Origin of the sequence: Nonomuraea diastatica (assembly GCF_004349015.1) — a bacterium.
GTDB classification, from domain to species: domain Bacteria; phylum Actinomycetota; class Actinomycetes; order Streptosporangiales; family Streptosporangiaceae; genus Nonomuraea; species Nonomuraea diastatica.
In genome coordinates this window covers 1-56464 of the sequence record NZ_SMKP01000021.1, presented here as the reverse complement: position 1 = coordinate 56464, position 56464 = coordinate 1, and the positions used below count along the sequence as shown (strand labels likewise).

Genomic DNA, 56464 nt, shown 5'->3' with positions numbered 1-56464 from the left:
CGCATCCGGGTCGCCGGACCAGACGATCAGCTTGTTGTCGTCCTAGGAGCCGGGGAAGCGGTCGTCCAGCACCGCGAACCCGCCAGGGACCGGCACCTCGATGGGCGCCCTGCGCCGGGCGAAGGCGTGGGTGAAGCCGATGGCACGGGCCAGGTCTCCCGGCGGGGCGGCGCCGGCGAGATCGTCCATCAGCCGCGCACGGCCTTCAGGAACGCCCTGATGAGAGCCGGGTCCTTCACCCCCGGCGACGTCTCCACCCCGCTGGACACGTCGACCCCCCACGGCTCGGCGGCAGCGATCGCGTCGGCGACGTTGGCCGGGGCGAGGCCGCCCGCCAGCAACCACCGGCCGGACGGCCGGCCGCGCACGGCCGCCCACTCCCAGGGCAGGCCCGACCCGGCGTGTGGCGCGTCGACGAGGAGCAGGTCCTCGTCGAAGGCGCCGCACCGCAGGTCGGCCTCCGCGTCGACGGCCCTGACCAGGCGCACGCCGAGGTCCTTCAGAGCGGTGAAGTCGCCGTGCGGATGCCTGCCGTGCAGCTGCACGGCCCGCACCCCGGAGGCCAGCGCGGCGGCGCGCACCGTCTCGGGGTCTTCGCCGCGGAACACCCCGACGGTGAGCACGTGGGCGGGAACGAGCGCGGCCAGCGCGGCCGCCCGCTCGACGGTGATCCTGCGGGGGCTGCGGGTCATGACCAGCCCGATGGCGTCGGCTCCCGCCTCGACGGCGGCGGCAACGTGCTCGGGCTCGGTCAGCCCGCAGATCTTCACGTACACACCCCCGACCTTAGCGGCGGCGGCCTCCCTCCGGCGACCGCACCCGTCGCACGGCCAGGACCCCGCAGGCGACGGCCCCCGCAGGATGTGCCGCCGCCGGACGGGACGCCTGCCAACCCCGCGAGCGGGCGCCAGGCGCTCAGCCGCGGGGTCATGAACGGGCGCTCACCGTAGAGCCGGGGCAGGCGCTCAGCCGCGAGGGGGGCGTACGGGGCGGAAGGAGGCGTCGACCAGGCCGGTGCGGTGGGCGACGACGGCGGCCTGGATGCGGTTGCGCAGACCCAGTTTGTCCATCGCCGCCGCGATGTGGGTCTTGACGGTGGTGACGCCCACGTGCAGCTCCTCGGCGATCTCCGCGTTGGACAGGCCCGCCCCCACCAGGGCGAGCACCTCGACCTCCCGCTCGGTCAGCCCGGCGGGCGGGGCGGGCGCGACGTGCTCCTCCCCCGCGGCCAGGAACCGCTCCACGACCCTGCGCAACACCGACGGCGCCAGCAGTTGCTCCCCGGCCGCCGCGCGGCGCACGGCGTCCACCATGCGCTCGGGGTCGTCGTCCTTGACCAGGAACCCGACCGCGCCGGCCCGCAGGGCGGCGTAGACGTTGGCGTCCTCGGCGAACGTCGTCAGCACCACGATCCTGCCCCCCGGACGGGCTCTGAGCACGCGTTTGATCGCCTCCAGGCCGTCGACCTTGGGCATGCGCAGGTCCATGAGGATCACGTCGGGCAGGTGGCGTTCGGCCAGCCGCACCGCCTCGGCGCCGTCGACGGCCTCGCCGACCACCTCCATGTCGCCCGCGGCCTGCAGCAGCATGCGCACGCCCGCGCGGACGAGCGCCTGGTCGTCGGCGATCAGCACGCGGATCACGCGACGCTCCCTTGGGGCAGGCGCGCGGGCAGGTGGGCGGCCAGGAGCCAGCCGCCCTCGCCGTCGGGGCCGGCGGACAGGGTGCCGCCGAGGGCGCGGACGCGTTCGCGCATGCCGGCCAGTCCGCGCCCGGAGGAGGGCAGGCGCTCGATGTCGGTGGGCGGCCGGCCGTTGCGGATCTCCACGGAAAGTCCGTCGCCTGACGGGGTGACGCTGACGCGGACCTGCGTGCCTGGTCCGGCGTGTTTGAGCACGTTGGTGAGTCCTTCCTGGACGATACGGGCGGCGGACGCGCGGGCGATGAGCGGAGTGCGGTCGGCGGCCGGGTCGAGGTCGAGGCCGACGTCGAGGCCGGCGGCGGCCATGCGTTCGGCCGACTCGCGGATGACGTCGGCGGGGTTGGCCAGTAGGCCGGGCTGCCTTTCGGGGTCGCGCAGCAGGTCGAGCAGCTCGCGCAGGTCCTGCAGCACCTGGTGGCCGGCGTCGCGGATGTCGGTGAGGGCGTCGGCGACGGGGCCGTCGGGCGCGGCGTAGCGGGCGGCGCCGGCGCGCAGCACCATGGCGCCGACGTGGTGGGCGACGATGTCGTGCACGTCGCGGGCGATGTGCTCGCGTTCGGCCAGCTGGTCGGCCCGCACCTGCGCGACGGCAGCGCGGGCGGACTCCTCGGCGCGCAGCCGTTCCGCGGCCAGGGCGGCCTGCCGCATCCCGAGGTAGCGGCCGATCGCGATCGGCGTGGCCACCAGCGTCATCAGCACGCCGACCCGGAACGGGGTGACCTCGGTCTCGTGGCCGACCACGGCGATCGCGGTGAGCAGGCAGCCGGTCAGGTAGGCGGCCGCGACCCAGGCCCACGACCCCACCCGCATGGAGAACACGCCGATCGCGGTCAGGGTGAGGATCACGCAGGTGTTGACCGTGTTGTTCAGGTACGTGTCGGCGGAGACGAGCAGCACGCCCTGCAGCAGGAACACCAGTCCTGGCAGCCGCCTGGCGATGCCCAGTGACAGGCCGCCCACGACGGCCAGCAGACCGACCACCCAGACGGGCTGCGCGCCCAGGTGCCAGGAGGTCCACGTGCTGAGCACGGTGATGGCGACCCCGCCGGCGGCGAGCAGCGCGTCGGGCGTCACGTCGCGCTCCTCCAGCCGCCCCGCCGTGCTGCGCAGGTAGGCGCCGAGCACGGCGGGGAAGACCGGCAGAAGGACGGAGTACATCCAGGTGTTGGCGCTCGGCGCGATGCCGTGGTCGGCGATGTTGCACGCGGTGGCGACGATCGTGACGGCCACGGCCGCGGTGGTGGCGCGCAGGCCGGAGCGGTGCCCCACCACGCCGAGCGCGACGCAGATGAGGATCTGCGCGGTGTTGGAGGTGAACGAGCCGATCTGGTCGGTGACCATGAGCAGCGCGGCCAGATAGAAGGTGACGGTCACCGGCCGGTGCCGGACGAGCCCCATGGGCAGTCCCGCCAGCAGCGCCATCGGGAGGTTCATCTCCGCGGGCAGGAACTCGGTGTCGCCCGCGTGCGCCGTCGTCAGCAGATCGAGGCCCACGCCGGAGACGGCGAGCAGGACATCGAGAGGGACACCGCGCCAGCGCATGCGCACAACGGTATCCGCCCAGCGTGGAAGGCCGGTCCTCCGCTTGGACGGCTCCGCCTCCTCCTACTGGCCGCACATCCGCCCGGAGGACGGAGCGACCTATCAAGATCTTGCCCCTAAAGTCGTGCCATGTCGAACGACAGCGCACTCTTCCTAGGCCAGTTCCTGCGTGCCCCCACCAAGGTCGGCGCGGTCGCCCCCAGTTCGCGCCGGCTGGCGACGAACGTCTGCGCGCCCATTCCCGAGCGGGGCGAGCCGACCGTCGTGGAGCTGGGGCCCGGCACCGGCCCGTTCACCGCGGAGATCCAGCAGCGGCTCGCCGGGCGGGGCCACCATCTCGCCGTCGAAGTCAACGATCTGATGGCGCAGCTGCTCGCCGAGCGCTTCCCCACCGTGGACGTGGCGCACGCCGACGCGGCCCGGCTCGGTGAGTTGCTGCGCGAGCGGGGGCTGCGGCAGGCAGACGTGGTGGTCAGCGGGCTGCCGTGGGCGGCGTTCCCGGAAGAGACGCAGCGTGACCTGCTGCGCGCCGTGACGTCGGCGATGAGCCCGGTGGCGGCGTTCACCACGTTCTCCTACGTGCACGCCATCCCGCTCAACTCGGCCCGGCGCTTCCGCGCGCTGCTGGCCGAGCGGTTCGAAGAGGTCGTGCCGGGGCGTACGGTGTGGCGCAACCCGCCTCCGGCCTTCGTGTTCCACGCGCGGCGGCCTCGACCCTGATCAGAACATGATTCTACGATGGCGTGATGGATTTCACCCTTCCCGAGAGCGCCCTCGCCGTCCAGCGCGGCATCGGCGACATCTGCTCCCGATACGACCTCGGCTACTGGCAGCGGTGCGAGAACGACAAGCGCTGGCCCGAGGAGGTCTGGGACGAGCTGGCCAAGGGCGGCTGGCTGGGTCTGGCGGTGCCGGAAGAGCACGGCGGCGGCGGGCAGGGGCTGCTGGAGCTGGCGGTGGCCACGGAGACGCTTTCGGCGTCGGGCGCGGCGGGCGGGTCGGCGTTCACGTACGTGCTGACGCCCGGCTTCGGCGCGCTCACGATCGACCGGCACGGCAGCGCCCCGCAGCGGTCGGAGCTGCTGCCCAGGCTGGCCACGGGTGAGGTCGAGACCTGCTTCGCGCTGACCGAGCCGGACGCCGGATCCAACTCGCTGGCGATCACCACGTCGGCCCGGCGCGACGGCGGCGATTTCGTGGTCAACGGACAGAAGATCTGGATCACCGGCGTGCAGCGGGCCACCTGGATGCTGCTGGTGACCAGGACGGTCCCGGCCGCGGAGGCACGTCCGCGCAGCCACGGGCTGACGGTGCTGCTGGTGAACGTGCCCGAGGCGGTCGCCGCCGGACGCCTGTCCTACCGTCCGATCCCCAAGATGGGTGCGAACACGACGCCGTCGAACATGGTGTTCATCGACGACCTGCGGGTGCCCGCCTCCCACGTGATCGGTGAGGTGGACCAAGGTGTGGCGGTGTTGTGGGACATCCTCAACCCCGAGCGCGTGCTGCTGGCCGCCTCGGCGCTCGGCACGGCGGAGGTCGCGCTGAGGGTGGCCGTCGACTATGCCAAGGACCGAGAGGTGTTCGGCCGGCCCATCGGCGCCAACCAGGCGATCTCCTTCCCGCTGGCACAGGTCAAGGCCAAGATCGAGCTGGCCAGGTTGATGATCTACAAGGCCGCGTGGTGCTTCGACCGGCGGCTGCCGTGCGGCACCGAGGCCAACATCGCCAAGCTCACGGCGTCACAGGCGGCCTGGGAGGCGGCCGACGCGGCGTTCCAGACGCACGGCGGGATGGCCTATTCCCACGAATATCCGGTCGCCAGGCTGCTGACCGACGCCAGAATCGCAAAGGTCGCACCTGTGACCGAGGAGCTCCTGCTCAACTACCTCGCGACCCAGGTGCTCGGACTCCCCCGCAGCTTCTAACGGCCGGTCTGACCGGCCACCGGTTCTGGTTGGCCGGTCTGGCCGGCCGGTCTGGCCGGCCGCGAAAGGTGCGGCGCCGACGGCCGCCCGATCTGGCGCGTTCGCCCCGCTCGTCCACCGGGCCATCGCCGCGCTCTCTCCCCCTTCGTTGCCGTACGGCGTGCGCCGGACGCCCTGCGAGGCTCTCGGCTCCGCGTCCGCCGGGGCGGCGTTCTCGGCCTCGGCGAACAGTGCCTGCCGGTGCCGGCGCGGCCATCTGGTCGACCTTCGCGCTGCGCCTACCCGCGCGGGCGGCAAGCACACCCGGCGCTCAGCCGAAGGACGGCGGCCGCTTCGCCCGCAGGGCGCGCACGCCCTCGGTCACGTCGGGCCCGGTGAAGCCGAGGAACTCCATGGCGAGGGAGGCGTCGAACGACGGCCCCGCCAGGCGCAGCCAGTTGTTGAGCGAGTATTTCGTCAGCCTGATCGCCTCCTGGGCGCCGGCGGCGAGCCGTACCGCGATCTCCATCGCCCTGTCGTGCACCTGGTCGTCGTCGACGCAGAGGCTGACCAGCCCCATCCGCTCGGCCTGCTCGCCCGTCACGGGCTCGCACAGCAGCAGGTGGTATTTCGCCTTGGCCAGCCCGCACAACAGCGGCCAGACGATCGCGGCGTGGTCGCCCGCGGCGACGCCGAGCCGGGTGTGACCGTCGATGATCCGCGCGGTGCGCCCGGCGACGGAGATGTCGGCCAGGAGCGCGACGGCGAGCCCGGCGCCGACGGCGGGGCCCTGGATGGCCGAGACGATCGGCTTGGAGCAGTTGAGGACGTTGTAGACGATGTCACGGGCCTCGGCGAAAACGCGCAGCCTGGTGGCGTGGTCGCGGGTCATCTCCTCGATCATGGACAGGTCGCCGCCGGCGGAGAACGCCGTGCCCTCTCCCCGGACGAGCACGGCCCTGACGCCGTCGTCGCGGTCGGCGTCGCGCCAGATCTCGCCCAGCTCGCGGTGGGCGGTGGCGTCGACGGCGTTGAGCCGGCCGGGCTCGCTGATCGTGACCCGCAGCACGCCGTCGGCCGGAGTGTCGATCTTCAGCTTGGTGTAGGTCACAGCGCCTCTCGCAGCCGCCCCGCGATGTGGTCGCGGGCCTCGCCCGCATGGTCGAACAGGCCGGGCAGGCCGAAGAAGTTGTGCACCGCGCCGTCGAACCTGTGCAGCTCGACCGGCACGCCCGCCTGCTTCAGGCGTTGCGCGTAGCTCTCGGCCTCGTCGCGCAGCACATCGTATTCGGCCGTCACGATGGTGGCGGGCGCCAGGCCGGCGACGTCGGGCAGGCGCAGCGGGGACAACCGCGGGTCGGCCGGGTCGGCGTCGGGGGCGTACTGGCGGGCGAACCACGCCATCTCCCCGGCCTCCAGCCCGAAGCCCTTGGCGAACTCCGTGTAGCTGGGCGTCTCCATCGCCACGTCGAGCACCGGATAGACGAGCACCTGGTGGGCCAGCCTGAGCCCGGCGTCGCGGGCCTGCCATGCGGCGACGGCCGCCAGGTTGCCGCCCGCGCTGTCGCCGACGACGGCCACGCGGCCGTTGCTCTGGTAGAAGGCGGGCCTGGCGAAGATGTCGCGCACGACCGTCCACGCGTCGTCGGCGGCGGCCGGGAAGGCGTGCTCGGGGGCCAGCCGGTAGTCGACGGACACGACCACCGCGCCGGTGCGGATGGCCAGGTCGCGCCCCAACGCGTCATTGCGCTTGACGCTGCCGAGGACCCACCCGCCCCCGTGGAAATAGACCACGACCGGCAGCGGGCCGTCGCCGGGGTCGGCGCGGTAGATCCGGATCGGCACGCCCTCCGCGCGCTCGTCGCGGACGAACGGCAGCTTGGTGAGCGGGCCACGCTGGGCCGCCAGGCCGTCATTCGCGCGCAACTCCTGGATCTCGGCCAGGTCGAGCGTGGCCGGATCGGCGCCCAGATCCGACGGATGGACGGCGATGTAGTCCCGCGACTGAGGGTGCAGCGGCATGATCGCAGCCTAGCGGGCCGCCTCCATGAACGCATCGAAGAGCCGGTCCTCGAGATCGCGCTCGGGATGCCATTGAACACCCACGCCGAACCGGTGGCCCTGCACCTCGACGCCCTCGACGATCTGGTCGTCGGCCCACGCCACGGCGAGCAGCCCGGCGCCGAGGCGGCGGACGGACTGGTGGTGCGGCGCGACGACCTCGACCCGGTCACCGATCGCCTTGCCGAGCTTGCTGGACACGCTGACCTGGAGTGTGTGGGGCGTGCCCGGCTCGGCGTGACGGTGGTTGCCGAGCACGTCGGGCAGCCAGGGGATCAGCGTGCCGCCCTGGGCGACGTTGAGCACGTGCATGCCCCTGGCGATGGCCAGGATCGGCACGTCGGCCTTGACCGCCGCCCTGGCCAGGGCCAGCTCGAAGCGGTCGCGGTGTTGCTGCCCCTCGGGGACCCGATCGTCGCGCTCGCCGTTGTAGGCGGAGGCGTCCACCTCGACCCCTCCGGCCAGGACCACCCCCCGCAGGCCGCGTACGTAGTCGTCGATGGCGTGCAGGCCGAGCGGCGGGAGCACCACGGGCGCACCCCCGGCCCGGTCGACCGCCTTGGCGTAGGACGGCGGCGAGAGCACGGCCTCCCGCACCCAGTCGCTCCAGCGGGCGGCCTCGAAGTAGGCGGTGATACCGATCAGCGGACGGGACATGCGATCTCCAGGGGCATGGTGGAGTTCGTTCGGCCACCAGCCGGTCGAGGTGACGGCTACATGCCCATCATGGCGCACAGTCTTTCCGATATGTCACCCCTCCTCAAGATCCCCTCCCGCCACGTGCCTCCCACGCGGCCGGGCGCCGGCCGGGGCGATGGAGAGGCCCGCGCTCGTGGCGGAGCACCGTGATGCCCCCAGATGGGCGCATCCGGCTCACCCCAGCAGATGAATGCGACTTTTATTCACGATTACTGCCCGAAAACCGAGAAATCTCGTCCGGCCAGCGCCGCACGAGATTCTGCTTCGCCCCTATTAAAGGGAAATGGTTGTGACGCGTCATCGGCGGTGTAAGACTCTTTTGCGAGCGCAGCAGAGGTGCCGGGGAGGGACGTGCGCTCATCACCCGGACCGTCAGGGAGGTGAACGGCAAGACCGGAATTCGTTTCCGGTCACAAGTGGGGTGGGAACATGTCGTTGAATCCGCGCCTGGTCAAGGAGAGTTTCTCCGTCATCGAGCCGGTGGCCGAGCAGGCCACGGCCTACTTCTACGGCTGGCTTTTCGCTGAGAATCCACACCTGCGAGGGATGTTCCCGCCGGCCCTGGACGTCCAGGGCGACCGGTTGTTCAGCGCGTTGACCAGGATCGTGTGGAGCCTGGACAGCCCGGACAACATGGCGGCGTTCCTCGGCCAGATGGGCAGGGATCACCGCAAGTACGGCGTGGTCGCCGGCCACTACACGGCCGTGGGCAAGGCGCTGCTCGCCACGGTCCGCCGCTTCGCCGCCGACGTCTGGAGCCCCGAGATCGAGGAGGCCTGGGGGACGGCGTACGCGGGCGCCGCCAAGATGATGATCGACTCGGCCGAGGCCGACGCGGGTGTCTCGCCCGCCTGGTGGCTGGCCGAGGTGGTCGGCCACGAGTTGCGCCACCGGGACATCGCGGTCATCACGCTTCGGCCCGCGCAGCGGCTGCCGTACACACCCGGCCAGTACGTGACCGTGCAGACGGCGCGCTGGCCCCGCGTGTGGCGCACGTTCTCCATCGCCAACGCGCCGCGCCAGGACAACACGATCAGGCTGCACGTGCGGTCGGTGCCCGGCGGCTGGGTGTCGACGACGCTGACCAGGCACACGCGCGTCGGCGACACGGTCATGCTGGGGCCGCCGACGGGCACGATGGCACCGCGCGAGCAGAGCGTGCGCGACGTGCTGTGCGTGGCGGGGGGCACGGGCCTGGCGCCGCTGAAGGCGATCGTCGAGTCCATCATCGCCTCCGGCCGCCGGCCCGCCATCCACCTGCTGCACGGCGCCCGCACCGCCGGCGAGCTGTACGACCTGCCCGACCTGATCAGGATGGAGTCGGCCTTCCCGTGGCTGCGGGTCGTGCCCGTGGTGTCGGACCAGCCGTCGTACGACGGGATGCGCGGCCACCTGCCCGACGCCACCCGCCGCTTACGCTCCTGGGCCGAGCACGACGTGTACGTCTGCGGCCCGTCGCCCATGGTGAACGAGACGGTCCGCTGCCTGCAGCGCGACGGCGTGCCCCTGTCACGGATCCACCGCGACGTCGTGCACGCGGAACACTGAACGAAACCCCGAGCGGAACACCGAGGGGGACGCTGAGGGGACCCGATCGGCGATCAGGAGGTTGACAGCGGCGGCGGAACGGTGCCATCTGGAACTGATACGCCAAGTGGAGGTGGACTGTGCCATCCCCCGCCAGGCGCCGAGGAATCGGCGGGCTCCTGCCCCTACCTGCCGTCGTCGCCGCGACACTTCTCCTCACCTCCGCCTCCCCCGCCGGCGCGGCGGTGCCGCTGACCGAGATCGGGGCCGACGCGTACGCCAACGCCACCAGCCAGCACGCCACCCAGGCAGGGCCCGACACCTTCCAGTGGGGCTCGGTCATCGTGACCGCGCACCAGTCGGGCAGGTTCTTCGACGGCGGCGCCACCGGCATCGCCTTCGCCGCCTCGCCCGACAACGGCGGCACCTGGACGAAGGGGGTGCTGCCCGGGATCACCACGTTCGGCGGCGGCTCCCACGACCGGGTCAGCGACCCGTCGGTGGCCTACGACGCCCGGCACCGCGTATGGCTGATCGCGTCGCTGGCGCTGTCGGAGCAGGGCGGGATCACCGGGACGGCGGTGCTCGCCAGCCGCTCCGCCGACGGCGGCCGTACCTGGGACGCGCCCGTCACGGTCACCACGGCCGCCGAGGCCGGAGAGGCCGGCGACAGGAGCGACCACGGCGGGGACGGCGGCGGGGACCTGGACAAGAGCTGGATCGTCTGTGACAACACCCCGTCCAGCCCCTTCTACGGCCACTGCCACGCGGCCTTCGACGACCACGCCGCGGGCAACGCGATCACGATGGCGCGTTCCTCCGACGGCGGCCTGACGTGGACGGTGATCGCCACCCCGGAGAACGGGCTCGGCGGGCAGCCGGTCGTGCGGCCTGACGGGGCCGTGGTGGTGCCGTACCTGAGCGACAAGGACGAGATCCGCTCCATCCGCTCCAGTGACGGCGGCGCGAGCTGGGAGCCGAGCGTGCTGGTCACGGCCGTGCGGCGGCACACGGTCGCGGGCGGGCTGCGCGCGGCGCCGCTGCCGTCGGCGGAGACGGACGCGACCGGCGCCGTGTACGTCGCCTGGCACGACTGCCGCTTCCAGTACCAGTGCTCCGGCAACGACATCGTGCTGAGCAGGTCCGCCACCGGTGAGGAGTGGAGCCACGTCATGCGGGCCACCAGCGACGGCGGCGACCACTTCATCCCCGGTCTCGGCGTCGACCGCGCCAGCGCGGGCGGCACGGTCCGGCTCGCGCTCACCTACTACCGCTACCCCGACGCCGCCTGCACCACCGCCACCTGCCGGCTCACGGTCGGCTACACGTCCTCCACCAACGGCGGGGCCACCTGGGCGGCCCCTGAGGAACTGCACGGGGCGATGCCGCTGGACTGGTTCGCCGACACCGCGCAGGGCCGCATGGCGGGCGACTACATCTCCACCTCGGTCGTCCCCGGCGGCGCGGCCCACGCGGCCTTCACGGTGGCGGCGCCGCCTTCGGGCGGGGCGTTCGACGTGCGCACCTACACCGTCACCGGCGGCCTGCCGATCACGGGCGGCGGCCCGGCCCCGATCTCCGTCGAGGTGGCCACCGCGACGGGCGAGGAAGCGCCGGACCCGCCCGCCACGGCCCGCTAACCGCCCCGGGCACGACGGGCGTGGCGGGCAGGCGGCGGGAGTCAGCGGAAGGTGGCGGCGGTCTCCTCGTCGGCGGGCCAGAACATCTCGATGGCCAGCTCGGAGACCGTCACGTCCATCGGCGTGCCGAACGTCGCGATCGTGGTGAACATCGACAGCACCCGGTCACCGGCGGCGATGCGCAGCGGCAACAGGATGTCGCCCGGACCCGGCACGTGCGCCACGTTCAGGTCCACGCCCGGATAGGTGTAGGACGCGAGCTCGTCGTGGAGCTCGGCCAGGCGCCCGTCGCCGGACGTCTCGGCCTGCCTGCGCAGCCCGTGCAGCAGGTGGGCCCGCACCTCGGCCAGGTTGAGCAGCCGCCCGCCCATCGCGTCCGGGTGCAGTGACAACCGCATCACGTTGACCGGCTCCGCCAGCAGTTCCGCCGGCACTCCCTCCATGAACAACCCGCTCGCCTTGTTGGCCGCCACCAAGTTCCAGGCGACGTCCACCACGAGCGCCGGATACGGCTCGTGACCGGCCAGGATCCTGTCCAGCGCCTGCCGTACGACGTGCATCTCCGGAGCCCGGACCGCGCGTTCGGGATAGATCGGTGCGAACCCCGCGGACACCAGCAGCCTGTTGCGGTGCCGCAGCGGCACCTCCAGCTCCCCGGCCAGCTTCAGCACCATCTCGCGGCTGGGCCGGGCGCGGCCGGTCTCCAGGAAGCTGATGTGGCGCGCGGAGACACCGGCCTCGATGGCCAGATCGAGCTGGCTCACCCGCCGCCGCTGCCGCCACGACCGCAACAACTCACCATAAGACTCCTCATGTACGGCTACAGCTCCCATATCCGGAACGTTAGCGCCTGGAGGGAATGGTGACGATGACGTCCCAGGTCATGCGGGACCGGACCCGGAAGGAGCAGCGGGATTCCCCAGACCTCGGTAACTGTCGGTGGCGCGTGACACGATGGCCGCAAAGCGAACTTGGGAGTGTGTCATGAGTGACGCAGTGCTCGCGATCGGCACCCGCAAGGGCCTGTTCCTGGCCCGCTCGGCAGGCGGTGGCCCGTTCGAGATCCAGCCGATCCAGTTCTCCACGATCGCGGTGCCGTCGGTGGCCATCGACACGCGCGGCGGCACCCCCCGGCTGCTGGCCGGCGTCGAATACGGCCACTTCGGTCCGTCCGTCATGTATTCAAATGACCTCGGGCAGACCTGGCAGGAAGCCGAGCAGCCGCCCATCGCCTTCCCCGAGAAGACCGGGGCCACGCTCACCCGGGTGTGGCAGCTCGCGCCCTCGCCCTCCGAGCCCGGCGTGGTGTGGGCGGGTGTCGAACCGGGCGCGCTGTTCCGCTCGGAGGATCGCGGGGTCACCTACCGGCTCGCCGAGGGCCTGTGGGAGCACCCCCACCGCCCGCTCTGGGAGCCGGGCGGCGGCGGGCTGTGCCTGCACACGATCGTCAGCCACCCCGCCGACCCGGCGGTCATGGGGGTGGCCGTCTCGACCGGCGGCTTCTACCGCACGACCGACGGCGGCCTGTCATGGGAGGCCGCCAACCAGAACATCCGCGCCCCGTTCATGCCGGAGGGCAGGCAGTTCCCCGAGTTCGGGCAGTGCGTGCACAAGGTGACCGCCGACGCGGCCCGGCCGGACCGGCTCTATCTGCAGCACCACTTCGGCGTCTATCGCAGCGACGACTTCGGCGGCAGCTGGCACGACATCGGCTCGGCGCTGCCGTCCGACTTCGGGTTCCCGATCGTGGCCCATCCGTCGCGGCCCGACACGATCTTCGTGCTGCCGCTCACGGCCGACATGGACCGCACACCCGTCGGCCACCGCTACCGCGTCTTCCGCAGCGACGACGCCGGCGAGACGTGGCGGCCCTTCTCCGCGGGCCTGCCCGAAGGGCCGGTGCACGCGACCGTGCTGCGTGACGCGATGACCGCGTCGGAGGCGGGGGTGTTCTTCGGCACGCGCGACGGCGAGGTCTACTGCTCGCGCGACGACGGCGAGACCTGGTCGCTGGTCGGCCGGCATTTGCCCGACGTGCTCACCGTGCGCGCGGCGGTGCTCTAGCCGATGAGCAGACCGGTGATGTTGGTGGTGTTCGTGCTGCCCAGCTCGCTGCGCAGGTGGGTGAGCGGGATGCAGGAGGTCAAGGTCTTCGCGGTCGGCGCCGACCGCGACTCCCCGCCCACCCTGGGCTCGGCCCTCGACATGCTCCGGCGCACCCATCCGCTGCTGGAGGAGCGGCTGCGCGACGAGTACGGCCGCATCCGCAGGCACATCAGCATGATCGTGTGCGGCGAGAACGCCCGGGGGCTGGGCAGCCTCGACTGCGCGCTGCCGCCGGGCGCCGAGGTCTACGTGTTGCCCGCCCTCGCCTGAGCCCGGCACCCGCGGGCGCTCGCGGGCGGACGCGGCCGTTGACCTCGAAGGCCGCGTGGGCCGGACGGCGCCTCCGGGATCACGGTCTCCTGGCCGCGATCTTCTCAGGGGCTCGTCGACGCCGGCATGACGGCGATGAACGGCAGACCGAGCAGCCTGGCGACGTAGGCCTCACTGACCGCCGCCGAGCCGCTGGACCGGTGCCGCACGCCTACAGGGGAAGCAGGCGCTTGGAGACGTCGTAGACCCCGCCCATTCCCTGGGCGGGCAGGTCGTTCAGGGCTGCGGCGAGGGCCTTGGCCGAGATCACGTGCGTCCCCGTGGCGCCGTCGCGCCCGTTCGAATCCCAGACGGTGATCGTGCCCTTGGACCGGTCGTAGCCGTACGCGACGATCGCGTGGCCGAAGCTCCCGGCCGATGTGCTCCACGGCAGCTTGTTGACGACCACCGCGATGATCGTGGGCTTCTTGTGCACGCTCACCGCCTGGGAGACGCGCGCCATCAGCGCGAGCGGGTTGTTCTTCGCTTAGGTCAGGCGGAACACGTAACCCTTCGGCTTGACGTACGCGTTGAGCACGGCGAGGGTGTTCTCGCGCCGGGTCGCGCCGGCCTTCGGGTCGGTCTTCATCTCCTTGGCCAGCTGAGCTTGGGTGCGGCTGATACCGAACACACGCAGGACGATCGAGCTGGACGCCGGAGCGCAGTAGTAGCCGGTCTGCTGCATCTGGCCCTTGATCGCCACCGAGGACTTGGCGGGCGCGAACGGGAGCCCGGCGGGCTGGGCGCGGACCGGCGGCGCGGTGGTGGTCTGCGCGACCCGTTCGCTGTGCTGCCGCAGGTCGTGCCGCGCGGTGTCCCACGTGTACGGCGTATCGCACCAGGTGCATGACGGGGTTGCGGCGGGACAGCCGGATGACAGCCGGGGCGGCCGACGCCGGGCCCCTCGCCTTCCGGGGCCGGACCGGAAACGACCCGCGTCACAACCGGTAGATCCGGCGGGCGTTCCCCGAGCCGATCATGTGGGCGACCTTGGCCGCGTCCGCGACGCTCCACTCCCCCGAACCGAGCCTGGCCCTCAGCGCCGCGCCCATCGCCCGCCGGTAGGAGAGCGCGCCCAGGTAGCCGGTCTCGGCCACGGCGTGGCAACCGGAGCTGAACACCTGCTTGTGGAACGGCGCCAGCTCCAGCAACTCCTCCACCACCCGGGCCGAGGCGGCCGCGGTGTGCGGGAGCGCGAGCCCGACGTCCACGTAGACGTGCGGGTAGAGGCCGGCCAGGTAGGCGGCCTGGCGGTGGAACGGGTAGCAGTGCAGCAGGATCACCGGCACGGTGGCCGGCTGCAGCGCCCTGACCAGGGCACCCAGCCTGGCCGGGTCGCTGCGGTGCAGGTCGGGCCCTGAGCCGCTGAAGCCGGTGTGGAACTGCACGGGCAGCCCCCGCTCCCTGGCCACGTCGATCGCGATCCACAGCAGGTGGCGCAGCAGGACGGGGTCCGTCAGCGGCTCCTTGGGCTCGGACAGCCGCCGGTTGACCGCCGCGATCACCGAGCCCCTGCTGGGGCGGGACGGGTCGAAGTCGAGGCCGTGGAGCGACCCGATGACCGTCGTGAACGCGACCGCCCTGGCGGCCCTGGCGGTCAGCTCCTCGCCGAGGGCGTCAAGGTAGTCGACGGAGATCTGCGCCGTCTCGGCCACGCCGCGCTCGACGGCCTCGATCCGTACGAGCTCGTCGGCGGCGGCGCCGCCGTGGCGGCCCATCTCGGTGGCCGACAGCAGCTCGCCGTCCTCCCAGGCGCCGGCCGGTTCGGTGTCCACCAGGAAGGCCACCACGCCGGCCGCCGCCAGGAGCCGCCTGTTGACCTCGCCCGCGCCCAGCTCGGCGCGGCGAGCGAGGTAGACGGCGGGCGGCGCGTGCGGTTCGAGGTCGAGCAGCGGCGCGCACCAGCGGCGCACCGCCGTGCCGAACGGCGTGTCGAAGTGGGTGGTGCCGGGCGGCGCCGGGCTGCCGCCCTGGTTGATGAGCAGCTCGAACTCGGCTCTGGTCAGGTCGTCTCGCCGCACTCCGTGACAGTGGTGGTCGACGAGCGGGGCGAGCAGCGCGTCGCGCACCGTGCCGGGCAGGTCTGCGGGGAGCATGCGGGAACTCTAGGCGAGCCCCGCACGCTCCCGCGGGCGTTTTACCTACGGCAGAGACGCAGCACGTTGGCGATGACCTTCGCGCCCGCGCCGCCCTCCTGCGTCAGGATCGACTCGGGGTGGAACTGCACGGCGAAGCGCCGCCGCTCGGTGTCCTCGATGGCCATGACGTTGCCGTCGGGTGTGAGCGCGGTCGGCGTGAAGCCGACGACGCCGGGCCGCTTGGCGTGCAGCGAGTGGTAGCGGGCCGCGGTGAACTCCTCGGGCAGCCCCTCCAGCAGCGCGCCGTCCCCGAGCCGGGCGACCCTGCCGCGCTTGCCGTGCTCGGGGTAGTCGAGCAGCTCCAGCGTGCCGCCGGCGTGCTCGACCATCGCCTGCAGGCCGAGACAGACGCCGAAGACCGGCAGGTCACGGGCGTAGACCTGGTCGAGCAGCGCCGACATGCCGAAGTCGGTCGGCCAGCCGGGGCCGGGCGAGAGCACCACCAGGTCGGGGGCGATCTCGTCGAGCATGCGGGACGGGAAGCCGTGGCGCAGCGTCGTCACCACGGCGCCCTCCTGGCGGAAATAGTCGGCCAGGGTGTTGACGAAGGAGTCCTCGTGGTCGACGAGCAGCACCTTCATGCCGTGGCCCGGCTGCTCCCTGGTCTCGGCGGCGTCGGCCGCGCCGGTCCGGCCGACCGCGGCCAGGGCGCCGAGCAGGGCGCTGGCCTTCAGCTCGGTCTCGCGCTCCTCGGCCTCGGGGTCGGAGTCGAACAACAACGTGGCGCCGGCCCGCACGGTGGCCACGCCGTTCTCGATCTGGGCGGTACGCAAGGTCAGGCCGGTGTTCATGGAGCCGTCGAAACCGATGACGCCGATGGCGCCGCCGTACCACCGGCGGGTGGTGGCCTCGTGGTCCTCGATGAACTGCATGGCCCACGTCTTGGGGGCGCCGGTGACCGTGACGGCCCACATGTGGGTCAGGAAGGCGTCGAGCGCGTCGAACTCGGGGCGCAGCCGGCCCTCGATGTGGTCGACGGTGTGGATCAGGCGGGAGTAGAGCTCGATCTGGCGGCGGCCGATGACCTTGACCGTGCCGGGCACGCAGATGCGCGACTTGTCGTTGCGGTCGACGTCGGTGCACATGGTCAGCTCCGACTCCTCCTTGACGCTGGACAGGAGGGTGCGGATGGCCTCGGCGTCCTCGACCGGGTTGCTGCCGCGGGCGATGGTGCCGGAGATGGGGCAGGTCTCGACGCGGCCGCCGCTCACCCTGACGTACATCTCGGGCGAGGCGCCGACGAGGTGCTCGCCCTCGCCGAGGCTGATGATGAACTCGTACGGGGCCGGGTTGCTCTGACGAAGGCCGCGGTAGAAGGCGGACGGGTCGGCGCAGGTGGCGTGGAAGACCTGGCCGGGCACGACCTCGAACAGGTCGCCGCGCTTGAACTTCTCCTTGGCGGCGGCGACGACCTTGGCGTATGCGCCCTTCTCCGGGTCGGGCGGCACCTGGGCGGAGGCGACGGGGACCGCGGTGGCGCCCGTCCTGTCGAGGCCGCGAGTGGTGGCGCCGTCGACGGTGAACTCGTAGCGGAACTCGAGGCTGGTCTCGCGCTGCCGGTCGATCACGACGAGCCGGTCGGGCAGGTGCAGCACGAGGTCACGCTGGTCGTCGGGGCGGACGAGCTCCTGGCGGATCGGCTCGAACTGGAAGGCCAGGTCGTAGCCGAAGGCGCCGTAGAGGCCGAGGTGGGGATCGTCGCCCTTGAAGGCGGCGATGACCTCGCGGATCGCGGTGAACACGGTGGGCCGGCGGCTGCGCATCTCCTCCGGCAGGAGATCTCCGGGATCGCTGCCGGGCTCCGCCACGTGCACCTCGACGCGGTCGGCCGTGGGCTCGCTGACGGGCTTGCCCGCGGCCAGCAGGCAGGAGGCGACGGCGGGCAGCACGATCCTGCCGCGCTCGTTGAGCGCGATCGCCGCGATGGTGCGGCCCTTGGCGACCAGCTCCAGGCAGGGATCGACGTAGCCGAACGCCCAGCGGCTGTAGCGGCCCGGATAGTCCATGCCCGAGGAGAAGGCGCCCCCGCGTCTCTCCCCGAGGGCCGTCACGATCTCTTCGAGCGCCGCCTCGTCCACCTCGCGCGTCTCGCGCTCGACGACGATGCCCCCCGCAGTGGTATATCCGCTCGTCTCCACTTGCTGCCCCTTATCACGTCAACATGATGAGCCCCGGGGGCGGACACGAGAAAGGCCGCCATCCGGGGCGGCCGTCCTTTGAGGAATGCGAAACACGCGCCGCCTAGAAGCGGCGCCACCACTGGAGCTGAGCGTGATTTCGCATGGGGACAGGTTAGCCCCCCCACCATGATCGCGCAACGCGACCCGCCCGTCGCCCCCTGGTGTCGCCATTTTGAATACGGAGCCGTACTGTATTCAATTATCATCGGCCGAGAGGAGATCCGGATGACCCGGCGTGCCGGCGGAACGGATCAAGAGGAGCGACCGACATGACCGACCGCACGACGTCCGCGCGGCCGGCCGGCAGGCCGCGCAGCCAGGAGGCGGACCTGGCCATCCTCACCGCCGCGCTCGACGTGCTCATCGAGCAGGGCGCGAGGCACACCAGCATCGAGCAGGTCGCCAGGCGGGCCGGGGTGACCAGGGCGACGGTCTACCGCCGCTTCGCCGACAAGACCGCGCTGCTGGTGCGGGCCCTGGAGTGGGCCAACCACGACCACGACCCGGCGTTCACCGGCTGGCGGGACATCGACCACATGCTCGACGAGTGGGCCACCCATCTGGCGGTGCCGCGCAACCGCCGCCTGCTGCGCCGGGTCTACGGCGCCCGTGACGACTATCCGGAGCTGACCACGACGTACCGCCAGGTCAACAGGGGGCGGCGGGCCGCGATGGTGCACGAGCTGCTGCTCCGCACGCACGAGAGCGGGTGCTTTCCGGCCAGCGCCGATCTGGACGCCGTGCAGGAGGCGCTCAGCGGCGCCGTGCTCAACCACCTGGGCACCCATCCCGACGACGAGAGCGCCACCGAGATCAAGGCCTACTTCCTGCGCATCGCGTCGCAGCTCGGCTGGCGACCGGCGGGGGCGGAAGACTGACCCGGCCGCCCCGGGGCGCGGTGACCAGCCCGTCCACCTGCGCGAAGACCGGAAACGAACCTGGTCCGAGACGTGGTCTCTATGGCGACACTTCAGCTGACCAGATTACATTTCTTCTCGCAAAGTAACATTTCATGACAAGTCTTGCTTTCCGGACAACAGCTCTTCACTCTTCTCCACAGAGGCGTAAAGATCACCTCTTTTGTCCTAAGGAGAGCGCGTGCCCCACACCCCCCGCTGGCGTGCGATCCTGACCGGGATCGTCACCGCCGCCGGCCTCCTCGTCCCGCAGGCGGCCGAGGCGGCGCCCGACCCGGGAAAGATCAACAAGATCGACACCGTCGTCCAGGCGCAGCTGGAGCAGGACGACAAGGCCACCTTCTGGGTCCGGATGAAGGGATCCGCCGACCTGAGCGGCGCCCGCCGGGCCGAGACCAAGGACGCGAAGGCCGAGCAGGTCGTCAAGGCCAAGACCGAACGGGCCACGACCTCCCAGGCCGGCTTACGCAAGCTGCTGGACTCCCAGCACGCCGCGTACACCCCGTACTGGATCGTCAACGCGGTGCAGGTCACCGCGGACGAGAAGCTGGCGGCCGAGATCGCCAAACTGCCCGAAGTCGACCGCATCGACCCGATCCGCACCGTCGCGATCCCCAAGCCCACACCCGGCAAGGCCGAAGCCAGGGTGAACGCGGTCGAGTGGAACATCGACCGGGTCAACGCCCCGCGCGTCTGGAACGAGCTGGGCAACCGGGGCGAGGGCATCGTCATCGCCCACATCGACTCCGGCGCCCAGTTCGACCACCCCGAGCTGGTCGCGAGCTACCGGGGCAGGAACGCGGACGGCACGTTCAGCCACGACTACAACTGGTTCGACCCGGCCGGCGTCTGCCCGTCGCCCGCGCCGTGCGACAACAACGGCCACGGCACGCACACCATGGGCACCATGGTCGGCGCGAACGGCATCGGCGTCGCGCCGGGCGCCCGGTGGATCGCCGCCAAGGGCTGCGAGTCCAACTTCTGCAGCGACGCGTCGCTGATCGCCGCCGGCCAGTGGATGCTCGCCCCGACCGACGTCAACGGCGAGAACCCGCGCCCCGACCTGGCGCCCGACATCGTCAACAACTCGTGGGGCGGCGACGGGTTCGACCCGTGGTACAAGCCGGTCGTCGAGGCGTGGATCGCGGCGGGCATCTTCCCGGCCTTCGCCAACGGCAACGAGGGGCCCTCCTGCGAGACCTCCGGCTCCCCCGGCCAGTACGTCATGAGCTACAGCGCGGGCGGCTTCGACGTCGACAACGCGCTGTACCGCAATTCGAGCAAGGGCACGGGCGAGGACGGGGAGACCAAGCCGAACATCGCCGCGCCCGCCGTCAACGTGCGCTCCTCGACGCCCGGCGGCACGTACGACACCTACACCGGCACGTCGATGGCCTCCCCGCACGTGGCGGCCACGGTCGCGCTGATCTGGTCGGCCGCGCCCGCCCTCGCAGGTGACGTGGAGGCCACCCGGCCGCTGCTGGACACCACCGCCGTGGACGTCGACGACACCAGCTGCGGCGGCACGGCCGCCGACAACAACGTGTGGGGCGAGGGCAGGCTCGACACCTTCGCCGCCGTGCAGGCCGCTCCCACCGGGGAGAGCGGCGCTCTCGAGGGCGCCGTCACCGCGGGCGGCGAGCCGGTGGCCGGGGTGACGATCACGGTGACCGGGCCGCTCAGCCGGAGCGTGACCACCGGCGAGGACGGCGCGTACGCCATCCCCCGCCTGCTCCCGGGCGACTACGAGCTCAGCGCCGAGAAGTTCGGCTACGACACGGCCACCGCCGCCGTGACGGTCGCCGCAGGGCAGACGGCGACCACGGACGTGACCATGGCCAGGAAGGCGTCGGGCGTGGTGTCCGGGACGGTCACCACGGCGGGCACGCCGGAGGCCGGCGCGACGGTGGCGGCCACCGGCACGCCGGTGAGCGCGGTGACCGACGCGTCGGGCCGCTACAGCCTGACGCTGCCGCACGGCGACCACGAACTGGTCGTCACCCCCGTCTCCCGCTGCTCCAGCGGCGCCACGGCCGAGGTGATGGTGGCCGGCGACGTGGTCAAGGACGTCGAGCTGCCGCTGCGCGGCGACAACTTCGGCTACACGTGCGCGATCGGCGCGCAGGCGTACGTGGCGGGCACCGAGAAGCTGGCGCTGACCGGCGACGACGAGGCCCAGCAGGTGACGCTGCCGTTCGCGGTCCCGTTCTACGGCACCGGCCACACGAAGGCCTGGATCGCCACGAACGGGTTCGCCACCTTCGCCGCCGACCGGGTGACCGCCGCCGGCAACGGCACGCTCCCGGCCTCGGGCACCCCGAACACCGCGGTCTACCCGTACTGGGACGACCTCAGGGTGGACGACCAGGGCGGGGTCTACACGGCGGTGACGGGCACGGCGCCGAACCGCACGTTCGTCATCGAATGGCGCAACGTCACCTTCTACAACGACGCGGACCAGCGGCTGTCGTTCGCGGCGCTGCTGGGCGAGAACGGCTCGATCGGCTTCCGGTACAAGGACGTGGACAGCGAGCGCGAGCAGGGCGCCAGCGCCACCGTCGGCGTGGAGAACGCCGCCGGCGACGACGCGCTGCTCTACTCCTACGAGGAGGCGGTGCTGTCCACGGGGCAGGCCCTGACGTTCACGGCCGGCAGGCACGGCCTGGTCACCGGGGCGGTCACCGACGCCAACGACGGCGAGCCGCTGGCCGGGGCGACGGTGAAGGTGGGCGACGTGGCCACGTTCACCACCGGCGAGGACGGCCGCTTCTACGGCCAGGTGCTGGCGGGCGACTACGAGGCCGAGGTGTCCAAGGAGCACTACGGCACGTTCACGCAGCCGGTGACGGTCGCGCCCACGGTGGTGACGTCGATCGACACGGCGCTGGTCACGGGACGGGTGAGCGCGTCGGCCGCGGAGCTGACCGTGGTGCTGCCGGCCGGGTCCACGCGTACCCGGACGCTGGAGCTGACGAACCTGGGATCGCCCACCGCGTACACCGTGACGGGCGGCGAGTGGTTCACCGTGACGCGGGCGGAGGGCGAGCTGGCCAAGGGGCAGTCGGTGGAGCTGGAGGTGACGGTCTCCAGCGACGGCGTCACCCCCGGCGCCGTACGCGAGGGGACGCTGCTCGTGAGATCGGCCAGCGGCCGCCAGCCGACCATCGAGGTCGCGGTGACGGTCGTGGTGCCCAGGCACCAGGTGGCCGTCGACGTGGGCGGCTCCAGGAACGTGACCGACGACGCCGGTGACGCCTGGACGCGGGACAGGAAGTACGCCCCGGGCGGCCACGGCTACGTCGCCGACCACAGCCGGACGCGCAGCACGTCCAGGACCATCCGCGGCACCGGCGACCAGTCGCTGTTCAGGACGGCCAGGGAGGGCATGCTGGAGTACCGCTTCGACGGCGTGCCGGCGGGGACGTACACCGTCGAGCTGGACTTCGCCGAGATCCGCAACATGCAGATGGGCCGGCGGGTCTTCGACGTGCTCGTCGAGGGTCAGCTCGCGATCCCGGCGCTCGACCTGGCCCTGGAGGCGGGCACGTACACGGCCGTGTCCAGGCAGTACACGGTGAAGGTCACCGACGGCCAGCTCAACGTGCGCTTCGCGACGCGGGAGGGGGCGACGCTCGTCAACGCCGTCCGCGTCTCGGAGCGTCCGGACAAGGCGATCCCGTAGCGGCGACGCCGGCCTGAGAACCGGCCTGGGAACCGGCGCCCGCCCCCGCGTGCGGGGCGGGCGCTTCCACCCCCGGGTGCCACCTCCGGGGCCGCTTCTGTTACTGGTAAGTACATGAGACGTGTGCGGCTCCAGCGTGATCTTCCCGTGCCGATGCCTGACGGCGTGACGCTGCTGGCCGACCACTACGCTCCCGCCTCGGGCGAGCGGGCCCCCGTCATCCTGATGCGCTCACCGTACGGCCGGCGCGGCTGGCTCGGCCTGGTCTACGGCCGTGGTTTCGCCCGGCAGGGCTTCCACGTCGTCATCCAGAGCTGCCGCGGCGGCTTCGGCTCCGGCGGGCTGCTCGACCCGCTCGGCGACGAGCACGACGACGGCCTGGCCACCGTGGCGTGGCTGCGCGAGCAGCCGTGGTACGGCGGCTCGTTCGCCATGTTCGGCCCCTCCTACCTGGGTTACACGCAGTGGGCGATCGCCCCCTACGCCGGGCCGGAGCTGAAGGCCATGGCCACGCAGATCACCGCCTCCCAGTTCCGGGACGCCGCCTACGTGGGCGGCGCGTTCGCGCTGGAGTCGGCGCTGAGCTGGACGACGCTCACCGACGGCCTGTCGCGGCGGTTCGGCGGCGCCTCGGTGCTGACCGCGCCCCGGCTCACCCGCAGGGCGGTCCTGTCGGGCCGCCCGGTGGCCGAGCTGGACGTGGTCTCGGCCGGCCGGCCGCTCCGCTTCTACCAGGACCTGATCGCGCACCACGAGGACCCACACGTCCCCTACTGGGAGAAACGCGACTTCTCCCCCAAGGTGGGCGAGGTGGAGGCGGCGGTCACGATGCTGGGCGGCTGGTACGACGTCTTCCTCCCCTGGCAGCTCAAGGATTACGCGGCCCTGCGGGCGGCGGGACGGCGGCCCTACCTGACGATCGGGCCGTGGTACCACATCGACGCCCGGCACGGGCGTCCCACGCTGGCCGAGGCGACGGCCTGGTTCCGCGCGCACCTGCTCGGCGACTACTCAGGGCTGCGCCCCGACCCGGTGCGGATCTACGTGACGGGCGCCGGGCAGTGGCGCGACCACTCCGACTGGCCGGTGCCCGGGATGCGGGAGCAGCGCTGGCACCTGCAGCACGGGTTCGGCCTGGGGGTGGAGAGCCCGTGCGAGGCCGAGCCCGATCGTTTCCGCTACCACCCCGCCCATCCGACGCCGGTGATCGGCGGGCCCGTGCTGCTCGGCGACTCCAGGCCGCGCGACCAGCGGCGGCTGGAGCAGCGCCGCGACGTGCTGGTCTACAGCTCGCCGGCGCTGAGGGAGGCGGCCGAGATGATCGGCCCGGTCCGCGCGGAGCTGTTCGTACGGTCGAGCACCCCGTTCGTGGACGTCGTCGTGCGGGTGTGCGACGTGCACCCGCACGGGCGCTCGATCAACGTGTGCGAGGGCGTGCGCCGTCTGGGGCCGGGCGAGGGCGGCGGAGTGCGCCGGGTGGAGGTGGACCTGTGGCCGATGGCGCATCGGTTCGGGCGCGAGCACCGGATCAGGCTGCATGTGGCGGCCGGGGCGTACCCGACGATCGCCCGCAACACCGGCACGGGCCACCCGCTCGCCGCGGGCGGCGCCATGGTGCCCGCCGACGTCGAGGTGTTCCACTCTCCCGAGCATCCCTCCGCCGTAGTGTTGCCGCTGTGCGCGCCTCACGGTTGATGTCGCTGGTCCTGCTGCTGCAGGGTCGGGGCGGGATGACGGCGGCCGAGCTGGCCGCGGAGCTGGAGGTCTCGGAGCGGACCGTGCACCGCGACGTGCTCGCCCTGTCGGAGGCGGGTGTGCCCGTCTACGCCGACCGGGGGCGGGGCGGCGGCTACCGGCTGCTCGACGGCTACCGTACGCGGCTGACCGGGCTGGACAGGTCGGAGGCGGAGGCGCTGTTCCTGTCCGGGGTGCCGGGGGCGCTTCGGGAGATGGGGCTGGCGGAGGTCGCGGCCACGGCCCGGCTGAAGGCCGCCGCCGCCCTCTCCCCCGCCCTGCGCGACGCTCCGGTGGTCGCCGCGCAACGTTTCCACCTGGACGCGCCCGGCTGGTTCGCCGGCGACGACCCGCCCCCGGCCGCACTTGGGCCGCTGGCCAGGGCCGTGTGGAGCGACCGCCGCGTCCGCGCCGTCTACAAGGGCTCCGCCCGCACGCTGGAGCCGTACGGGCTGGTGCTCAAGGCGGGGACCTGGTATCTGGCCGCCCAGCTCGCGGCGCGGTTCCTCATCTTCCGGGTGCACCGGTTCGGCGAGGTCACCGAGCTGGCCGAGCCCTTCGACCGCGACCCGGACTTCGATCTGGCCGCCTTCTGGTCCGGCCGGTCGGCGGAGTTCAGCCGCTCGCTGCTCAGGGACGTGATCACGCTGCGGCTCACCGAGCGCGGGGTGCGGATGTTGCGGCACGTCGCCGACCCGGCCGCGGTCGACGACGCGCTCGCCTCGCTCCAGCCCGACGGCACCGTGCGGCTGGGGGTGGAGTCGACGCAGGTGGCGTACGCGCAGGTGCTGCGGTTCGGGCCGGAGGCGGAGGTGCTCGACCCGCCTGAGCTGCGCGCGATGCTCGCCGACGCCGCCGCCCGCATGGCGCGGCTCTATGGCCGCTGAGCGTCAGCGATAGACCTCCCAACCGGCGTCGCCGCCCTTGTCGAGGACCTCGGTGATGAAACGCCACACCTGGGGGCGGCTGCCGTCCACGTCGGTGACGCCGTACGCGTCGGCCAGGTCGCCGCTCTCCACCGATCGGCCCGACCAGCGCGCCTTGTCCGGGTCCTGGGCGAGCGCGGCCACGCCTCTGCCGATGTAGGCGGGCGTCTCGGAGACCATCCAGGCGCGCTGATGACCGCTCTCAACCGTCGCCTCGCGCCAGTTGTCCTCGCTGACGCCGTAGTGCTCGAGCATCGCCTCCGAGCGCAGGTAACCCGGCGTGACCACCACGGCCGTGCCACCGTACGGGCGCAGCTCGGTGGACCAGGCGAACGCCAGCCGGTTCACCGACCACTTGGCCAGGTCGTAGTAGACGTTCTCCCGGTAGCGGGTCTCGTTGTAGGCCCGGGTGCCGTCGGTGACTTCCACCACGAGCCCGCCCTCGTTCTTGACGAGGAGCGGGAACAGGTGCCTGGCGCTGATGATGTGGGTGTCGATGGCCAGCCTGAGCAGGCGCAGCCCGTTGTCCAGGTCGTGCTTCCAGACGGGCGTGTCCCACTCCCACAGGTGGTCGCCGCCCCACACGTCGTTGACCAGCACGTCGAGCCGGCCGTGGTCGCGTTCGACCCGCCCGGCCAGCGCCGCCACCTGCTCCGGCACCAGGAAGTCGGTCTGGACCGGGATGCCCGTGCCGCCGGCCGCGGTCACCAGCTCGGCCGTCTCCTCGATGGTCTCCGGGCGGTCCATCTCCGAGCGCCCGGCGCGGGTGCTCCTGCCCGTGCAGTACACCGTCGCCCCGGCCGCGCCGAGCCCAACCGCTATGCCTCGTCCTGTTCCGCGGGTCGCGCCCGCCACTACGACAATCATGCTTCCGATCGTCGCGCGAAAAGAGGACATCTCATGTCATGTTTTTCGCGAACCGTTCGGCGCAACCGACCGACCGCTCAGCGATCGGCTCTCACGGTCGCGGCGCACCTGTCACTAGGGTCTGTACGGGCGACGTGACCCTCCTGGTCCAGGCGTCTCAGATGCCGGGCCCCTGACCGACATTTAGGCCAAACCGTAATATGACGGACATTGGGTTACATATCCCCGCAAAGTTACTCTCCCTCTGCTGACTAATCGTCAGGAGCCGGTCACAAGCGGCTCCGATCCATTCATCGGAGGGTCGATGACTACCGGGGAACCCGGGCAGCCACGCACCGACCGCAGCCCATGGAACTGGCTGCTCGTCGTGCCGATCGTGCTGCCGCTGCTGACGTTCCTGTTCAACGCCGACGAGCCCCGCCTGCTGGGCTTCCCGCTCTTCTACTGGCTCCAGCTCGCCTTCATCGTGGTGGGCGTCACGTGCACCACCATCGTCTACAGGATGACCAAATGAGCGGGCACGTGACCGAGCTGGTCGTCTTCACCCTGCTGTTCGTCCTCGTCAGCGGGATGGGGTTCGTCGCCTCGCGCTGGCGGCGGCCCGACGACCTGGCCAGCCTCAAGGAATGGGGCCTCGGCGGGCGCAGCTTCGGCTCATGGATCACCTGGTTCCTGGTCGGCGGCGACCTCTACACCGCCTACACCTTCGTGGCGGTGCCCGCGCTGGTCTTCAGCGCCGGCGCCCTGGGCTTCTACGCGCTGCCGTACACGGTGGTCGTCTATCCGCTGGTGTTCCTGGTGCTGGCGCGGATGTGGTCGGTCTCGCACGTGCACGGGTTCGTCACGCCCGCCGACTTCGTCCGGGCCAGGTTCGGCTCGCCGACGCTGGCGCTGGCCATCGCGATCACCGGTCTCGTGGCCACGATGCCGTACATCGCGCTGCAGCTCGTGGGGATCGAGGCGGTGCTCAAGGCCATGGGCGTCACCGGCCACCTGCCGATCATCATCGCGTTCGCGATCCTCGCGGCGTACACGTACCAGTCGGGGCTGCGCGCGCCCGCGCTGATCGCGTTCGTGAAGGACGCGCTCATCTACATCGTGATCCTGGCGGCGGTCATCTACATCCCGTCGCGGCTGGGCGGCTGGGACTCCATCTTCGACGCGGCCCAGGCCAAGTTCGAGGCCACATCGGCGCAGGGTGACGGCTACCTCCTCAACGCCGGCAACCAGCTCCAGTACGTGACGCTGGCGTTCGGCTCGGCGCTGGCGCTGTTCCTCTACCCGCACAGCCTCACGGGCGTCCTGGCCTCGAAGAACCGCAACGTCATCAAGCGGAACATGTCGGCGCTGCCCGCCTACAGCTTCGTGCTGGGCCTGATCGCGCTGCTCGGGTTCATGGCGATCGCGGCGGGCACCAAACCGGTCGTGGGCGAGAACGGCAAGGCCGACGCGAACACCATCGTGCCGGTGTTGTTCGACCAGATGTTCCCCGACTGGTTCGCGGGCGTCGCGTACGCCGCCGTCGGCATCGGCGCGCTCGTCCCCGCGGCTATTATGTCGATCGCGGCGGCGAACCTGTTCACCCGCAACATCTACCGCGAATACGTGAACAAGAACGCCACCGACTCCCAGGAGGCCAAGGTCTCCAAGATCGTGTCGCTGGTGGTCAAGGTGGGCGCGGTGTTGTGCATCCTGCTGCTCGACCCGCAGTTCTCGATCGACCTGCAGCTCATCGGCGGCGTGATCATCCTGCAGACGCTGCCGTCGGTGGCGCTGGGACTCTACACGCGCTGGTTCCACAAGGGCGGCCTGATCGCGGGGTGGGCGGCCGGCCTGGCGGCGGGCATGTGGATGCTCTACCTGATCCCCAACCCGGCCAGCGGCAAGCAGCACTTCGGCGGCTCGGCGTTCGGGCTGTCGAACCTGGGCTTCGACACCAAGATGACGGTCTACGCCGGGTTCCTGGCGCTGATCGTCAACCTCGTGGTGGCGGTGCTCGGCACGCTGCTGTTCCGTGCCACGAAGGTGGCCGACGGCGACGACGCGACCTCGCGCGACGACTACTTCGCCGACGAGGGCGAACCGAAGGTCAAGGACCTGGACCTGACCGGTTCCCACTGACGCGACGGCGTCCCGGCCCGCCCTCCATCGCCTGAGGGGGCGGGCCGGTCCGTGTCCAGAACCGGGTGCCGGGGCAGGGGCCCCGTGGTCGTCAGCCGGTCGCCGGGTAGTCCGGGGCGGCCACCGCCAGCTTCGCCAGGACGGCCTGCCCCAGCGCGGAGGTGAGCGCCTCGCCGTCCTCGACGCGACCCTCGCGGATGGCGGCGGCCAGCTCGGCGTCGTCGTCCACGCCGAGGGCGGCCAGCCGGGCCGCGTGCTCGCCGGCCTGGCCTGGGCCGAGCTCGATCTCCCTCTCCACCATGCCGAGCACGTTGATCGCGACGCGGGTGTGGTAGCGCGTCCTGCCGTCCACGGCAGGGAGCACGTCGGTCTGGAGGAAGTCGCGGACTGCGGCCACGAGCTGCGCCGCCGTGGGCACGTCGTGCGGGCTGGAAGGGGTCACCCGTCCAGAGTAGGTTCGGCGGGACGCAGGCGGAGGTGCCCGGACGCGGCCGAAGGTCCACGGCCGTTATCCGGGCCGTTATCCGGGAACTACGGGGCCTTTATCCGGGTCCGATCATGTAGAGGCTAACCTGCGGCCATGACCACACAGTCTCCGCTCGCGCCCGCCCCGGTGCTCGGGCCGCGCCTCATCCGGGCCGAGGTCCTCGTCGTGCTGTCGGTCTCGCTCGGCGCCAGCGCCCTGGTGGCGTTCGTCCGGCTGATCGGGGCGCTCACGGCGCCGAAGGAGCTGAAGGGCCAGCAGGCCGTGCTCGTCGGGTCGATGGCGCCGGATCGGCCCTGGCTCGACCTGGCGTTGCAGCTCGTCCAGATCGCGATCGCGGTGGCTCCCGTCGGGCTGGTGGCGTACCTGCTGGTGCGGTCGGGCGAGTCGCTGCGCACGATCGGCGCCGACTTCCGCCGGCCCGGGGGCGACCTGCTGCGCGGGGCGGCGCTGGCGGCCGTGATCGGCGGCTCGGGGCTGGCGTTCTACCTCGCGGTGTGGGCGGCCGGGGTGAACCTGACCGTCGTGCCCGGCGCGCTGCCCGAGGTGTGGTGGCAGGTGCCGGTGCTGCTGCTCGCCGCCGCGCAGAACGGCGTGCTGGAAGAGGTGCTGGTCGCCGGATATCTGCTGCACCGGATGGGACAGGCCGGGTGGGCGCCGTGGAAGGCCGTCGCGGTCTCGTCGGTGTTGCGGGGGTCGTACCACCTGTATCAGGGGTTCGGGGGCTTCGTCGGGAACGTGGTGATGGGCGTGGTGTTCGGGCGGCTGTACCAGCGCTGGGGGCGCGCGATGCCGCTGATCGTGGCGCACACGCTGATCGACGCCGTGGCCTTCGTCGGGTACGCCTTCCTGCGCGGCAAGGTGAGCTGGCTGCCCTGACGGCCGGATCGGTTGACTAAGCAACGATTTGGCGTTGAGATCCTTCCATGAGCTTCGCCGTACCGGACCATGTCCGCCCTGTTCGCGACGCCGTCCACGCGTTCATGACCGAGCGGGTGGAGCCGGCGGAGCCGGTGCTGCACGCGGGCGGGCCGGCGGCCGCGCAGACTCTGGACGCACTTCGGGACGAGGCGAAGAAGGAGGGCCTGTGGGCGCTCGGCCATCCGCGTGAGCTGGGCGGCGGCGGGCTGCCGTTCCTCGACTACGTCTACGTCAACGAGGTGCAGGGGCGCAGCGAGTACGGCCAGCTCGCGCTCGGCACGTTCACCCTGCAGGACTCGCTGATGTTGCACGAGCACGCCTCGCCGGAGCAGCGGGAACGCTATCTCGAGCCGCTGGTGCGCGGCGACATCTGGCCCAGTTTCGCGATGACCGAGCCGGCGGTGTCGAGCAGCGATCCCACGCAGATCGTGACGTCCGCCCTGCTGGACGGCGACGAATGGGTGATCAACGGACACAAGTGGTTCACCACGGGAGCGTCGCGGGCGGCGTACACGACCGTGATGTGCAGGACCGAGCAGGACGCTCCGCCGCACCTGGCGTTCTCCATGATCCTGGTGCCGACCGACACGCCCGGCTACACGATCGTGCGCGAGACGCCCGTGCTCGGGCTCGACGGGGCGCACTGCGAGGTGCGCTACGACGACGTCCGCGTGCCCGCAGGCAACCTCCTCGGGCCGCGCGGGCAGGGGTTCGTCATCGCGCAGAAGCGGCTCGGGCCGGGCCGGATCTTCCACTGCATGCGCTGGCTGGGGCAGGCGCAGCGGGCGTTCGACCTGATGTGCCGCAGGATGCACGAGCGGACCGCGTTCGGCGAGCCGCTGGCCGCCAAGCAGCTCATGCGGCAGCACGTGTTCGACTCCTACGCCGAGATCCAGGCCGCCAGACTGCTCACGCTCGACGCCGCCGAGGCCATCGACGCGGGTTCGCAGGCGCGGGTGGAGATCGGCGCGATCAAGGTGGTGGGCGCGCGCATGCTGCACAACGTGATCGACCGGGCCATCCAGGTGTACGGCGCCGCCGGGCTGACCCCCGACACGCCGCTGGATCGTATGTACCGGCACGCGCGGGCCGGGCGGATCTACGACGGACCGGACGAGGTGCACATCGACGCGGTGGGGCGGCGCGTCCTGGGTGCTTACGTGGCGGGCGGCACCTGGACGTTCGGCCTCCGGTGATAGATCCGCACGCCATCGCCGCCGAGGCGTTCGGCCCGGGCACGCGCGTCACGTCGAGCGTCAGGCTTCCCGGCGGAGCGTCACGGGAGACCTGGGCCCTGGACGTCTCCGGCCCGGACGGGGACCGGCACGAGCTGGTCCTGCGCCTCGACTCGCCCGGCGCGGCCCTGCAGGCCGAGATCGGCGGGGGCCTGGCGGCCGAGGCGCGGCTGATGCGGGCCGCGGCGGACGCGGGTGTGCCGGTGCCGGGGATCGTCGCCTCCGGCGCGTCGTACCTCCTCATGACCCGGGTCCCCGGCGAGACGATCCCGCGCAGGATCCTGCGCGACGACGCCTACGCCGCGGCCAGGCCCCTGCTGGCCGCCCAGTGCGGGAGGGCGCTGGCGGCCGTCCACCGGATGCCGCTGTCCTGCGCGCCGCGGGAGGAGCAGGAGGATCCCCTGCTGCGCTGGCGCGACCTGCTCGACCAGCTCGGCGAGCCGCATCCGGTGTTCGAGCTGGCCCTGCGCCGGCTTGCGGCCGACCGGCCGCCCGGCTCGCGGATGACCGTCGTGCACGGCGACTTCCGCAACGGCAACCTGATCGTCGGCCCCGAGGGGATCAGAGCGGTGCTCGACTGGGAGCTCGCCCATGCCGGCGATCCGCTGGAGGACCTCGGGTGGTTGTGCGTGAAGTCGTGGAGGTTCGGCTCGCCGCTGCCGGTGGGCGGCTTCGGGCACTACGACGACCTGGTCGACGCGTACGAGCGGGCGGGCGGCGCTCCGGTGGACCGGGAGGCGCTGCGCTGGTGGGAGACGTTCGGCGTGCTCAAGTGGGGCGTCATCTGCGTCATGCAGACCATGCGGCATTTGCGCGGCGGCGCGCGATCGGTCGAGCTGGCGGCGATCGGGCGGCGGGTGTGCAAGAACGAGTGGGACCTGCTCCAGATGTTGCGCGAGCGCACGGCGGGCGGTTGACGGGCGCTCTCAGCCCTTTCCCGCGGCGTTCGGGGCCCGGGCGCCGGAGACCGCGGCGGCGATCACGTCCACCAGCCCCTCCACCACCTGCGTACGGTCCACCTCCGGATGCTCCAGCCACCAGTCGCCGGTCGTCTGCACCATGCCGACGAAGGCGTGCCCGAGCACCTGCGCCCGCACCGGGTCGGCCGCCGCGCCCTCGGCGGCCAGCACGGCGCCCAGCTCCTCCCCCAGGCCGCGCACCAGGGAGGTCATGCGGGAGCGGATCGCGGTGTCCTCGGCCCCGGCCCGGTGGAACAGGAACCGGTAAAGGTTGAAATTTGCGGAGATCAGGTCGAGGTAGACGCTGATGGCGGCTCTCGCCCGGTCGCGCGGGTCCATGCCCGGCGCGGCGAGCCAGGGCCGCAGCCGGCAGATGACCGTGCGCACGTGCCGGTCGGCCAGCGCCTGGTAGAGGCCGCTCTTGTCGCCGAAGTGGCGGTAGAGGACAGGCTTGGTGACGCCCGCCGCGGCGGCGATGGCCGCCATCGACACCTCGGGGCCGTCCTCGGTGATGACCCGGTCGGCCGCGTCGAGCAGCGCCCTGCGCCGATCCGGATCACGCCCGCTCACCTTCCCAGGATAGCTCGCAACCGGACGGGCAACAGCGCCGAAAGCACCAGCAGCGCTCCGATGAGCAGGTAGAGGCCCGTCATCCCGGCCAGCGTGCCGGGCGGCTCGCCCGGCTGCGCCCACGGCTCGCCGTCCGGCCGCGACCACGGCAGCCCGCCCGCTCCGGCCCAGGGCAGGCGGCCGGCGGCGCCGAGCGCGGCGTCCAGGTCGAGGGCGAACAATAGACCGGCCGACGCCAGCGGTACGCCGCAGAACAGCGCCGCTGCGGGCCAGGCGGTGAGGACGGTGACGATGACGGCCACCGCCCCCAGGTAGGCCAGGCCGGACGGCGCGGGGCCGAACGTGGCGACCCCCGCGCGCAGGGCCCTGGCGGCCGCCTCGGTCAGGTAGTAGATGGGGATGAGCGCGGCCAGTCCGGCGACGGCTCCCATCACCTGCCGGGTCCCGTGGTTCACGTGCCGCCCTGCCCTCCCGCCGTTTCCGGCCGCTGTTGCCCGCCGCTGTTACCCGCCGCTGGGCCCGCCGGAAACCTTATCGGGCCAGCTCAGCGGCATGCGGGGATTCTCAGAAGTACCGGACGGCGAGCAGACGGCGGACGGCGCGGTGTCGGTCCAGCCGGCCTTCGCGTTTCTCGTCAGTCCTGGCCGGGAACGGCTTCTCAGGTGAAGGTCAGCGCCGGGTAGCCGAGGAGCATCACCGCGCCGAAGCCGAGCTTCAGCACCGCGTCGATCACTCCGAACATCGGCAGCGGGGCCTTGATCCGCAGTCCGGCGGCCGCGTTGGCCATGGTGAGCACGCCGAGGAGGGCGATCAGCGGGCCGTGGGCCAGGCCCATCGGGAGGAAGTGCACGCCCACCACGAACAGGATCCACAGCGTGACCGTGCGGTCATCGGCGCCCTTGGTCCTGGAGAGCACGAGGTAGATCAGCCCGGCTTCGAGGACGAACGACCCGACGAGCCAGGCGATGTGGGCGAACGACGGCGAGCCGAGGCTGGGCAGCAGCGCGCTCAGGCCGCTGCCGACGAACCCGGCGGCGAAGCCGCCGATCAGGAACTGCAGCCAGTACGCGCGGAAGATCCAGCTCAGGAGGAAGCCGGAGCCCACGCCGATCAGGAACAGCCCGCCCCCTCGGATCAGCGGATAGGGGTGATCCCCCACAGCGGACAAAACCATATGAACATGCGTCATGCCGACTTCTTTCGCAAAAGGGGAAGCCACCTTAGCGGATCGCCGGCACGTCGCTGATCATCACCCGGCGAAGGCGGGCTGCGAGCCGGCGGGCGGCGAGGAGGGCCGAGCGCGCGGGATCCGGATCGGAAGGGAATGACCCTTGATCACGCACCCCCTCGGCGGGATAGCTTCGAGGCATGCGCAACTCTGGCACGGGCCCCGGCCCCATCACCCCGGACGGATCCCCTGTCGACTTCTACAGCCTGCTCGGGCCAGGCGGCGAGCCGGAGATCGTCGCCCAGATCACCCCGCCCGGCGGCACCGTCCTGGAGCTGGGGGCAGGTGTCGGCCGCGTCACGCACCCGCTCGTCGAGCGAGGCTTCGAGGTGGTGGCCGTCGACGAGTCCGCCGAGATGCTGGCCCGTGTGCGCGGCGCGCACACGGTACTGGGCCGGGTGGAGGACCTCCGGCTCGACCGGCGCTTCGACACGGTCATGCTGGCCTCCCAGCTGGTTAACACCGTGGACGACGCGATCAGGCGCGGTTTCCTGGCCACGTGCGCGCGGCACGTCAAGCCCGGGGGTGCGGTGCTCCTCCAGTGGATGCCGGCCGACGCGCACGACCGGTGGCACGTGGGCCAGAACCGCCAGGACGGCGGCATCACGATCACCCTGGCGGCCGTCGAGCAGGTGTCCCCCGGGATCTTCCAGGCGACCATGCGCTACACCCACGGCGAGGACCGGGTGTGGACGCAGTCGTTCTCGTCCAGGCGGTTCACCGACGAGGAACTGTCGGCCGAGCTGGCCGCCGAGGGCCTGCGGCTCGACCGTTTCCTCACCGACGACCGCACCTGGGTGACGGCGTCCCCCGCCTCCTGACCGCGGCCTATCCGAGCGGGCGCCTTTACGACGTAGATCACAAGGCTGGTGGAGCGTCGAGCCGCACCCCCAGGGGACGCTGCTCGTCCACCGCGTCTTCGACGTGGAACCGCTCGGCCCAGTCAGCGGGGCCCTGTCAGCGACCGTGTCAGTGAGTCCGGGCCACCAGCAGGGCGATGTCGTCCTCGGCGGGGGTGTCGCCCACGATCGAGCCGATCACCGAGGCGCACAGGTCGTCCAGCGGCAGCGGCGCGCGGGCCAGTGCGGCCCCGAGCCGCCGCATGCCCGCCTCCAGGTCGCTCTCGTGGGTCTCGATCAGGCCGTCGGTGTAGAGGGCGAGCACGGTGCCCCGGTCCAGCTCCAGGGACTCGAAGGAGCCCAGCCCGACGCCGATCGGGGTGCCGCTGGGCAGGCTGGGAAAGCTCACCTCGCCTGACGGGAGCAGGAGCGCGGGTGGCGGGTGCCCGGCACCGGCCATGACGCAGCGGCGGGTGGCCGGGTCGTAGAGCGCGTACAGGCAGGTGGCGCCCGTGGGGTCGGTCGGCGGGCCGGAGTCGTCCTCCTCCTCGGCCAGCCGGACGACGAGGTGGTCGAGGTGCGCCAGCAGTTCGTGCGGGGGCATCCCCGCGTACGTCAGCGTGCGCACGACCGTCCGCATGCGGCCCATGCTGGCGGCGGCGTAGATGCCGTGCCCGGTCACGTCGCCCACGACCAGCACGATCCGGCCGTCAGGCAGCGGGATCGTGTCGTACCAGTCGCCGCCGACCCCCTCGTGCAGGTCGGAGGGCAGGTAGCGGGAGGCCACGTCGACCGCGCCGCCCCCGTTCAGCCGGCGCGGCAGCAGGTTGCGCTGCAGGGCGCGCGCGGCGTTGCGCTCGCGGGTGTACTGGCGGGCGTTGTCCAGGCTCAGCGCCGCCCTGGCGACCAGTTCCTCGGCGAGCACCAGGTCGTCCCTGCTGAACGGCGCCGGGTTGGCGTTGCGGACGAACACCGTGACGCCCAGCATGTCGCCGCGCGCCTTGATCGGGACGATGAGCATCGTATGGATGCCCGTCGCGTGGATCATTCTGGCCCGGTCGGGGTCCTCGTCCAGCCACGTGCCGGGCGAGGTGTCGAGCCTGGCCTCGAAATGCGCCTGGCCCGAGGCCAGGGCCTTCGAGAACGGCGACGACGACCGCACGAACACCGCCTCGTCCAGCGCCCAGATGAACTCCGGGATCCCGTCGTGCACCGACGCCACCCCGGCCCCGGCGAAGACGGGGATCCTCGCCGGCGTGACGGCCAGCCGCTGCAGCGGCTCGGTGCCGGGCAGCACCGCCTCGCACAGGTCCACGGCGACGAATTCGGCCAGCACCGGCACGGCCAGGTCGGCCAGCTCCTGCGCGGTCTTGCGCACGTCGAGCGGCGCCGTCGTGGCCGATCTCCCTCGGCGTCGGGCGCCTTTACGGTGTAGATCTCATCATGGCGTCGCTCTTGCCGATTTACTGGAAAATGCTGGGATGGTTGATACAGTCGCGCCATGAGTGACCGGCTGGACGATCTCGAACAGCGGATCGACGAGCTGCGGGCGGGCGTACGCAAGGCGATGCGAGCCAGGGACGGCGCCCAGGCCCGCGTCCTTCGGGCCGAGCTGCGCACCGCCGAGCGCGCCTGGGACGCCCTGGTGAGCGGCGAACAGCCCGCCAAGGAGGAGCCGCCGCGCCTGGTCACCGTGCGCGAGCAGGCGCACCAGGGGCTGCGGCTGCTGGGGGCGACCGCCCAGCCGAGACTTATCGTGGCCGTCAGCGCCGCGTTCTTCGGCGGCACGATCAGCAGTAGCCGGCTCACCAGCCTGCGCAGGGACGAGGAGCGCTCGTTCAGGTCGTCGCCGTTCGGGCGGCCGTACTATCTGTGCGCCGCACTCACCGACCGCCTCTCCCCCGCCCGCGGCCTCCTCACGCTCAGCACGTGGCCGCTGGAGCGGCGCGTGGTCGGCCCGCTCAGCCCGCGTGTCGACTTCCTGACCTGCGCCATCGCGGTGGCCGAGCAGCAGGCGGACGACGAACGGGCAGGCGGGTTACTCGTCAGGATGGCCAGGAACATCCCCGGCGCCACCGACGGCACGCTGGGCCCGCCCGACCCGGAGCGGGTGGTCGAGGCGGCCCGCGCCGAGCTGCGCGTCCACGCGGATCGCGACACGCGGGACCGCGCTGAGCTGGCGGAACGCGCCGCCGCGCAGCTCGGTGACACCGCCAGGCTGTTCGGCGCCGCTACGCTGAGCACGATCAAGAAGGAGAACGCCAAGTGAGCGGCTTGAAGCGCGAGGGCGACCACGTGCACCGGCTGGAGGCGTTGCGGGGCACCACGCCGCAGCAGCCGCACGACGCCCGCGCCATCGCGGCCCTGGCCGCGAACCCGGGCTGCGCCCGCCGCGCCCTCATGGACGGCGCCGGCGTCGACAAGGACGCCGCCGCCCGGCACCTGGGTTTCCCCGCGCCGTTCGGCCAGTCGCCGTTCGCGATCACGCGCGGCAACGTGTTCGAGGCGCTGGTCAAGGCCGACGGGTGCGCGGAGCTGCTGCGGATGTTGCGCGAGCTGCTCGGCCTGCCCATCGCCGAGGTCGCCTACCACGACGTGGAGAACGTCGGCGCCCATTTGCGCCACGCCCACACCAGGACGCTGATCGACCGGGCCGCCCGCGACGAGCAGGACGCGGGCACGCTGTACGACCACCCGCTGCTCAGCCTGGAGATCGCCGGTCACACCGCCTACCTGGAGCCGGACGTTGTGGCGTTCCAGCTCGGCGGCCGCTTCCACATCGTGGAGATCAAGTCGTTCGCGGTGATCGACGGGCAGGCCGACCCCTCGGCGGTGGCGGCGGCCGCCCGCCAGGCCGCCGTCTACGTGCTGGCGCTGCGCACGCTGCTGGAGGAGCTGGGCCACGACCCGCTGAAGGTCTCCCACGACGTGGTGCTGGTCTGCCCGGAGAACTTCGCCAACCGCCCCGTCGCCTCGCTGGTCGACGTGCGCAGGCAGCTCGCCGTGCTGCGCCGCCAGCTCACCAGGATGACCGCCCTCGACCGGCTGCTCGAAGGGATGCCCGAGGATCTGACGTTCGACCTGCGGCCGGACGACGACGGCCGGCCCACCAGGCCGGTCGCCGAGCTGGCCGACGCGCTGCGCAGGACGACCGCCCGCTACGCCCCCGACTGCCTGTCCACGTGCGACATGTGCTTCTTCTGCCGCGACGAGGCCCGCCAGGAGGGCGCATCCGACCTGCTCGGCCGTCAGGTCCGCGACGAGCTGGGCGGGGTGGCCTCGGTTGCGGAGGCGCTCGGCCTGGCCGACGGCACCCGCGACCCCGCCGCGGGCCAGGAGGAGATCGCGCGGCTGCTCCGCAACGCCGAGCGCCTGCGCAAGGAGTGCCTGACGTGAGCCCGCGAGGGAGACCCACGTGAGCCTGCTGACCTCGCTCGCCCGGCTGCGGGCCCTGGACGAGGGTATCGCGCAGCCCATCGCGACCGTCAGGCACTTCCATCTGGCGGACCGGCCGATGGTGTTCATCCCGCTCAAGCTGTCGGGCGAGGCCGCCGCGCCGCTCGCGGCCATGCTCGGCACCGACCGCGACCGGCCGCGCCTGCTGGTGGTGACCCAGCCGCGCAACCGCGACCTGCGCTTCGCGTGGGCGGCCAAGCTGGCCGGGGTGCTATTGCCGTACGTCGAGGGCTTCCTGGGCGACACCGAGACGGTGGAGCGCAGGAACGCCGACCCGTACGAGCGGGCGATCGACGCGCCGCAGATCCTCGTCCCCAACCAGGCGGGCGTGGCCTTCGTCCGGCTGCTGGGCCGCTCGATGCGCTTCCGCAGGGCCGACGGGCCCTACCCCGTGCCGGAGTCGGTGCCGCTGCTGGGGCGGTGGCTGACCTATTTCGCGGAGCGGGCGGCGTACCCGGGCTCGTCGCTGATGCCGGCCATGACGGAGGAGCTGGGCCGTCACTGGGCCAGCGGGCAGAGCGGCCTTGAGGACGCCAACCTGGCCGCGCTGCTGGCCTGGATCACCACCGGGCCGAGCGACGACACCGAGGACCCGCTGATCTGGCCGCCCGCCGGGCCGGCGACCGACCCGGGGTTCGACGCGGAGGTGCTCGCGCCGGCGATGGAGAGCGGCTCGGCCGAACGCGTCACGGAGGCGCTGCGCACCCAGCTGGAGCCCGCGTGGCGGCTCATGTGGCAGGCGATCGACCTGCTCGCCGGGCTGGAGGAGGGCGCCGGCGTGGTGTCCCGGTGGGAGCAGGACCGCGGCTCGTTCAGCGGCATGGCCACGCACATCGCCGAGGGCGCGCCGCCGCAGCCCCGGCGCGACGGCGCGGTCGCCGCCGCCGCCAAGCTGGCCCGCATGGAACGCGCCCAGGCCGCCTACGACGCGCAGCGCGCCTACGACGACCCGCTCGTGATGGCCGAATACCGGCTGACCGGGGAGGCGTTCGCGGGCGAGGTCATCGGCACCGACCCGGACAACACCGAGGGCGAGGGCCGCTCGCGCAAGCTCCGGCCGCTCGTGGTGATCAAAACCGACGATTCCGTACGCCTCGCGCCCGGCACGTCCCTCGGCACCCCCCAGCGGCACGCGCAGGGCGCGGAGCTGGTGTCGGCCGGTGAGGGCCTGGTCACCCTGAAGATCACCAAGGGCATGGGCCGCGGCAGGACGGCGGCGCCCGGCGCCGTACCCGAGATCGGCGAGCGCGTCTGCTACACCTCGCTGACGGACGACTTCCAGGGTTCGCCCGCGCTGCCGGACGCCGAGGCCACCCCGTGGACGCACGGCGGGCCGCCGCAGGAATATGTGCCCGACGACGAGGACGCCCAGGAGGAGTGGTCGTGACCGCCGGCCCGGAGCAGGTCATCAGGAACGTCCTCGCCGATCTGCCCCGCCACCGGGGCGTGGTGGTCGACTCCCCGCCGGGTGCGGGCAAGTCCACGCTGGTCGTACGCGCCGCCGCGCACATCGCCGCCACCGGCGAGCCCCTGATGATCGTCGCCCAGACGAACGAGCAGGTCGACGACCTGGTGACGCGGATCTCCGGCAAACATCCCCACCTGACGGTGGGAAGGTTGTCGGCCGGCGGGTACGTGCCGCCGCTGCGGATGCTGGAGTTGCCCGGCGTCCGGGTGGGCACGAGGGTGCAGGATCTGGGCGATCCCGATATCGTCATCGCCACGGCGGACAAATGGGCGTGGATCGGCGGCCGGGTGTGGCCGTGGGCGATCGTGGACGAGGCGTACCAGATGCGCTCGGACAAGCTGCTGCGGATCGCGGGGCTGTTCGAGCGGGCGCTGTTCGTGGGCGATCCCGGGCAGCTCGACCCGTTCTCGATCGTCGACGGTGACCGCTGGTCGGGGCTGTCGTGGGATCCGCTGCAGAGCGCGGTGTCGGTGCTGCTGCGGCACAACCCCGATCTGCCCGTGCACCGGCTGCCGGTGTCCTGGCGGCTGCCCGCGTCGGCCGCGCCGGTGGTGTCGCGGGCGTTCTACCCGTTCACCGGGTTCCGGTCGGGCACGTCAGAAGGGGATCGGCGGCTGGAGCTGGCCACCGGCGGCATGGGCACGCCGCACGACCGGGCGCTGGAGGAGGCGGCCAGGTCGGGGTGGGCGCTGCTGGAGCTGCCCAACCGGCACACCGTGCGCACCGACGCGGAGGCCGTGCAGGCGGTGGCGCTGCTGGCCGAGCGGCTGCTGCAGCGGGGCGCGGTGGCGAGTTCGGAGCAGGGCGAGCGGCCGGTGACGGCGGAGCGCGTCGCGGTCGGCGCGGCGCACCGCGACCAGGTGGCCGCCATCCGCGCGGCCGGCGTGCCGCCGCAGATCACCGTGGACACCGCCAACCGGCTGCAGGGCCGCGAGTACGACGTGACGATCGTGCTGCACCCGCTGTCGGGGCGTCGGGACGCGACGGCCTTCCACCTGGAGTCGGGGCGGCTGTGCGTGCTCGCCTCACGGCACCGGCACGCGTGCGTGGTGGTGGCCAGGGCGGGCATCGCCGAGCTCCTCGACGCGCACCCGTCGGCGGAGCCGGTGCAGCTGGGAGTGCCGGTGAAGTTCCCCGACGGGTGGGAGGCGAACCAGTCGGTGCTGGACCACCTGTCCCGCCACCGCGTCTAACGTCCCGGCATGTGTGTGCAGCCGCCTGCCCTATGACGCTTTCACCGCCAATCGGACGCAGGCAGGACATGCCCGAGCCCTGGGCGAGAACGGGACTGAACAGCCGTAGATTGGGAGCGGAAGTGCTGGTTTTCCGTACAGGCTCGTCCCGCTATCACCTTGTACGGCATGCTGCACAGCGTCCCGCTTGAGGCTGGACAGTGCCAGCCGGTAGGCGTCGTCGACGTTCACTGGTCCAGCATCCGCTGCATGCGCCAACAGGTCGTCCCAGTGGATGGGCCGGCGTCGTGCACCGCCGAGCAGTTCCTTCGGCTCGCCGTCGAGTTCCGCCAGCGCCAGCGTGCCGTAGCGCAGGATGTTCACCACCGTGCCGTGCGTGCCGTAGCGCAGGATGTTCACCACCGTGCCGTGTTGTCCCACAAGCCAGGATGCGAAGGCCGTGTCCTGGCCGGGCTGTGGAGCATATCGACGATCTTGACTCGCAAGTCCTTGGAGGCCAAAGAACCCTTCGCGGCCATCACCGGGCTGACCAACGACATCAGGGTCCGTGCCAAGACCGCGTTCGGTGTGAGCGACTGGGAGGCTGCGACCGCCACCAAGGCTGTTCCTCCTCCGCCTCCACCAGGCAGCGGTTCCATCTGCGTGCTGGAATCCGGCACGCGGGCCGTTGCTTCGGAGCCGGGCAGGCAACAGTACATTGACCGGGTCCGGCACTACTTCCGAGGTCAGGACACTGTGCTGGAAGGCGGGGCCGAGACCATCTGGGACGCGCCCGGGGTGACGCCCGAAGGGAGCAACACGGCCAAGCTGTCCATCCTTGATGCGACGCTGGTCAGCCAGCGGGAGGCTATGGAGCGTGCGGAGACAACTCGCACCGAGTCGGCGGTCGAGATCGTTGATGCCGTTGTCCAGAGCAGGCAGGCGGCGTTTCCTCCATGACCGAAGGTGCCGATGCCGGGGCTGCCGCTCACACCAAACAGGGCAAGCAGTCGGCAAAGCGCCGCCATGCTGCCGAGCGCCATGGCGAGACCGTGAATCGATCACCCTAGGCATCTGACCGGTCCTTCACTCGTGCTTGACGCACAAGGGCTGTCATCGCTCGCCAACGACGACCGACGCATGATGGCACGGCTCGACGTAGCGTTGCGCGAGGACTTCGTGCCTGGTCGACGCCTTGATCGTGGCCACCGCCGCAAGCGCCATCCGATTCAAGCAGCGCACCCCATGGACGTTAAAGGCGGCGGTGCCAGATGTCGATGACCATGACCGGGCGCATGCCCGCCGACTCGTACAACCCGAGCGCGGGCGTCGTGTTGTTGGAGTCCACGTGCAGGATCGTGCCCTTGCGGCCGCGCGAGGCGTCGGCGGCGAAGGCGTGGCGCAACAGGAACCGGCCCAGCCCCTGCCCCCGGAACTCCGGCAACACCGCGAGCGTGGCCACATAGCCGCAGCCCTGGTCGGGCACGAACTGGTTACTGCCGATCACCACCCCCGCCGCCCGCCCGTCGATGCTGGCGAGCGCGAGCTGGTCCCAGTCGTTGGCGGTCTGCGCCTGCCTGCGTTCATACCACAGGTCGTAGTCGAGCTTCACGAACCCGAAGTGCTCGGCGAAGGCCTCCTGGTGCACGCGGTGCGCCTCGCGGCGCACGTCGTCGCGCCCACCGGAGCGCAGCGTGAGCCCGGCCGGCGGGGATGGCGGCTCGACGGGGCCGTCGTGGTCGATGCGCATGCGGTGGAAGCTCGTGCCGGGCTCGAAGCCCAGCTCCTTGGCCATGGCGCGCTTGACGTGGTCGGCGCGGTGGACCCCGAGGTGGAGGGTCGCGCCGTCGTGGCCGCGCTCGGCGGCCAGCTCGCGGGCCCGCCCGAGGACCGCCTGCCAGAGCTCCTCCGCCAGGCCCTCGACGCCGGGACGGATGATCACGTCGACGTGCACCAGGTCGCTGTCGCCGTTGCCGCACGCCCAGGCCGAGCCGAGCAGCCTGCCGTCGGTGTCCTGTGCGAGCCAGCCGTCCTTGTCGCGGTCGAAGTCGGGCTCGACGAGCTCGTCGGCGACGTCCTCAGGCGTCATGTCCGGCGCCCCGATCACCGCGGTCTCGTAGGCGGAGATGAGTTCGTATATGGCCGCGGCGTCTTCCACGCGTGGACGGCGGAGGCTGTGCATGGAAACAATGGTCTACGAACCACCTCCCCGGCGCCTCTCATTTTCCAGGCCGGCCACGCTCGACAGGCGCTGGAGCACGGCTCGCGGCCCTGATCCTCGAGGCTGTCTCCAGCGGGAGCGGCTGTTCACGTGGCCGCCGGGGCGACGGGCTCCTCGTCGGAGGCGGCGGCCTTTGCAGGAGCGGCACCGCGCAGCGGGATTTCCTGGATGAACGCCGCCAGCACCGGCACCGCCACCGCGAACGCGATGGCCCACCAGAATACACCGGAGATCGACGCCGCCAGCGACTCCAGCAGCCCGGTGCGGACCTGGGCGGGCATGGCGGCGACCGCGCCCGGGTCCATCCTGGCGCCGGTCCTGGCCATGCGCTCGGCCGTCTGCGCGCCGAACCTGCCGGTCAGCTCGGACAGCAGCGCGCTGTTGAAGATCGCCCCGAACATCGAGACGCCGAAGGAGCCGCCGATCGACCGGAAGAACGTGGTCGCGCTGCTGGAGACGCCCAGGTCCTTCTGCTCGACGCTGTTCTGGGCGATGAGCATCGTGGTTTGCATCAGGAAGCCCATGCCGAGGCCGAGCACCGCGATGTAGACGCCGGTCAGCCAGGCCGGCGTGGTGACGTCCATGGTGGACAGCAGCCACATGCCGCCGGCCATGCCGACGCCGCCGACCACCGGGTAGATCTTGTACTTGCCCGTGGCGGTGATGGCCTTGCCCACGAACAGCGACACCACCATGGAGGCGCCCATCATCGGCAGCAGCAGCAGGCCGGAGTTGGTGGCGGTGGCGCCCTGCACCATCTGCTGGAAGAGCGGCAGAAAGTTGATCGCGCCGAACATCGCGAAGCCGAGCAGGAACCCGATGGCCGAGATCAGGGTGAAGTTGCGGATCCGGAAGAGCTGCAGCGGCATGATCGGCTCGGCCGCCCGCCGCTCCACCAGGACGAACATGGCCAGCGTGACCACGGCGAGCGCGGCCAGGGTGAGGATCTGCCAGGAGCCCCACGCGTACTCGTTGCCGCCCCAGGTGGTGATGAGCACCATCGCGGTGATGCTGACCGACAGCAGGATCGCGCCCGCCCAGTCGATGCGCACCCGCGTCTTCTCCACCTCGGGCAGGTGCAACCTGAGCACCAGCAGGACCAGCGCGATCGCGCCGATCGGCAGGTTCACGTAGAAGGCCCAGCGCCAGTCGAGGTTGTCGGTGATGAAGCCGCCGACCAGCGGGCCCGCGATCATCGCCAGCGACATGACGCCGGCCATGATGCCCTGGTACTGACCGCGTTCGCGGGGCGGCACGAGGTCGCCGATGATCGCCATGACGTTCACGATCAGGCCGCCCGCGCCCAGCCCCTGCACCGCGCGGAACGCGATCAGCTCGGCCATGCCGTCGTCGGGCCCGCCGAGCATGTCGGAACCGGCCATGCCGCAGAGCGCCGAACCGATCATGAAGATGACGATCGAGATGATGAAGATGGTCTTGCGCCCGTACAGGTCGCCGATCTTGCCCCAGATCGGCGTCGAGACGGTCGTGCCCAGCACGTACGCCGTGACCACCCAGGACAGGTGGGCCAGGCCGCCGAGCTCCCCCACGATGCGCGGCATGGCCGTGCCCACGATCATGTTGTCGAGCATCGCCAGCATCATCGCCAGCATCAGCCCCGGCAGGACGACCATGACCTCGCGGCGTCGCCCGGTTGCCTCCGCCACCACTTACCCCCCAGCGTCCACGCACCTTACTTGCCGACCGGCAAGCGTAGAATAAGCTAGATACTTACTTGTCGGCCGTCAAGTCGAAATAGGTGCGAAGTGCGGGAAGACACGCGAACCCGGATCCAGGAGATCGCGCTCAGGCTCTTCACCGAGCAGGGCTACGAGGCGACCTCCCTGCGGGAGATCGCCGAGGAGCTCGGGGTGACGAAGGCCGCGCTCTACTACCACTTCAAGACCAAGGACGACATCGTGGCCAGCCTGGTCGATCTCCGGCTGGCCGACATCGAAGAGCTGCTCGCGTGGGCGCGCAGCCGGCCCAAGACCCCGCAGATGCGCCGGGAGCTGGTCGAGCGTTACGCCGAGTACCTGCGGCGCACCCGGCACCGCGGCGTGGCGAGGTTTCTCGAGCGCAACCAGACGGCGCTGCGCGACCATCCGACGCTCATCAAGATCCGTGAGCGGATGATGGAGCTGCCGCACGAGATGAGCGGGCCCGAGGCGACGCCCGTCGAGCGCATCAGCCACTCGCTGGCGCTGTTCGGGCTGCACGCGGGCAAGTGGCTGGCCCTCGAAAGCGAGCTGTCGGAGGAGGAGATCCACAAGGCCACCATCGAGGTGGCCATGCGGCTCATCGAGCCGTGACCGTTCCGCCCTGTCCGCTCTGAAGGGACGATTGGGGCGCGAGATCCGGGGCAGAAGGACCACACGCATCGATCCGGGAGGAGGCGCGGTGGAGACCACGATAGCGCTTCGACTGCCCCGCGATGCGGCGAGCGTCCCGCTGATCAGGGAGATGCTGGACGGCACGCTGCGCTCGCTCGGCGTTGACCCGCACGTCCGCGACGACATCGAGCTCATGCTCACCGAAGCGTGTTCCAACGTGGTCAAACACGCGGCGCCCAGCGACGACTACCGCGTCTACGCCATCGTCGACGACGAGCGGTGTGTCATCCAGGTGGTCGACCACGGAGGCGGTTTCGACCCGCGCAAGATCGTCGACCACGGGCCGGCCTCCGAGCACGGACGCGGGCTGCAGATCATGCGGGCCCTCGCCGACGACATCCGCTTCACCAACGAACACGAGGACGGGGCCATGGTGTGCCTGGAGAAGCGCCTGCGGTACGCGCCGGGCGCGGCCGGCACACACCTCATGACCACCTAGATCTTGCTGGGCCGCTCCGCGGGCCGGTGGTCGCGGAGGCGTACACGGTGGGGGTGGCCGCCGGCGGACCCGCGCTCCGCGGGCCGGTGGCCGCCGAGGCGCAACCGCCGGCGCACCCGGGGCGTGCTCCCGCTCAGCTCGGCCCGCCGCCGCGCCGGCACGGCGCTGCCGCTCAGCTTCAGCTCCAGCCGTCTCTCCCGGCGGCTCAGCCGTCTCCGCGCAGTGCGCCAGTCGATCATCACGGCCGCCATCGTCACGAAGGTGACCATGGCGGTCACCGCGATGAGCAGCACGGCCATGACGATGAGGAGGACGACGACCGCCAGGGCACCGATCGCGCCGAGCACTTCCACCATTTGGCAGACGATGCCCGTCCACCAGCGGTCTATACCAGATCCTGGGGATATAACGAGCTTACTCGGCCACACCGTTCGCCTGGTCGAGGCGGCCGGGCAGGAGGTCGAGGCGGCGCAGGATGACGCCCTCGCGCAACGCCCACGGGCACACGTCGAGCCGCTCCACCTCGAACAGGTCCATGGCCGCGTCGGCGACCAGCGCGCCCGCCGCCAGCTGCGCCGCCCGGCCCTCGGACACGCCGGACAGCTGGGCCCGCTCGGCGGCCTCCATGGTGGTCAGCTTGGCCGCCCAGTCGGCCATGTCCTCCCGCGACAGCGAGCGCGCGACGTAGGGGCCCTCGCTGGAGGGCGCCGCGCCGGCGATCCTGGCGAGCTGCTTGAAGGTCTTGGACGTGGCCACCGCGCGGTCGGCCCCGCCGTATCTGACGATGTCGCCGACGGTGCGGGCTATCTCGGCGCGTACGTGCTTGCGCAGCTTGCGCACCTCGTCGGCGGACGGCGGGTCGCCGGTGAACCAGTCGCGCGTCAGCCGCCCCGCGCCCAGCGGCAGCGACACGGCCACGTCGGGCTCCTCGTCGACCCCGGCGGCGATCTCCAGCGAGCCGCCCCCTATGTCGAAGGCCAGCAGCCGCCCCGACGACCACCCGAACCACCGCCGTACGGCCAGGAACGTCAGCCTGGCCTCGTCGCGCCCGGACAACACGGTGATGTCCACCCCGCAGCGCTGGTCGATCTCGGCGAGCACCTGCTCGCCGTTGGAGGCCTCGCGCACGGCGGAGGTGGCGAAGGCCACGAGGTCCTCCACCCCCTTGTCCTCGGCGAGGGCGACGGCCTCCTCCACGAAGGCGCCCAGCCGCTCGACGCCCTTGCCGGCCAGCCGGTTGTCGTCGCCGAGATGCTCGGACAGGCGCAGCTCGACCTTGTGGGAGTAGGCCGGCATGGGCCGGGCGCCGCGGTGGGCGTCGACGACGAGTAAGTGGACGGTGTTCGAGCCGATGTCCAGCACGCCGAGTCGCATGGTGAAACGCTACAGTCCTGCGGCTTCGACGACGACAGGGAGCCCGGCGCGGCCGGGCGTGAGGGGAGGAGGACAGCCGTCGCCTGGGGTGACCGTGGCGTGGGGCGGCCGCGTCGTGATGGGCATGCCGCAGGCACTACCCTTCCATGGTGTCACGACACCTTGGGGGGATCTGTGAACGCTTGCTGCGGCCCGAGCAGAAACGCCACCTCTGGGCCGGTTCAGGAGCCCGTGAAGATCACCGGGCGGCGGACGGCGCCGCGCGGCATGGTGCGCATCCCCGGCGGGACGTTCCTGATGGGCGGGGACGACCCTGACGGACGGCCGGACGACGGTGAGGGGCCGGTCCGCGAAGTGCGGCTCGACCCGTTCCTGATCGATCCGGCGTGCGTGACGAACGCGCAGTTCGCCACGTTCGTCAAGGAGACCGGCTACGTCACCGAGACCGAGCGGATCGGCTGGTCGTTCGTGTTCCACCCGTTCGCCACGGGTGGGGTGATGGACGCCTCCGTGCCGGGCGCGCCCTGGTGGGCCGGGGTCGAGGGGGCCACGTGGCGCTCGCCGGAGGGCCCCGGCTCGTCGATCGGCGACCGGCAGAACCATCCCGTGGTGCACGTGTCGTGGAACGACGCCACCGCCTACGCCACCTGGGCGGGCAAGCGGCTGCCCACCGAGGCGGAGTGGGAGATGGCCGCCCGCGGCGGGCTGGAGCGCAAGAAGTACCCGTGGGGCGACGAGCTGGCGCCCAAGGGCCGGCAGCGGTGCAACATCTGGCAGGGCCGGTTTCCGACCGCGCCGAGCAAGGGGACGATGCCCGTCAAGTCGTTCCACCCCAACGGCTACGGCCTCTACAACGTCTCGGGCAACGTGTGGGAGTGGACGGCCGACTGGTGGGGCACGACGTGGGAGGACTTCGCCGACAACCCCACGGGGCCGGCCGAGGGCGGCGCCAAGGTGATCCGCGGCGGGTCGTACATGTGCCACGACTCCTACTGCAACCGCTATCGTGTCGCCGCCCGCACCTCCAACACTCCTGACTCCGCTTCGGGGCACACGGGTTTCCGCTGCGCGGCTCTAGTCTGATCGCATGTCACGAACCCTGCGACTGTTGATCACCGGCGGCGGCACCGGTGGTCACACCTATCCGGCCCTGACGACCCTGTCGGCCGTTCAGCGACGTCAGGTGCCGCACGACGTGCTCTGGGTGGGCACGGCCAACGGTCTCGAGGCCAGGATCACCGCCGAGCACGGCATCCCGTTCAAGGCGATCACGACGGGCAAGCTGCGCCGCCGCCCCAACCTCAAGGAGCTGGGCACGAACATCGCCGACGTGTTCCGTATCCCGGTCGGGCTGTTCCAGGCGGTGGGGCACGCGGCCCGCTACCTGCCCGACGTGGTGCTGTCGACCGGGGGTTACGTGGCGGTCCCCATCGGCGTGGCGGCCAAGCTGATCCGCCGCCCGCTGGTGATGCACGAGCAGACGACCGTGGTCGGGCTGGCGAACCGGATCCTGTCCAGGCTGGCGACCAGGATCGCACTGTCGCACGAGTCGTCGCTGGAATACCTGCCCGCGGCGGCCAGGAAGAAGGCCGTGGTGACGGGCAATCCGATCCGGCCGGAGCTGCTGCAGGGCAACCGGGCGGCGGCCTACGACCTGTTCGGGCTGACGTTCGAGGTGCCGCTGATCTACGTGACGGGCGGGGCGCAGGGCAGCAAGCAGATCAACACCCTTATCGCCGAGGTGCTGCCGCGGTTGCTGCCGCACGCGCAGATCGTGCACCAGTGCGGGCCCGCCTGGATCGACCAGATGCGGGCCATCACGCTGCCCGGCGAGCTGGCCGAGCGCTACCACCCGGTGCCCTACGTGGGAGAGGAGCTGGCCGACCTGTTCGCCGCCGCCGACGTGGTGATCTCGCGCAGCGGCGCGGGCACGGTCTCGGAGCTGACGGCCATCGGCAAGCCGTCCGTGCTGGTCCCGCTGATCCCGACCGGCGGTGACGAGCAGCGCAAGAACGCGGGCTACCTGGCCTCGGCCGGCGCGGCCAGGGCGCTGCTGGAGCCGCGTCCGGCGGCCGACCAGTTGCTGGCCGAGCTGATGCCGCTGCTGGCCGACCCCGAGCTGCGGCAGGCGATGGGGCAGGCGGCGGCCGGGCTCGGCCGCGTGGACGCGGCCGACGCCCTGTGCGACGTGCTGCTGGAGGCCGCGGGTCAGGGTTCGAGATAGCGGAAGGCCTCGTGGGCGGAGCTCACGCTCCGCCTGAGCGCCTGCTCCAGCCGGTCGGCGTCGCGCGCCAGCCGTTCGAGCTCGGGAACGGCGAACCCGTCGGCCCCGGTCTCGGCCACGAGCTCCTCATACTGGTGCACCCGGCCGCGCAGTTCCTCGATCTGCTCGTGGGCCACGTACGCGCGCTCGGCCTCGGTGACGTTGGCGGCGTACCGTTCCAGCGCCTCCACGCGGGCCAGCACCGCCGCCTCGCTGCTGTCGAGCGCCCCGGCCAGCGGCCTGGCCACGGCCTCCACCTCGGGCGTGAGCCCCTGCGAGACGGTCTCCCTGTGCTTGGTGCGCAACGCGGACAGCTTGGCCAGCAGCCGGGCGATCTCCCACTCCTGCGCGGGCAACATCACGGCATTGCGCACGTCGTCGAGCATGCCCTCGGCGTTGACCCGGGAGCCGGTCACGGTGGCGATGGCCCGCTGGGCGCGGGTGAGCAGCCGCCTGGACGACTCGTCGAGGTCGTCGGTCAGCACGTAGCGGCCTTCGTACCAGCGCAGCTGCTCGTAGATCTGCCGTTCGTACGCGTCCTCGTCCTCTTCGGTCAGGTCGTTCCTGACGAACAGGACGACCATGACGGGGATGAGCATCAGCAGGAGCATGAGGATGCCGAGGCCCCTGCCCAGGCCGCCGACGCCCAGGACCAGCCCGAAGAGCGCCACCGTGCCGAAGCCGGCGGCCATGCGGTATCGCGCGCTCGACGCGGCCCGCCGCGATTCGGGCGCCCAGCCCTGGCGCATCTTCATCAGCACCAGCCGGCTCTGCCTGAGCAGCTGAGCGTCATCGGGCGGCACCCCGGGGTCTACCACCACATCCGCCACAAAACCGGATCCTAGGGGAAATCAGCCCTTGAGGTGGCGAAATGCCTCGTGCGCGGAGCTGACACTGTTGCGTAACGCCTGCTCAAGGCGGTCGGCGTCGTCCGACAATCGGCTCAGCTCCGGCACGGCCGACCCGTCGGCGCCCGACTCGGCGAGCAGCTCCTCGTAGCGGGGCAGCCGGGCGCTCAACCGCTCGATCTGGTGCCTGGCACGGTAGGCGCGCTCGGCGTCGGCCACGTGGCCGGCGTACCGCTCCAGCGCCTCCACGCGGGCCAGCACCGCCCGCTGGCTGCTGTCGAGCGCCTCGGCGAGGGGCCCCGCCACGGCGGCCACCTCGGGGGTGACGCCCTCCGCGACGACCTCCTGATGCTCGGCGCGCAGCGCCGAGAGCTTGGCCAGCAGCCGGGCGATCTCCCACTCCTGCGCGGGCAACATCACGCCGTTGCGCACGTCGTCGAGCAGCCCCTCGGCGTTCACGCTGGAGCTCATGACCTGGTCGATCGCCGCCTGAGCGCGGCTCAAGAGCGGCCTCGCGGCATCGTCGAGGTGCTCGCGGAGCACGAAGCGGCCCTCGTATCCGCCGGCGTGGTCGTAGACGTCGCGCTCCAGAGCGTGCCGGCGTTCCACCTCGGCGTCGGGCCTGGGCCTGAGCAGGACGCTGACGGTCAGCAGCGCCGCCCCTGTCATGATCACCACGAAGGCCGTGTACTGCTCGGCGACGAACAACGTCAGCCCGTACACGGCGGCCGCGACGGCCGTCACGGTGGCCGCCAGCCTCGCCACGATGCCCGCCATGGGCCGATGACCCTTGTGCGTGGGCACCCAGCCCGCGTGGATGCGGACGAGAAGCTTGCGGTTGTCGCGTAAGAGGGCCGCGACGTCGTCAGGCACCGCCGGATCGACTATCACCTTCGCATGACGTCCGGCCACGTAACTGATCCTATGTCCCGGTCTGTCCGACTGTCAGCTTTCCAGGTAGCGGAAGGCCTCGTGCGCGGAGCGCACGCTGCGCCGGAGCGTGCGCTCCAGAACGTCGGCGTCCTCGGCCAGCCGCTCGATCTCGGGTACGGCCAGCGCGTCGGCGCCCGACTCCGCCAGCAGCTCCTCGTACTTCGGCAGCCGGGCGCGCAGCTCCTCGATCTGGCCGCGGGCGTGGTAGGCGCGCTCGGCGTCGGCGACGTGGGCGGCGTACCGTTCCAGTGCCTCCACGCGGGCGACCACGGCCGCCTCACTGCCGGCCAGCGCCCGTTCGAGCGGCTCGATCACCGCGGCGACCTCAGGCGCGATGCCCCTGGACAGCAGTTCCCTGTGCTCCAGGCGGAGCGCCGACAGCTTGGCCAGCAGCCGGGCGATCTCCCACTCCTGCGCGGGCAACATCACGGCGTTGCGCGCGTCGTCGAGGAGACCTTCGGCGTTGACGTGGGAGCGCAGCACGGACCCGATGGCCCGCTGCGCCCTGGCCAGCACCTGCCCGGCCTCCTCGTCGAAGTCCTCGGGCAGCAGGTAGCGGCCGTCGTGCCAGCGGGCCTGCTCGTACACGCCGCGCTCGTGCGGCCGGTCGTCCTCCGCCACCTCGCCCATCGAGGCGATCTTGACGAGGACGATGAAGACGTACGTGCCCAGCAGCATGAACCCGGCGGGCGCGAGCGGTGAGGCCAGCAGGACGGCCATGCACGCGATCACGGCAGGCGTGGCGGCCAGCAGCAGCGCGGCGGAGGCGCTCCGGTGGCGCGGCGCCGCCGGAGCGGCGGGGGGCACCCAGCCTGCCCTGATCCTGGACAGCAGGGGGGCGTTCGCGCGCAACAACCCGGCGACCTCCGGGGATACTCCCGGATCGACGACCACACCCACGTTCTGTCCTGGCACCCTGGCGCCCCCAACGCTCGTGATGTGTGGATATTACGTAACTTTTTCCCTGGATGTCAGCCTCTGAAAGGTCAGGGTAGGAAACCACCAATTGCGCGCGCCGAGCACTTCCATGGCGGCGGGCACCAGCACCAGGCGGACCACCGTGGCGTCGACCAGCACCGCAGCGGCCAGCCCGACGCCCATCACGCTCAGCGCGCGATCATCGAACGCGCCGAAAGCGGCGAACACACAGAACATGATCGTAGCCGTCGCGGTAATGACCCGGGCGGTCGCGGCCAGCCCGGAGGCGACCGCCCGGCTGTTGTCGCCGTCCTTGAGGTACTCCTCCTGGACCCGGGACAGCAGGAACACCTCGTAGTCCATGGACAACCCGAACGTGATGACGAACAACATCGTCGGCACCCACGCGTCGATCGGCCCGGCGCCGCCCAGGCCGAGCACGTCCTGCTGGAAGACGGCCACGACCACGCCGTAGGCGGCGCCGATGGACAGCAGGTTCACCGCGATCGCCTTCAGCGGCAGGACCAGGCTCCTGAACACCCCGGCGAGCAGCACGAACGCGGCCAGCAGCACCGCCCCGGCCATCCACGGCAGGCGATCGGCCGAATGGCGGGCGTAGTCGATGGCGGCGGCGGTGGACCCGGTGACGAGCACCGGCTCCGGCAGGCCGGAGCGCAGGCGGTGGATGAGGCCCGTGGTCCGCTCGTCCTGCGGGCCGGTCGAGGGCACCACGATCGCCGCGCGCTCCCCCGAGGGGAAGGCCTGCGCGACGCCGGGCGTGGCGGCCGCCCGCCGGACCACGTCGTCGAGCGGCGCCCGTACGGTGTCCCGGACGGCCAGGATCAGCGGCGCCGCCGCCCCCGGCCCGAACCCCTGGGCGAGCAGGTCGTGGGCCCGGCGCGTGGTATCGCTCCCGGGCCGGTTGCCCGCGTCGGACCAGCCGACCCGCAACTGCGTGGCGGGCAGGGCGAGCACGGTCAGCGCCAGCAGCGCCACCATCCCCGTCAGCCACGGCCTGCGCTGGACGACCCGGCTCCACCGGTACGCCACAGGCGGGCCGCCTTCGCGGCGGGGCATCGCGAACCGGTCGATCCGCGTGCCGATCATGCTCAGCAGGGCCGGCAGCAGGGTGAGCGAGGCCAGCATCACCATGAGCACGCCACAACCGCTGGCCAGCGCGATCCCGCCGCCGAGCGACGGGCCGAGGAACAGGATGCCGGAGCCGGTCACGATCACGATCAGCCCGGCGAACAACACGGACCTGCCCGCCGTGCGCATGGCCCGCGTGACGCCGTCCAGCACGTCGAGCCCTTCGTCCAGCCCTGTGCGGAACCGGGTGACGATCAGCAGCGCGTAGTCGATGCCGACGCCGAGCCCCAGCATGATCGTGAGGTAGACGGCGAAGCCGGGGGTGTCGACGAAGGTGCCGAGCACGGTGAGCAGCGCGACGCCGCACGCCACCCCGGCCACGCCGATGACCAGCGGGAGCACGGTGGCGATCAGCGAACGGAACGCGACCAGCAGCACGATCGCGGCGGCGAGCAGGCCGACGCCCTCGGTCAGGCCGCCGGGTGTGAAGTCGGCGAAGTCGTCTCCCGCCAGCTCCACGGTCACGCCGTTGGCCTGGAAGGCGTCGCGCAGCCCTTTGAGCTCCGGGACGGCGGCCAGGCCCGGGTGGTCGATGGGGATGGAGGCGATCGTCCCGTCCGCTGACAACCGCTGGGCGTCCAGGGAGACGCGTACGCCGGGGACGGCGTTCATGCGGTCGACGAGGGCGGCCACGGCCTGGCGCGTCCCGGCGGCCTCGATCCCGGACGGGGCGGAGACGACCAGCGCGCCCGGCGACTCCTCCGCGGCCGGGCCGAGCAGCTCGGCGGCCAGTTGGCTTTCCGAGCCCGGAAGGGTGAAGTCGTCGTCCGCCGTGGCCGGCCAGGTGGCGGCGGCCGCGATGAGTGCGGCGGCCAAGGCCAGCCAGAGCGCGACGACGAGCCGTCGGTGGTGGATGCAGAAGCGGATCATGCGGCGACCGTAGGAAGCGCGGGCACCGCCCGTCGTCCCCCGGACGCGGTCGGCCGCTACACCTCTCGCGGTAGCCCACTGCGTCTTTCGCGGTCGCGGCCTCGGACGCGGCCGGCTCCGCTGCCGTACCCGGAGGAGGGGCCTCAGGCGGAGTCGCCGGGACGGACCAGACCGGTTTCGTAGGCGATGACGACGAGCTGGGCCCGGTCATGCACCGCCAGCTTCGTCATCATGCGGTTGACATGGGTCTTGACGGTGAGCGGGCTCATGACGAGCTGCTCGGCGATCTGGGCGTTGGTGAGCCCTCTGGCGACCCTGGCCAGCACCTCACGCTCGCGCCCGGTCAGCGGTACCAGCGGGTCGGTGTCCAGCTCGGCGGGCCGCCGCGTGGTGAACTCCTCGATCAGCCGCCGCGTGACCCCCGGTGACAGCAGCGCGTCTCCCCGGGCGGCCACCCGCACCGCGTGCCGGATCTCGCCCGGCTCGGCGTCCTTGACCAGGAATCCGCTGGCCCCGGACCTGAGCGCCTCATAGACGTACTCGTCGAGGTCGAACGTGGTGACCACGACGACGCGCACGCCGGTGGCGGCCAGGGCGCGGGTGGCCTGGAGGCCGTCGAGCTCCGGCATCCGGATGTCCATCAGCACCACATCGGGCTGGACACGTCGCGCGAGCCGCACCGCCTCGGCGCCGTCGGCGGCCTCGCCGACCACGGTCATGTCATCCTCGGTGTCGAGCAGCGCCCGCAGGCCGGCCCGGACGAGCGGCTGGTCGTCCGCGAGCAGGATCGCGATCACGCGGGCAACCGCGCGGTGACGCGGAATCCGCCGGTGGGGCCGTCGCCGGTGGTGAGCCGGCCGCCCACGACGGCGACCCGCTCGGCCATGCCGGTGAGGCCGTGCCCGCGTGGCGCCCGGCTCCCGCCGCCGTCGTCGTCCACCTGAACGGTCACGCCTCCCCTTTCGTAGGTCAGCGTCACGGTCGCGCTGGTGGCGTTGGCGTGCCGCATGGTGTTGGTCAGCGCTTCCTGTACGACACGGTAAACGGTCAGGTCGGCGGCGGGTGGCAGCGGTCGCCGCTCCCCCTCGATGTCGAGGGTCACCGGCAGACCGGCCGTTCGCACCAGCCGGGGCAACTGCGCCGAGCCGGGCAGCGGCTGCCTCGGACTCCGGGCCTCGGCCACCCCGGACACGGAACGCACCCGCTCGCCGGGCGCGGCCTGCGGGGCCCCCGGTTCACCGGAGCCCCCGGCCGGACGTCCGTCGCCGCCCGACCCGCGGGAACCCCGCGCGCGCTCGCCGGAGTCGCCGGCGTCGCGGGAACCGCCCGCGGGATTCCCGGGGTCCGGGGCCGGAGGCGCGGTGAGGGCGCCAGGCAGGCGGGCGGGATCGAGGGGTTCGGCGGGGCACGGACGCAGGACGCCGAGGATGGCTTTCATCTCCCCCATCGCCTGCTGGCTGGAGCTGCGGATGACCTGGAGGGCGGCGGCGGCCTCGGCCGGGCCACCGGCGCGTTCCACGGCCTCGGCGGCGACGGCGGCGTGCAGCGCGATCACCGACACCGTGTGCGACGTGACATCGTGCAGCTCCCTGGCCACCCGCAGCCGCTCCTCCTGCGCCCGCCGCAGCGCCTCCTCCTCCCGGGTCCGCTCGGCCTCGGCGGCCCGCCGTTCCACCTCCGCGGTGTAGTCGCGCCGCGCCCGCGACACCTCCGCCGGCTGGACCACGAGCAGCACGAACGACGCCCAGACGCCGACCGCGATCGTGACGGACAACTCGCCTCCCATGACCGCCGCCACCCCAGGCACCGCCACGAGGAACGCCGAGCCCGCGTAGCCGGACATCCGGCGGCCGTCGGCGATGACCGAGAAGAGCGCGATCAGCGCCGGCACCGGCCACAACGCGAGCGCGTACCCGAGCGTGAAGAGCCCGGCCGCCGCCCCGGCGCTCACCGCCAGCGCCACCTCGGGCCGCGTCTGACGCCAGGCCGGCCCGATCGACGCCGCGACGAGCAGCGCGTAGCCGAGCAGGTCGAGCGGCCGGGCCTCCGGCTGGTTGCCGTACGCCATGATCGTCGAGAAGAAGACGGCCGCCGTGAGCCCGCACACCAGGGCAATCGTCCGCATCCTTGCACGGTAGTGCGCCGCCCGCGCACCGCGCGATACGCCGGCCGCGGTATCCAGGGTACGGCGCACGCGGTACCCCGGATACCGGGCGGGCCGAGACCCCGCACGCGGCGCTCGCCGGGGTGCGGGCGCCCGCCGGCTCGCTCAGGGCGTATTCTGCTGGATCTCCCAGAGGGCCATCTCGGGGACGCCGGCCTTCACCAGCGCGTTCCAGGCGCCCATCCGGTCCACCGGGTCGGCGAGCACGGCACGCAGCAACGGGCGCAGCTCGGCGTGGCCGTCGCCGTCCTCGGCCCACATCGCCCCCAGCGCCTGGTGCAGCGCCGGCGACCTGACCGCCACCGTACGGACCAGCTCGTCAAGAATGCGCACCCGCTCCCGGTAGGGCAGCCCGCGCCCCTCCCCCAGGGCGCGCAGCAGCAGGTCGAGCAGGCGCCGGTGCCGGGGCGTGTGGCCGGTGGCGACCGCGACGACGACGTCGCCCATGCCGTCACTCATACCGCCGCTCATCTGGGCCCCCATCCCGGCCCCCGTCCTGGCG

54 protein-coding genes are annotated in these 56464 nt (G+C 71.8%); 25 read left to right on the top strand and 29 right to left on the bottom strand.

All coding sequences use genetic code 11. The features are described 5' to 3' along the window. Nucleotides 1-42: 42 nt before the first annotated feature. The 4 genes from E1294_RS52580 to E1294_RS10210 form a co-directional block, all read right to left on the bottom strand. Nucleotides 43-189, bottom strand: coding sequence for a hypothetical protein (locus tag E1294_RS52580; protein WP_165977204.1), 147 nt, complete (start codon nucleotides 187-189; stop codon nucleotides 43-45). After that, nucleotides 189-776, bottom strand: coding sequence for a phosphoribosylanthranilate isomerase (locus E1294_RS10220; protein WP_132507161.1), 588 nt, complete (start codon nucleotides 774-776; stop codon nucleotides 189-191). Before E1294_RS10220 ends, E1294_RS52580 begins: the two co-directional genes overlap by 1 nt. A gap of 189 nt (nucleotides 777-965) precedes the next feature. Beyond that, nucleotides 966-1643: a response regulator gene (locus tag E1294_RS10215; RefSeq protein ID WP_132507159.1), complete on the bottom strand. Its 678-nt coding sequence runs from the start codon at nucleotides 1641-1643 to the stop codon at nucleotides 966-968. After that, nucleotides 1640-3244, bottom strand: coding sequence for a sensor histidine kinase (locus E1294_RS10210; RefSeq protein ID WP_246082918.1), 1605 nt, complete (start codon nucleotides 3242-3244; stop codon nucleotides 1640-1642). Before E1294_RS10210 ends, E1294_RS10215 begins: the two co-directional genes overlap by 4 nt. Before the next feature lie 129 nt (nucleotides 3245-3373). Here E1294_RS10210 and E1294_RS10205 point away from each other — a divergent pair, with 129 nt between their 5' ends. Both E1294_RS10205 and E1294_RS10200 read left to right on the top strand, forming a co-directional pair. Beyond that, the gene (locus E1294_RS10205) at nucleotides 3374-3964 is read left to right on the top strand and encodes a class I SAM-dependent methyltransferase (RefSeq protein WP_132507157.1); all 591 of its coding nucleotides are present in this window, start codon (nucleotides 3374-3376) and stop codon (nucleotides 3962-3964) included. 26 nt (nucleotides 3965-3990) lie between these two features. Further along, nucleotides 3991-5172, top strand: a complete 1182-nt coding sequence (locus tag E1294_RS10200) for an acyl-CoA dehydrogenase family protein (protein ID WP_132507155.1) — start codon at nucleotides 3991-3993, stop codon at nucleotides 5170-5172. A 310-nt stretch (nucleotides 5173-5482) separates the two neighbouring features. Here the strand turns inward: E1294_RS10200 and E1294_RS10195 are convergent, their stop codons facing one another. The 3 genes from E1294_RS10195 to E1294_RS10185 are packed head-to-tail and all read right to left on the bottom strand — an operon-like array spanning nucleotide 5483 to nucleotide 7869. Next, nucleotides 5483-6262, bottom strand: coding sequence for an enoyl-CoA hydratase/isomerase family protein (locus E1294_RS10195; RefSeq protein ID WP_132507153.1), 780 nt, complete (start codon nucleotides 6260-6262; stop codon nucleotides 5483-5485). Further along, nucleotides 6259-7173: an alpha/beta hydrolase gene (locus E1294_RS10190; RefSeq protein ID WP_132507151.1), complete on the bottom strand. Its 915-nt coding sequence runs from the start codon at nucleotides 7171-7173 to the stop codon at nucleotides 6259-6261. Before E1294_RS10190 ends, E1294_RS10195 begins: the two co-directional genes overlap by 4 nt. A 9-nt stretch (nucleotides 7174-7182) precedes the next feature. Continuing rightward, nucleotides 7183-7869 (bottom strand): gamma-glutamyl-gamma-aminobutyrate hydrolase family protein, encoded by a 687-nt coding sequence (locus E1294_RS10185; RefSeq protein ID WP_132507149.1) that lies wholly within the window; start codon nucleotides 7867-7869, stop codon nucleotides 7183-7185. Nucleotides 7870-8340: 471 nt separating this feature from the next. Between E1294_RS10185 and E1294_RS10180 the strand changes: the two genes are divergently transcribed. Together E1294_RS10180 and E1294_RS10175 are read left to right on the top strand one after the other, a co-directional pair. After that, the gene (locus E1294_RS10180; RefSeq protein ID WP_132507147.1) at nucleotides 8341-9459 is read left to right on the top strand and encodes a globin domain-containing protein; all 1119 of its coding nucleotides are present in this window, start codon (nucleotides 8341-8343) and stop codon (nucleotides 9457-9459) included. Between the two features lie 119 nt (nucleotides 9460-9578). Then, nucleotides 9579-11078, top strand: coding sequence for a sialidase family protein (locus E1294_RS10175; RefSeq protein WP_132507145.1), 1500 nt, complete (start codon nucleotides 9579-9581; stop codon nucleotides 11076-11078). A 41-nt stretch (nucleotides 11079-11119) separates the two neighbouring features. On the opposite strand, the gene E1294_RS10170 is transcribed toward E1294_RS10175, so the two are convergent. Then, entirely contained in the window at nucleotides 11120-11911 is a 792-nt protein-coding gene (locus E1294_RS10170) for a helix-turn-helix domain-containing protein (RefSeq protein ID WP_132507143.1), read from the bottom strand. 151 nt (nucleotides 11912-12062) lie between these two features. Here E1294_RS10170 and E1294_RS10165 point away from each other — a divergent pair, with 151 nt between their 5' ends. Next, complete coding sequence (locus E1294_RS10165; RefSeq protein ID WP_132507141.1) at nucleotides 12063-13142, top strand: WD40/YVTN/BNR-like repeat-containing protein; 1080 nt, start codon at nucleotides 12063-12065, stop codon at nucleotides 13140-13142. Nucleotides 13143-13145: 3 nt separating this feature from the next. Next, nucleotides 13146-13454, top strand: coding sequence for a ubiquitin family protein (locus E1294_RS10160; protein ID WP_201761224.1), 309 nt, complete (start codon nucleotides 13146-13148; stop codon nucleotides 13452-13454). A 211-nt stretch (nucleotides 13455-13665) separates the two neighbouring features. Here E1294_RS10160 and E1294_RS10155 read toward each other — a convergent pair whose 3' ends face one another. From E1294_RS10155 to E1294_RS10140, 4 genes are all read right to left on the bottom strand, one after another. Further along, entirely contained in the window at nucleotides 13666-13956 is a 291-nt protein-coding gene (locus tag E1294_RS10155; protein WP_132507139.1) for a hypothetical protein, read from the bottom strand. A 24-nt stretch (nucleotides 13957-13980) separates the two neighbouring features. Next, nucleotides 13981-14196: a C39 family peptidase gene (locus tag E1294_RS10150; RefSeq protein WP_132507137.1), complete on the bottom strand. Its 216-nt coding sequence runs from the start codon at nucleotides 14194-14196 to the stop codon at nucleotides 13981-13983. Between the two features lie 235 nt (nucleotides 14197-14431). Then, on the bottom strand, nucleotides 14432-15589 hold the full coding sequence (locus tag E1294_RS10145; RefSeq protein ID WP_132507135.1) for an amidohydrolase family protein: 1158 nt from the start codon (nucleotides 15587-15589) through the stop codon (nucleotides 14432-14434). Nucleotides 15590-15630: 41 nt separating this feature from the next. Next, complete coding sequence (locus E1294_RS10140) at nucleotides 15631-17769, bottom strand: anthranilate synthase component I (RefSeq protein WP_132507133.1); 2139 nt, start codon at nucleotides 17767-17769, stop codon at nucleotides 15631-15633. 311 nt (nucleotides 17770-18080) lie between these two features. Between E1294_RS10140 and E1294_RS10135 the strand changes: the two genes are divergently transcribed. From E1294_RS10135 to E1294_RS10120, 4 genes are all read left to right on the top strand, one after another. Next, a complete protein-coding gene (locus tag E1294_RS10135; protein WP_132507131.1) occupies nucleotides 18081-18689 on the top strand; it encodes a TetR/AcrR family transcriptional regulator in 609 nt (202 codons plus the stop codon). A gap of 220 nt (nucleotides 18690-18909) precedes the next feature. After that, nucleotides 18910-22410, top strand: coding sequence for a S8 family serine peptidase (locus E1294_RS10130; RefSeq protein WP_132507129.1), 3501 nt, complete (start codon nucleotides 18910-18912; stop codon nucleotides 22408-22410). A gap of 114 nt (nucleotides 22411-22524) precedes the next feature. Beyond that, nucleotides 22525-24105, top strand: a complete 1581-nt coding sequence (locus E1294_RS10125; protein WP_181958481.1) for a CocE/NonD family hydrolase — start codon at nucleotides 22525-22527, stop codon at nucleotides 24103-24105. After that, nucleotides 24087-25031, top strand: a complete 945-nt coding sequence (locus tag E1294_RS10120; protein WP_181958480.1) for a helix-turn-helix transcriptional regulator — start codon at nucleotides 24087-24089, stop codon at nucleotides 25029-25031. The genes E1294_RS10125 and E1294_RS10120 overlap by 19 nt, the downstream gene beginning before the upstream one ends. Before the next feature lie 3 nt (nucleotides 25032-25034). Here the strand turns inward: E1294_RS10120 and E1294_RS10115 are convergent, their stop codons facing one another. Further along, nucleotides 25035-25937 (bottom strand): SDR family oxidoreductase, encoded by a 903-nt coding sequence (locus tag E1294_RS10115; protein WP_132507127.1) that lies wholly within the window; start codon nucleotides 25935-25937, stop codon nucleotides 25035-25037. A gap of 304 nt (nucleotides 25938-26241) precedes the next feature. On the opposite strand from E1294_RS10115, the gene E1294_RS10110 reads away from it, so the two are divergent. Together E1294_RS10110 and mctP are read left to right on the top strand one after the other, a co-directional pair. Continuing rightward, nucleotides 26242-26451, top strand: coding sequence for a DUF3311 domain-containing protein (locus tag E1294_RS10110; RefSeq protein WP_132507125.1), 210 nt, complete (start codon nucleotides 26242-26244; stop codon nucleotides 26449-26451). Next, a complete protein-coding gene (gene mctP / locus E1294_RS10105) occupies nucleotides 26448-28058 on the top strand; it encodes a monocarboxylate uptake permease MctP (protein ID WP_132507123.1) in 1611 nt (536 codons plus the stop codon). The genes E1294_RS10110 and mctP overlap by 4 nt, the downstream gene beginning before the upstream one ends. Before the next feature lie 91 nt (nucleotides 28059-28149). Here the strand turns inward: mctP and E1294_RS10100 are convergent, their stop codons facing one another. Continuing rightward, entirely contained in the window at nucleotides 28150-28500 is a 351-nt protein-coding gene (locus tag E1294_RS10100) for a DUF6285 domain-containing protein (RefSeq protein WP_132507121.1), read from the bottom strand. 138 nt (nucleotides 28501-28638) lie between these two features. Between E1294_RS10100 and E1294_RS10095 the strand changes: the two genes are divergently transcribed. Genes E1294_RS10095 through E1294_RS10085 form a run of 3 tightly spaced genes read left to right on the top strand, consistent with a single transcriptional unit; the run spans nucleotide 28639 to nucleotide 31615 of the window. Continuing rightward, on the top strand, nucleotides 28639-29421 hold the full coding sequence (locus E1294_RS10095) for a CPBP family intramembrane glutamic endopeptidase (protein ID WP_132507119.1): 783 nt from the start codon (nucleotides 28639-28641) through the stop codon (nucleotides 29419-29421). Nucleotides 29422-29468: 47 nt separating this feature from the next. Continuing rightward, complete coding sequence (locus E1294_RS10090) at nucleotides 29469-30659, top strand: acyl-CoA dehydrogenase family protein (RefSeq protein ID WP_132507117.1); 1191 nt, start codon at nucleotides 29469-29471, stop codon at nucleotides 30657-30659. Further along, complete coding sequence (locus tag E1294_RS10085) at nucleotides 30656-31615, top strand: phosphotransferase family protein (protein WP_246082917.1); 960 nt, start codon at nucleotides 30656-30658, stop codon at nucleotides 31613-31615. The genes E1294_RS10090 and E1294_RS10085 overlap by 4 nt, the downstream gene beginning before the upstream one ends. A 9-nt stretch (nucleotides 31616-31624) precedes the next feature. Here E1294_RS10085 and E1294_RS10080 read toward each other — a convergent pair whose 3' ends face one another. The 3 genes from E1294_RS10080 to E1294_RS10070 all read right to left on the bottom strand — a co-directional run bounded on the left by E1294_RS10080 (nucleotide 31625) and on the right by E1294_RS10070 (nucleotide 33416). Next, nucleotides 31625-32227: a TetR/AcrR family transcriptional regulator gene (locus tag E1294_RS10080; protein WP_132507115.1), complete on the bottom strand. Its 603-nt coding sequence runs from the start codon at nucleotides 32225-32227 to the stop codon at nucleotides 31625-31627. Continuing rightward, nucleotides 32224-32682 (bottom strand): hypothetical protein, encoded by a 459-nt coding sequence (locus E1294_RS10075; protein ID WP_132507113.1) that lies wholly within the window; start codon nucleotides 32680-32682, stop codon nucleotides 32224-32226. Before E1294_RS10075 ends, E1294_RS10080 begins: the two co-directional genes overlap by 4 nt. Nucleotides 32683-32885: 203 nt before the next feature. Then, on the bottom strand, nucleotides 32886-33416 hold the full coding sequence (locus E1294_RS10070) for a DUF6609 family protein (protein ID WP_132507111.1): 531 nt from the start codon (nucleotides 33414-33416) through the stop codon (nucleotides 32886-32888). A gap of 179 nt (nucleotides 33417-33595) precedes the next feature. Here E1294_RS10070 and E1294_RS10065 point away from each other — a divergent pair, with 179 nt between their 5' ends. Beyond that, nucleotides 33596-34276 (top strand): class I SAM-dependent methyltransferase, encoded by a 681-nt coding sequence (locus E1294_RS10065; RefSeq protein ID WP_132507109.1) that lies wholly within the window; start codon nucleotides 33596-33598, stop codon nucleotides 34274-34276. Nucleotides 34277-34424: 148 nt separating this feature from the next. Here the strand turns inward: E1294_RS10065 and E1294_RS10060 are convergent, their stop codons facing one another. Continuing rightward, nucleotides 34425-35672, bottom strand: coding sequence for a PP2C family protein-serine/threonine phosphatase (locus tag E1294_RS10060; RefSeq protein WP_132507107.1), 1248 nt, complete (start codon nucleotides 35670-35672; stop codon nucleotides 34425-34427). Between the two features lie 123 nt (nucleotides 35673-35795). On the opposite strand from E1294_RS10060, the gene E1294_RS10055 reads away from it, so the two are divergent. From E1294_RS10055 to E1294_RS10035, 5 genes are all read left to right on the top strand, one after another. Then, entirely contained in the window at nucleotides 35796-36563 is a 768-nt protein-coding gene (locus tag E1294_RS10055) for a hypothetical protein (protein WP_132507105.1), read from the top strand. Beyond that, complete coding sequence (locus E1294_RS10050) at nucleotides 36560-37690, top strand: hypothetical protein (RefSeq protein WP_132507103.1); 1131 nt, start codon at nucleotides 36560-36562, stop codon at nucleotides 37688-37690. Before E1294_RS10055 ends, E1294_RS10050 begins: the two co-directional genes overlap by 4 nt. A gap of 19 nt (nucleotides 37691-37709) precedes the next feature. Beyond that, on the top strand, nucleotides 37710-39137 hold the full coding sequence (locus E1294_RS10045) for a hypothetical protein (protein WP_132507101.1): 1428 nt from the start codon (nucleotides 37710-37712) through the stop codon (nucleotides 39135-39137). After that, nucleotides 39134-40411: an AAA family ATPase gene (locus E1294_RS10040; protein WP_246082916.1), complete on the top strand. Its 1278-nt coding sequence runs from the start codon at nucleotides 39134-39136 to the stop codon at nucleotides 40409-40411. The genes E1294_RS10045 and E1294_RS10040 overlap by 4 nt, the downstream gene beginning before the upstream one ends. A 168-nt stretch (nucleotides 40412-40579) precedes the next feature. Beyond that, nucleotides 40580-41350, top strand: coding sequence for a hypothetical protein (locus E1294_RS10035; RefSeq protein WP_132507097.1), 771 nt, complete (start codon nucleotides 40580-40582; stop codon nucleotides 41348-41350). Between the two features lie 292 nt (nucleotides 41351-41642). Here E1294_RS10035 and E1294_RS10030 read toward each other — a convergent pair whose 3' ends face one another. Together E1294_RS10030 and E1294_RS10025 are read right to left on the bottom strand one after the other, a co-directional pair. Beyond that, nucleotides 41643-42572 (bottom strand): GNAT family N-acetyltransferase, encoded by a 930-nt coding sequence (locus E1294_RS10030; RefSeq protein WP_132507095.1) that lies wholly within the window; start codon nucleotides 42570-42572, stop codon nucleotides 41643-41645. A gap of 125 nt (nucleotides 42573-42697) precedes the next feature. After that, nucleotides 42698-44278: an MDR family MFS transporter gene (locus E1294_RS10025; RefSeq protein ID WP_246082915.1), complete on the bottom strand. Its 1581-nt coding sequence runs from the start codon at nucleotides 44276-44278 to the stop codon at nucleotides 42698-42700. 99 nt (nucleotides 44279-44377) lie between these two features. On the opposite strand from E1294_RS10025, the gene E1294_RS57105 reads away from it, so the two are divergent. Continuing rightward, nucleotides 44378-44923 carry a TetR/AcrR family transcriptional regulator gene (locus E1294_RS57105; protein ID WP_132507093.1) on the top strand — a complete coding sequence of 182 codons (546 nt, stop codon included), beginning with the start codon at nucleotides 44378-44380 and terminating at the stop codon, nucleotides 44921-44923. A gap of 88 nt (nucleotides 44924-45011) precedes the next feature. Beyond that, nucleotides 45012-45443, top strand: a complete 432-nt coding sequence (locus tag E1294_RS10015) for an ATP-binding protein (RefSeq protein WP_132507091.1) — start codon at nucleotides 45012-45014, stop codon at nucleotides 45441-45443. Here the strand turns inward: E1294_RS10015 and E1294_RS10010 are convergent. Continuing rightward, entirely contained in the window at nucleotides 45440-45799 is a 360-nt protein-coding gene (locus E1294_RS10010; RefSeq protein WP_132507089.1) for a hypothetical protein, read from the bottom strand. The genes E1294_RS10015 and E1294_RS10010 overlap by 4 nt on opposite strands. A 58-nt stretch (nucleotides 45800-45857) precedes the next feature. Beyond that, the gene (locus tag E1294_RS10005) at nucleotides 45858-46817 is read right to left on the bottom strand and encodes a Ppx/GppA family phosphatase (protein WP_132507087.1); all 960 of its coding nucleotides are present in this window, start codon (nucleotides 46815-46817) and stop codon (nucleotides 45858-45860) included. A 267-nt stretch (nucleotides 46818-47084) separates the two neighbouring features. Between E1294_RS10005 and E1294_RS10000 the strand changes: the two genes are divergently transcribed. Both E1294_RS10000 and E1294_RS09995 read left to right on the top strand, forming a co-directional pair. Continuing rightward, a complete protein-coding gene (locus E1294_RS10000) occupies nucleotides 47085-47900 on the top strand; it encodes a formylglycine-generating enzyme family protein (RefSeq protein ID WP_132507209.1) in 816 nt (271 codons plus the stop codon). Nucleotides 47901-47904: 4 nt separating this feature from the next. Next, the gene (locus E1294_RS09995; RefSeq protein ID WP_132507085.1) at nucleotides 47905-49041 is read left to right on the top strand and encodes a UDP-N-acetylglucosamine--N-acetylmuramyl-(pentapeptide) pyrophosphoryl-undecaprenol N-acetylglucosamine transferase; all 1137 of its coding nucleotides are present in this window, start codon (nucleotides 47905-47907) and stop codon (nucleotides 49039-49041) included. On the opposite strand, the gene E1294_RS09990 is transcribed toward E1294_RS09995, so the two are convergent. From E1294_RS09990 to E1294_RS09960, 7 genes are all read right to left on the bottom strand, one after another. After that, on the bottom strand, nucleotides 49026-49910 hold the full coding sequence (locus E1294_RS09990) for a hypothetical protein (protein WP_246082914.1): 885 nt from the start codon (nucleotides 49908-49910) through the stop codon (nucleotides 49026-49028). The genes E1294_RS09995 and E1294_RS09990 overlap by 16 nt on opposite strands. A 21-nt stretch (nucleotides 49911-49931) precedes the next feature. After that, a complete protein-coding gene (locus E1294_RS09985) occupies nucleotides 49932-50840 on the bottom strand; it encodes a hypothetical protein (RefSeq protein ID WP_246082913.1) in 909 nt (302 codons plus the stop codon). A gap of 33 nt (nucleotides 50841-50873) precedes the next feature. Then, entirely contained in the window at nucleotides 50874-51761 is an 888-nt protein-coding gene (locus E1294_RS09980; protein WP_165977203.1) for a hypothetical protein, read from the bottom strand. Nucleotides 51762-51809: 48 nt separating this feature from the next. Continuing rightward, complete coding sequence (locus E1294_RS09975) at nucleotides 51810-53798, bottom strand: MMPL family transporter (protein ID WP_132507083.1); 1989 nt, start codon at nucleotides 53796-53798, stop codon at nucleotides 51810-51812. Between the two features lie 143 nt (nucleotides 53799-53941). After that, on the bottom strand, nucleotides 53942-54595 hold the full coding sequence (locus tag E1294_RS09970) for a response regulator transcription factor (protein WP_132507081.1): 654 nt from the start codon (nucleotides 54593-54595) through the stop codon (nucleotides 53942-53944). Further along, nucleotides 54592-55923 (bottom strand): sensor histidine kinase, encoded by a 1332-nt coding sequence (locus tag E1294_RS57100; RefSeq protein ID WP_132507079.1) that lies wholly within the window; start codon nucleotides 55921-55923, stop codon nucleotides 54592-54594. The genes E1294_RS09970 and E1294_RS57100 overlap by 4 nt, the downstream gene beginning before the upstream one ends. A gap of 144 nt (nucleotides 55924-56067) precedes the next feature. Then, the coding region (locus E1294_RS09960) for a hypothetical protein (protein WP_220447651.1) at nucleotides 56068-56464 on the bottom strand (397 nt) is incomplete at its 5' end.

Excerpts from the sequence above, each read along its gene's own strand:
- E1294_RS10160 (WP_201761224.1), top strand. The coding sequence starts at position 13,146 with ATGAGCAGACCGGTGATGTTGGTGGTGTTCGTGCTGCCCAGCTCGCTG.
- E1294_RS10145 (WP_132507135.1), bottom strand. The coding sequence starts at position 15,589 with ATGCTCCCCGCAGACCTGCCCGGCACGGTGCGCGACGCGCTGCTCGCC.
- E1294_RS10155 (WP_132507139.1), bottom strand. The coding sequence starts at position 13,956 with ATGGCGCGCGTCTCCCAGGCGGTGAGCGTGCACAAGAAGCCCACGATC.
- E1294_RS10055 (WP_132507105.1), top strand. The coding sequence starts at position 35,796 with ATGAGTGACCGGCTGGACGATCTCGAACAGCGGATCGACGAGCTGCGG.
- E1294_RS10165 (WP_132507141.1), top strand. The coding sequence starts at position 12,063 with ATGAGTGACGCAGTGCTCGCGATCGGCACCCGCAAGGGCCTGTTCCTG.
- E1294_RS10000 (WP_132507209.1), top strand. The coding sequence starts at position 47,085 with ATGGTGCGCATCCCCGGCGGGACGTTCCTGATGGGCGGGGACGACCCT.
- E1294_RS10095 (WP_132507119.1), top strand. The coding sequence starts at position 28,639 with ATGACCACACAGTCTCCGCTCGCGCCCGCCCCGGTGCTCGGGCCGCGC.
- E1294_RS10180 (WP_132507147.1), top strand. The coding sequence starts at position 8,341 with ATGTCGTTGAATCCGCGCCTGGTCAAGGAGAGTTTCTCCGTCATCGAG.
- E1294_RS10070 (WP_132507111.1), bottom strand. The coding sequence starts at position 33,416 with ATGACGCATGTTCATATGGTTTTGTCCGCTGTGGGGGATCACCCCTAT.
- E1294_RS10210 (WP_246082918.1), bottom strand. The coding sequence starts at position 3,244 with ATGCGCTGGCGCGGTGTCCCTCTCGATGTCCTGCTCGCCGTCTCCGGC.
- mctP (WP_132507123.1), top strand. The coding sequence starts at position 26,448 with ATGAGCGGGCACGTGACCGAGCTGGTCGTCTTCACCCTGCTGTTCGTC.
- E1294_RS57100 (WP_132507079.1), bottom strand. The coding sequence starts at position 55,923 with ATGCGGACGATTGCCCTGGTGTGCGGGCTCACGGCGGCCGTCTTCTTC.
- E1294_RS10005 (WP_132507087.1), bottom strand. The coding sequence starts at position 46,817 with ATGCGACTCGGCGTGCTGGACATCGGCTCGAACACCGTCCACTTACTC.
- E1294_RS10110 (WP_132507125.1), top strand. The coding sequence starts at position 26,242 with ATGACTACCGGGGAACCCGGGCAGCCACGCACCGACCGCAGCCCATGG.
- E1294_RS10115 (WP_132507127.1), bottom strand. The coding sequence starts at position 25,937 with ATGATTGTCGTAGTGGCGGGCGCGACCCGCGGAACAGGACGAGGCATA.
- E1294_RS10090 (WP_132507117.1), top strand. The coding sequence starts at position 29,469 with ATGAGCTTCGCCGTACCGGACCATGTCCGCCCTGTTCGCGACGCCGTC.
- E1294_RS10185 (WP_132507149.1), bottom strand. The coding sequence starts at position 7,869 with ATGTCCCGTCCGCTGATCGGTATCACCGCCTACTTCGAGGCCGCCCGC.
- E1294_RS10030 (WP_132507095.1), bottom strand. The coding sequence starts at position 42,572 with ATGCACAGCCTCCGCCGTCCACGCGTGGAAGACGCCGCGGCCATATAC.
- E1294_RS10200 (WP_132507155.1), top strand. The coding sequence starts at position 3,991 with ATGGATTTCACCCTTCCCGAGAGCGCCCTCGCCGTCCAGCGCGGCATC.
- E1294_RS10065 (WP_132507109.1), top strand. The coding sequence starts at position 33,596 with ATGCGCAACTCTGGCACGGGCCCCGGCCCCATCACCCCGGACGGATCC.
- E1294_RS10205 (WP_132507157.1), top strand. The coding sequence starts at position 3,374 with ATGTCGAACGACAGCGCACTCTTCCTAGGCCAGTTCCTGCGTGCCCCC.
- E1294_RS10035 (WP_132507097.1), top strand. The coding sequence starts at position 40,580 with ATGCTGCACAGCGTCCCGCTTGAGGCTGGACAGTGCCAGCCGGTAGGC.
- E1294_RS52580 (WP_165977204.1), bottom strand. The coding sequence starts at position 189 with ATGGACGATCTCGCCGGCGCCGCCCCGCCGGGAGACCTGGCCCGTGCC.
- E1294_RS10135 (WP_132507131.1), top strand. The coding sequence starts at position 18,081 with ATGACCGACCGCACGACGTCCGCGCGGCCGGCCGGCAGGCCGCGCAGC.
- E1294_RS09995 (WP_132507085.1), top strand. The coding sequence starts at position 47,905 with ATGTCACGAACCCTGCGACTGTTGATCACCGGCGGCGGCACCGGTGGT.
- E1294_RS10170 (WP_132507143.1), bottom strand. The coding sequence starts at position 11,911 with ATGGGAGCTGTAGCCGTACATGAGGAGTCTTATGGTGAGTTGTTGCGG.
- E1294_RS10125 (WP_181958481.1), top strand. The coding sequence starts at position 22,525 with ATGAGACGTGTGCGGCTCCAGCGTGATCTTCCCGTGCCGATGCCTGAC.
- E1294_RS10190 (WP_132507151.1), bottom strand. The coding sequence starts at position 7,173 with ATGCCGCTGCACCCTCAGTCGCGGGACTACATCGCCGTCCATCCGTCG.
- E1294_RS09975 (WP_132507083.1), bottom strand. The coding sequence starts at position 53,798 with ATGATCCGCTTCTGCATCCACCACCGACGGCTCGTCGTCGCGCTCTGG.
- E1294_RS10010 (WP_132507089.1), bottom strand. The coding sequence starts at position 45,799 with ATGGTGGAAGTGCTCGGCGCGATCGGTGCCCTGGCGGTCGTCGTCCTC.